Consider the following 45,518-nt stretch of genomic DNA (forward strand, 5'->3'; position numbering starts at 1 on the left):
AAATTGGTATTTAGAAAGAGCGATTGCTCATTTTGAAACATCTGACGAGAATTAAATTCTCATTTTTGAACTCACTTTCGTGAATTCGATACTCACTCGTTGTTCAGTTTTCAAAGATCAATGTTTTGCTTGTCCGTCGCTCAATGTCTCAGCAGCGACCTTTATAATATATCATGGCGACCGTTTTTCTGTCAAGCGTTTTTTTAATTTCTTTTTTTCGCTTCCTCTCCATCAAGTCATTCGAAAATGTCTTGCTTCAAGGGCCGAGAATTAATGTACCATATTATCCGGCACTGCGTCAACCCTTAAAACAAAGTTATTTTTAAACCCAATAGCATCAGTACTCCGGGCAGCCCTAAAACCGTTACTGCGCCTACAGTTGCCGGGTTAAGGGGAATATGCGCATCTGTTATAACGCCTGAGAAGTTCACTAAGTAAATACCCAGCGCTGCCAGGATTAAATGAGTGCCGAATAAACTTAACCAGCTGAAACCCAGTTTTTTGCGAAATGCAATCAGAAACAATAGAAGAACGGATATGCTCAATACTCCAATAGCCACTAATCTCAACAATGTCTCTCCTCCTTTATCAACTCTGTTCCATTTCTTTATAGTTGTTTCCAGTTAAGCCCCAGACTCTTGGCATGCTTTAGATGAATCTGATATTTGCGTTCCGCCGCTTCTAAGATATAAATAGCGTAATCTATCTGATCCTGGCCCAGCGCTTCATCGAACATCAGGTAGGCTCGTTCCCATTCCATTTGCGCCTTGCGAACTTCTATAAACGTGTTCCAACCTTCATCATACTCCCGTTCCTTCTCAGCGTTCCCCCGCCATGCACCCCACCAGCCCATGCTCAGCTCCCCTTCCGAATAAGTGTGAACAACAAGAACGCTACCGCTCATTCGTTCATTCTCATTCATATAGGGAACGGGACAAACTTAGAACTAAAAAACTACCACAAATCTATAACCTCTTATAACAGGACACCCCTGATTAGCTCTGAACGCAAAAAAAGAAGCCCCACAGCTTCCTTGGGACTTCTCCACATACTCTAAAGCACCTTACGATCTAAAACAGCTCACGACGGCCTTCCAAGGCCTTAGACAGTGTGACCTCGTCTGCATACTCCAGATCGCCACCTACAGGCAAGCCGTGGGCTATTCTAGTGATTTTAATATCAAAAGGGCGCGTTAGCCGCGAAATATACATAGCTGTCGCCTCCCCTTCAATATTGGGATTTGTCGCCATAATCAATTCCTTCACCCGCTCGTCGCCGAGTCTTACCAAAAGCTCCTTCAGACGGATATCATCCGGTCCAATACCTTCCATTGGCGAGATCGCTCCCTGGAGGACGTGGTAATAACCATTGAATTCCTTAGTACGCTCAATGGCAACTAAGTCCTTGGCGTCCTGAATCACGCAGATTACGGACGCATCACGCGTCTTGTCCTGACAGATCCGGCACGGGTCAGTATCGGTAATGTTACAGCACACCGAGCAATAGTGAAGATTGCGTTTGACGCTTACCAGCGCTTTAGCAAAATCAATGACTTCATCCTCTTTCATATTCAGCACATGAAACGCAAGACGAGCGGCCGTCTTCGGACCAACCCCCGGCAAGCGCGTAAAAGCATCGATCAGCTTAGCTAGCGGTTCGGGATAATGCAAAGTAATGTTTCTCCTTTAGGCTAAATGGAGTAATGGTCTAGAACAAACCAGGAATCTTCATTCCGCCAGTAAATTTACCCATATCGTTGTTTGCCAGATCTTCAGCTTGTGTCAACGCATCATTCACAGCAGTGATCACAAGATCCTGCAACATTTCCACATCATCCGGATCCACTGCTTCCGGTTTAATCTGAATGGACAGTAGTTTCTTGTGTCCGTTCACTTGTACGGTAACTACGCCACCACCAGATGATCCTTCAACAGTTTTGCTGCCAAGCTCTTCTTGAGCTTTGAGCATTTGCTCCTGCATTTTTTTAACTTGTTTCATCATTTGGTTCATATTGTTCATAATCGATCTCTCCTTTGGAATGCGCCATTTGGCGCTAATCTGCTGAAAGCATTACTCTTTTATGACAACAAGGTCTTCTCCAAAAAGCTGGATCGCCTCATCAATCCAAGGTTCTTGTTTTGCTGCTCCTGCCTCGTGTTCATGCTCCAGGCGCAATTCTTCCTTACCAGGCTGTTCGGCAGACTTCATAGAAGCCTCATTCCAATCGCGAAGCATGATGGTTACAAGACGGTACGGCTTGCCCAGACGGGCAGCCAGAACACCCTCAATCACCTGCCGGTTAGCAGGCTTCTCTGTAGTATCCCGGTGTATGGTGTTCTTGAAAGCAACCAGCACTGCGTCTTCCATAACCGATACAGGCTCGCCATCTACAAACCAGGCATGGACGGTGATTTTCTCTTCCTTCACACCTTGCAGTACTAGGCTCCACTGTTTATAAATAGACGCAAAGTCAGCACTGTCCTTACCGGCTATGAATTTATCCACCTGTGGCGGCATCTTGGAAGCCGTGCTGATCCGCGGAGCAGCACTAGGCACAGAGGCAGGTCTAGCCTGTGCACCCTCGCGCCCTCCGGAAATACCACCTGACTGCAAGGCCTGTTCCAACTTCTTCTCCAGTGCGGCGATCTGTTTCTTAAGCACGCCCAGCTCATCAGGGTCAGAAGCGGCAGCTCCTCCTGCAGCAGCTCCTTGGAAGGCGCCAGAAGAAATGACCGCATCAGCCGGAACCGAGGCACTTTCCTGCAAGCTACAAAGCTTCATTAGCGCTACTTCGAACAGTGTCTGTGGATGGGTAGCATATTTCATCTCACCCAGATAACGGTTAAGCGTCTCCACAATTCCGAACAGCTGCTCACGGCTGAAGGCGGTTGCCATATCCTTAAAATCCGCCGGGTTCAGGACACGGTCGGTTAAGTGATCGGCGTTCGGAACCATTTTAATCATAAGCAGGTCCCGGAAGTAATACAATAAATTTTCAAGGCATTTATCGGCACTTTTGCCCTCATGCATAAGCTGCTCAACAAGCTCCAGAAGAAGTCCCATATCGCCTTCCAGAATCGCTCTGGCCAGACGGGCGAACTGTTCCGAAGGTATTCCTCCAGTCATACCGAGCACTTGCTGGTAGGTAACCTGGCCCTCTGTGAAGGAAGATATCTGATCGAGAATACTAAGCGCATCACGCATCCCCCCATCAGAGAGACGTGCGATGTACTGCAGAGCGTCATCATCTGCGGAGATGCCTTCCTTCTCACAGATTTGCTTCAGATGACCCGTCTGCTCCTCTAATGATACCCGGCGGAAATCAAACCGCTGACAACGGGAAATAATCGTTGCCGGCAGCTTATGAGGCTCTGTCGTCGCCAGTATGAACATTACATGGGGCGGCGGCTCTTCCAGCGTCTTCAGCAGCGCATTGAACGCTTCTGTTGTCAGCATATGCACTTCATCAATAATATACACTTTACGACGCACTTCGGTAGGCGCGTACTTCACCTTATCCCGCAGGTCACGAATCTCTTCTACACCCCGGTTGGACGCCGCATCAATCTCCTGCACATCCATGACATTGCCAGCAGTAATCCGCAGGCAGGATGGACACTCGTTGCAAGGCTCCGGCCCCTGGCCGCGCTCACAGTTGACTGCCTTGGCGAGCACCTTGGCAGCACTGGTCTTACCAGTCCCCCGCGGACCGCTGAACAGATAGGCATGTGAGACCCTGTCTTCCCGTATAGCATTCTGCAGCGTTTGGATAATGTGCTGTTGTCCTACCATGTCCTGAAACGACTGCGGCCGCCAAGCACGGTACAGCGCGATATGTTCCACTATGCATTACCCTCTCTCAAGTGCCACTTTCCTGGCATTTGTCGCTAACTCATTATACTATATTCTCCAGACTTTGACCAAAAACAAAAAGCATCCTCGCTTATCGCAAAGATGCTGTCATTTATTCATATAAACCGTGCACCTGTTATTGATGGCTGCGATCCAAGCGGCAACCCTACTGACTGCTCGGGCTAGGCCACCCTCCGGCACAAGAGCAAACTTGCTTATGGCTGCTTCCTTCCGGACCTGACCAGGTTCACAAGCACTCATTGCGGAGGACCCAACCGTCAACACAGCCCATAGGGACCAAGGCCTCACATCGACAGCACCTCTAACAGGAATTCAACCTCGCTACAGCGGATTGCGAGTTACAGGGCACCGCTACCTCCCCGTCTAGCACGGCGAAGTTAAGTATATCCTACGCTCGGACAAAAATCAACCTCGGAGAATTAACAGCTCCCCATCACATGCTTTACAGGAATAATAACGCTCAATAATTGGGAGCAATGAAAAAACCCCCGGCATTAAGCCGGGGGCTAGATCTAATAATTATGCCGCAAACGGGCTAATTGAATTAGATACCGTATTTCTTCTTAAATCTATCAACGCGACCGCCGGCATCCAGGAACTTCTGCTTGCCAGTGAAGAACGGGTGGCAGTTGGAGCAAATTTCGACGCGCAGCTCTTGTTTAACAGAACCGGATTCGAAAGTGTTGCCACATGCGCAGGTTACCTTAGTAATGTTGTACTTTGGTTGAATTGCTTCTTGCATTTGAATTTCACCTCTCTTGCCCTAAGCCTCATGCGGACTCAGAGTTAATAGACACATGAGCATAGTTTAGCACGAAACATGCAAATGGGCAATATGTTTCAAATTTACATTTCCAATGCTAAACGTGTATCCGACCAGACTTGGCACGGGTCAAATTAGCAGGCGGCACATGGGTAAATGAGCCGATAACCACACCGGGAAGTTCTTCCCGGAAAATGTCCAACATCGTCTTCATACCGAGGATCTCCCCTTGAGCTGGAGGGATCAATTCCAGATAACTCTCCGGGTCAATATTCAGATTCCGCATCTGGATCAACTTGAGATCGGTGCGTCGCACGAATTCCACCATGGCTTCGATCTCTTCTTCACGATCGGTCACACCAGGGAAGATCAGATAGTTGATCGACGTGTACACGCCCTGGGATGCCGCATATTTCAGAGATTTCTCAACATTAGCTAAAGTATAACCCCGCGGCTTGTAGTAGGCATTGTAGTGATCATCCAACGCACTGATGGTGCTGACACGCATCAAATCAAGCCCAGCATCAACGATTCCGCGGATATGGTCGCTTAAGCCCGCATTCGTATTGATATTAATGTAACCCATGTCGGTAGTAGCACGCACTTCTCGCATAGCTTCGATAATAATCTTAGCTTGTGTCGACGGTTCCCCTTCACAACCTTGTCCAAAGCTAACAATGGACTCTGGTGTCTTCAGGTGCTCCAACATCACTTCTACCAGCTCATCTACACGCGGGCGGAAGTTCATCCGCGTCTGCGGAGAGACAAAGCCACTGTCATCCGGTTGCTCGGAAATACAGCCGAAGCAGCCTGCATTGCAAGAATAGGAGACAGGTACAGCGCCCTCCCAACGACCCAGGAAGGTGTTGGAGGAGGTTAAGCATTCATAACCAAGTGCACAATTGGACAAATGTCCAAAGAGACGGTTCTCTGGATACTTAGCCGTCAGATCGCCTACACCTTTCTTGACAAGATCCCGGTCACAATTTAGCGGGTTCCACTGTTCAGGATCATCTGTAAGCTCTGCGCCTACATAGAAGCGCCCGTCCTTCCACACCACTGCCGAATAACCGAACAGGGGCAGCTTGTAAGACTTATCTGTCTTGACATAGCCGGGAAGGCATAACCGTGTATAACCTTGCGGCATCAATGCCCCAACCGCTTGAGAACCTTCGGGCAGCGGCAGCATTTCACCGGTTGCCGGATTCATGCCCACTGCCCGTGTGTTAGGCAGACCAACCAGCGTAGCACCCTCAGGCAGTGGAATTAGCTCTTCCTCCAGCATTTCGACAATCATATCCCCGCTGCGGGCTAGCCCATACAGCTCGGGATGATCATATACGTTACCTTTCTCATCGGCATATACCAAATACATGTTAGTCTCCTCTTATTCTCGTTCTAGGTTGTGGATACGGTGGGTGCCTTCGAGCGGGTCGTGCGGCGTGCAGATGCTCCGCTGTTCGATGTACCGCCGCTGCTGGCCGTGCCACTGGCAGACTCTTTACCTGCAACATCAAATGATGCCAGGAACTCGGCATTCGTCTTGCTGTCACGCAGCTTTTTGAGGAAGCCTTCCACAAAATCATAGGACTCATTCATATTTTTACGGATAGCCCAAATGGTATCCAGTTCTTCCTTACTCAGCAATACCTCTTCACGGCGCGTACCTGAGCGACGAATATCGATCGCAGGGAAAATACGGCGTTCCGCAAGCTTACGATCCAGGTGCAGCTCCATATTACCTGTACCTTTAAACTCTTCATAAATGATGTCATCCATACGTGAACCTGTATCGATCAATGCTGTAGCCAGAATCGTCAGGCTGCCGCCTTCTTCCACATTACGCGCCGATCCGAAAAACCGTTTAGGGCGATGGAAAGCAGCAGGATCAATCCCTCCGCTCAGCGTCCGTCCAGATGGAGGTACAACAAGGTTGTATGCACGCGCCAGTCGCGTAATACTGTCCAGCAGAATAACAACATCTTTCTTGTGCTCGACCAAACGAAGCGCACGTTGAAGCACAAGCTCAGCTACTTTGATATGATTCTCCGGCAATTCGTCAAAAGTCGAGGCCACAACTTCACCCTTCACAGAGCGCTGCATATCGGTTACTTCCTCGGGACGTTCATCGATCAGAAGCACAAACAGTTCTATCTCAGGATTATTAGTGGAAATGCTGTTGGCAATTTCTTTTAGGAGGAGCGTCTTCCCTGCTTTAGGAGGCGCTACAATCAAACCGCGTTGCCCCAGACCTACAGGAGCGAGCAAATCCATTATTCGGGTAGATAAATGAGTAGGGGATGTTTCAAGCGGCAGCTTGTCTTGCGGATAAAGAGGTGTTAACGCCGGGAAATGCAGGCGTTCCGCTGCGCTGGCAGGGTTCTCGCCATTAACGGCATTGACCTGAAGCAATCCAAAATAACGTTCATTTTCTTTGGGGGTCCGACATTTCCCCGATACCAGGTCTCCGCTGCGAAGATCAAACTTGCGAATCTGGGAGGCTGAGATATAAATATCCTCCGCACTTGGCAAGTAGTTGATCGGCCTTAGGAATCCGTAGCCTTCCGGCAGAATCTCCAGTACACCTTCCATAAACATGAGCCCGCTTTGCTCCGCCTGCGCCCGAAGGATGGCAAAGATCAGCTCCCGTTTCTTCATCTGCCCGTAGTAAGGAATCTGGTATTTCTTGGCCAGCTTGTACAAGTCGGTCAGCTTCATTTCTTCCAGATCGGAAATTTGAAGATCCATGTAATAACCACCTATTCAATTTTTATAATGAGTCCGTGAATATAGCTCTATGTACACTGAACTATATCAACAAAAAATAAGAGTCCGGCAAAATCCTCATTAGAATAGGATTACCCGAATTGGAAGGAGATATGCAGTCTTCTTGCAAAATAAACTCCTTCCAGTTAGCGGGAAACCCTATAAATTCATTCTATTCGTTCTCGCGCCAAACGTCAGCCCCCAGATTACGGAGATTTGTCACCAAATGATCGTAGCCCCGATCAATATACTCCACGCCCGTTACTTCGGTGATGCCTTCCTCTACTGTAAGGCCGGCGATAACAAGTGCCGCACCAGCCCGCAGATCAGCCGCCTTGACCTTTGCTGCATTAAGCTTGCTGCCTTCCACAATTGCCGAACGACCCTCGACACGAATCTTGGCCCCCATACGGACCAGTTCCGGCACATGCTTGAAGCGATTGCTGTAAACAAAATCACTCAGCACACTAACACCTTCAGCCTGAGTCAACATACTGGTCATTGGGGACTGCAGATCGGTGGCAAAGCCCGGGTAAATCAGCGCTTTGACGTCTGCATGCTCATACTTGGCTCTGCCAATTACACGAATGCTCTCATCAAGCTCTTCAATATCTACGCCCATCTCCAGCAGCTTGGCGGTTAAAGCCTCAAGATGCTTAGGGATGACGTTATCTATAAGGACGTTGCCGCGCGTTGCCGCTGCAGCAATCATATATGTTCCAGCTTGAATCCGGTCAGGAATAATGGAGTGACGGCAGCCGTGCATTTCCGTAACGCCTTCGATCCGGATGGTTTCCGTACCGGCACCTTTAATAATGGCACCCATTGAATTAAGGAGTGTAGCTACATCTATAATCTCAGGCTCTTTAGCCGCATTTTCAATAATAGTAGAGCCTTTGGCTCTTGAAGCCGCCAACATGATATTAATCGTGGCCCCGACACTGGATACATCCAGATAAATCTTGGCCCCGCGTAATTCCTTGGCATACAGGTGGATAGAGCCATGTTCATTAGTCACTGTTGCGCCCAGCGCTTCAAATCCCTTGATGTGCTGGTCAATCGGACGGGGCTCAAAATTACAGCCACCAGGAAGCCCTATTGTCGCTTCCTTGAATCTTCCAAGAAGCGCTCCCATCATATAGTAAGACGCCCGCAATTTCTTGACAGGCCCATTAGGCATAGGGATGGACACAATACGGGAGGGGTCAATTCTCATTTGGTTGCCTGACCAGGATACACTTGCGCCAAGCTCTTCCAGTATTTCGGAGTAAACTGCAACATCGCTAAGGGACGGTAGATTATCCAGCACAACTTCAGATTCGGCTAAAATCGCCGCAGGAATAAGCGCAATCGCGCTGTTCTTGGCTCCGCTGATCGTAACAACACCTTGCAGCGGACGTCCACCGCCAATCATTAATTTTTCCATAAATTAACAGGTTCCCCCTACGTGTATTGCGGTTGGTCGACAATACGTGCTGTGGCTTTTCTAATGATAAAGGTGATGAAAATGGAAAGACACCGGCTATGCGGTGTACTCTCCACATCATCATATTCAACTGAAAAGGACAGTATAACCTGTCCGATATGCTTATTCAAAACTTGATGGACTGCTGTCCTTCAAAACTTAAGAAAACAGATCTTACGCTTTGTTGTTGGAACCGAACTCACGGATTTTACCGATAACGGTTTGTTTGATAGCATCGCGGCCTGGTACGATGAATGTACGTGGGTCGTAAGCATCAGGTTTAGCAGCCAAAACTTCGCGAACTACTTTAGCAAATGCGATTTGGTTCTCAGTGTTCACGTTGATCTTGGAAGTACCCAGGGAGATCGCTTTGTCGATGTCATGTACAGGGATACCAGTACCGCCATGCAGAACGAGTGGCAATTTAACAGCGTCGCGGATTTCTTCCATTTCTTTGAATCCGAGGTTAGGCTCGCCATGGTAAGGACCGTGTACGGAACCAAGTGCCGGAGCCAAAGTGTCGATGCCGGTTTCTTTAACAATGCGTACGCACTCGTTAAGATCAGCATATTGAATACCGCCGATAACGTCGTCTTCTTGTCCGCCTACAGTACCTACTTCAGCTTCTACAGAAACACCTTTAGCGTGAGCATAGTCAACGACTTTCTTAGTCATTTCAATGTTCTCGTCGATTGGGTGGTGGGATCCGTCGATCATTACGGAAGTAAAGCCAGCATCGATGGCTTCTTTACATTTATCAAAGCTGGAACCGTGGTCCAGGTGGATCGCTACAGGAACAGTGATTTTCAGGTCGTGGATAAGTCCTTCCACCATCTTAACAACAGTGGTGAAACCGCCCATGTGACGGGCTGCGCCTTCGGATACACCAAGAATTACCGGAGATTTCTCTTCTTCGGCTGCACCCAAAATAGCTTGAGTCCATTCAAGGTTATTGATGTTGTACTGACCTACTGCGTACTTTCCTTCAAGTGCTTTGTTCAACATGTCTGTCATTGATACTAATGGCATGGTTCATCCTCCTAAAGATGTTTTTCGCTATAATTTATAGAACCGTTTATCACATACAGGCTTATTATAGCACATCCAGTGTCAAATACTAAATAGCACTAACAAAAAAATGTCCCGGTGGGACGATATTTATCCACCCCTGTTGTTATCTGCCCTTTTCCAAGTTTTCCCCTCCGAAAAAAGGATTCTGCCATTTAGCAGAATCCTTACTTCAGCTGCACTGATCGACCGATTTATTGCGAAGATGCATATTTACCGCCACACGCATCTCGTCAATGTCAAAAGGTTTGGTAAAGTGCATAAGCGCGCCCAATTTCGTTGCTTCTTTAATCATGTCCAGCTCTCCGTAGGCTGTCATCATGATCACCTTGATCTCCGGATTAATCTCCTTCAGATGCTTGAGAATTTCAAGCCCATCCATTCCCGGGATTTTCATATCGAGCAAGACCAAGTCTGGGGATTCGGTACGAACAATTTCCAGTGCAAGTTTACCGTTAGCCGCCTGAAATGTGGTGTAACCCTCGCTGTTGAACACTTCCATGAGAAGAATCCTGATCCCGTTCTGATCGTCGACAATTAACACTTTATTTTTCTCCATTATCAATACCCTCCCAGAATTTAAGGCAGATTGACCATACCGCGCTCTCCACAGCTAACGGCCCCTTTGTAACTTAGTCCATACGAAACCTATAATTCGTGGTGTAGATTCAAAATCCTGCTAATTGGATAAAATGCGTAAATGTATGCCATAAAATGTATCGTCCGTATCGACTTTTCTTGATAGAAAATGTTAAAAATATCAAAATCACAACTTACATTTAAAATTGAAATTGTACTTGAGCCGGATAGGACCTAGCATAAGAAAAAGAGCCTCCAAATGGAGGCTCTTGCGAACACCTTGATGGTGCTATATATACTATTTATTGAGCACTGTAGTGAGTAAGTGAAGCTTTGACGAACTCGCGGAACAGTGGTTGCGGACGGTTCGGACGGGAAATGAACTCCGGATGGAATTGTACCGAAAGGAACCAAGGATGACCCGGAAGCTCCACGATTTCTACCAGACGTCCGTCTGGGGATGTACCAGAGATCACCAGACCCGCTTTTTCGATCTCATCACGGTAAGCATTGTTGAACTCATACCGGTGACGGTGACGTTCGTACACAAGCTCATCATCGTAGCAAGACATCGCCAGGGAACCCGGCAAAAGCTTACAAGGATAAAGACCAAGACGCATTGTACCGCCCATATCTTCGATATCTTTCTGTTCAGGAAGCAGATCAATCAGAGGATGATTCGTAGACGGATCAATCTCTGAGCTGTTCGCTCCTTCCAGACCCAATACGGAACGTCCGTATTCAATGACGGACACCTGCATACCCAAGCAGATTCCGAAGAACGGAATTTGTTTTTCCCGTGCATAGCGGATAGCAGAGATTTTACCTTCAATACCACGATCGCCGAAGCCGCCTGGAACGAGAATGCCGCCTACACCGCGCAACTGCTCGTCCACGTTCTCATCGGTAACCAGTTCCGCATCTACCCAGCGAAGCTTAACTTCTGCGTTGGATGCAAAGCCCGCATGCGAAAGGGATTCAACCACACTCAAATAAGCATCGTGCAGAGCAACGTACTTGCCGACAATGGCAATTTCAACGGTATGCTCCAGCTTGTTGATCCGGTCAAGCATGCTTTCCCATTCCCGCATATCCGGAGCAGGCGTAGTCAGCTTCAAATGGTTAACTACGATCTCGTCCAATCCCTCGTCACGCAAATTAAGCGGAACTTCATACAGCGTGGAGGCATCGCGGCATTCCACTACGGCATTAGCGTCGATATCACAGAACAGGGCAATCTTCGCCTTCATGTCCGAAGACAGCTCATGCTCCGTACGGCATACAATCACATTCGGCTGAATTCCGATACTGCGCAGCTCTTTTACACTATGCTGGGTCGGCTTGGTCTTCACTTCCCCTGCTGCCTTGATATAAGGAATCAGGGTAACGTGAATGTACATTACGTTCTCGCGGCCGATATCGCTCTTGATCTGACGAATCGCTTCAAGGAACGGAAGGCTCTCGATATCGCCCACTGTACCGCCGATCTCTGTGATTACGACATCCGAACCAGCTTCACGGCCTGCACGGAAGACACGCTCCTTGATTTCGTTCGTAATATGCGGAATAACTTGAACAGTTCCGCCCAGGTACTCACCACGGCGCTCCTTGCTGATTACCGATGAGTACACTTTACCTGTCGTTACATTGCTGTTCTTGGACAGGTTAATGTCAATAAACCGTTCATAGTGTCCAAGGTCAAGGTCCGTTTCCGCGCCATCGTCTGTCACGAATACTTCACCGTGCTGATAAGGACTCATTGTTCCAGGGTCCACATTAAGATACGGATCAAATTTCTGAATCGTCACCTTTAGACCTCTGTTCTTAAGCAGCCTACCCAGCGAAGCAGCGGTAATGCCTTTGCCAAGGGAAGACACAACCCCACCCGTTACAAAAATATACTTTGTCACTGTAAAACCCTCCTAAATAAAGTCCAGAAATTCAGGCGACGCATGATGTTTATCGTAACCCGTTTTTCTATCGTCAAACGGGGGAAATCAAAAGTTACTTTAGCCGGCACAAAAGACCCTCTTCCGCCCCTTTAAAATCGCGGAAATTCCGGCTCCTTGGCATCTAAAAAAACAAAAAAGTGACACCCGTAGCACCGGGGCACTTTTTATTTTAGAAAACACATATTAACTTTCATCATAAGCCCATGCAATAGTTTACTCTGACGGTTCTCCACTGTCAAGGGCAGAATTATGCTACCTCAAAGAACGGGATTAATATTTATCTTCCTCGTCTTCATCGTCCAAATCTTCTTCACTTTCCGCGTCGGAGTCTTCATCGTCCACGTCATCTTCGTCGATGTCTTCTTCGTCAATAACCACATCGTCGTCAACTTCTTCTTCGCTGTCGTCGTCGGAATAGAGGTCGTCGCGATCGTCGTCGATAGCGTCGAAATCCTCTTCTTCGGATGCGTAGTTATCATCTTCCTCGGTGAAATCATCGTCTTCCAAATCGTCATCCTCGTCGTTGATAATACGTGGACGTTTGGAATTACCGACTGGATCATCGGAGCGCTCCAGCGGATACCAGCGTTTCAACCCCCACAGGTTCGTTCCTACACAGGCAAAACGTCCGTCGATGTTAATCTCAGTATATAACTGGGCAATAGTATCGTTGGTTTGTTCTTCGGTCATCCCGCGCAGCTTGGCCACCTCGACCATCAGGTCACGGTAATAAAACGGCGTATTAGCCGCCTTCAGCACTAGGAAAGCCAGGTCCACCATAGGCATTTCTTTTACTTTCTCGGGGTCCAGCTTTAAATTGAGTGGCGTACTCATTAAAGGACACTTCCTCTCACGCATTGTTCACTATTCACGGCTTTAATTCAATAATATCCAGTAACAAACCTAAGTAAAACCTATTTAGCAACAAAATGCAAGTCAAAAGGGGCAAGCTTTGGACGCAAAAAAACCGCCGGCATTTTCCGACAAGGAAACGTTTTTTTCGCAGGTAACGATCCATATGTACTTTTATGAATGACTACGCCGGTTATACAGGTGGAAGGCCTCTCTAAAAAAGGCGGAGGAAACTCCTCCGCGCATGACTGTATCCACGCCAAGGAATGGCTCCTTACGGGATGTTGCAAAGAGAGTGTTAAATCTCTTCTGTTTATTTTATGTGAAGCGCCGTCTTTTGACACGATGGGCAGCCCATTTCCTTAAAAAAGGGCAAGTTCCCATTCGGCTACCCTCCTCCGCTCATACAATATTTCAGTACGGCACCGAGGAGGGGACGGCAAAACACATGGACTATTACGGATTTTGGCAGATACTGCTTGATGAGATATCGGCTGCCCCCAAGAATGACGAACGGCGTATTGTTACCTTTTATGATGCCCGCCATTACGCCGGAGCCTTATCCCAGTGGAAGACCCTACGTACGAAAAAAACGAGACTGCGGCAGGTGCAGGTCTCTCCGCTGATCCGCGCTTTTTTTGTGCCTGCCGCAAGCGCGGCAAAGCTGGTGCATAAATTTTCAGACACGCTGAGCGTGGAAGACGATTACCGCATACAGCTCCATGCGCTGCCCAGTGAGAAAACCGGGACCGCCGTGATGCCCTGGGGAGTGAAAGCGATTCATGCCCCCCAGGCCTGGTCGAAGTCAACCGGTGTGCAAGTCAAGGTAGGTGTTATTGATACAGGTGCCGACTACCGTCACCCTGATCTGCGCCATTCGCTAGCTACAGGCGTCAATCTGCTGCGGCGGGGAATGCTGCCACTGGATGACAATGGCCACGGCACCCATATCGCCGGTACACTGGCCGCCGCTGGCGGCACACGCGGCATGATGGGAGTTGCACCAAGAGCCATTCTCTATCCCGTCAAAGCTTTTGACCACAACGGCTCTGCTTATGTGTCCGACATTGTGCTGGGGATTGACTGGTGCGTCCAGAACCGGATCGACATCATTAATATGAGCTTCGGCATGAAGACGCGAAGCAAGGCGCTTCATAATGTTGTCATGAAAGCCTACCGCGCTGGCATTGCCATTGTCGCTTCCTCCGGCAATGATGGCAAACGCGGCGGGGATTATCCGGCGCGCTATCCGGAGACTATCGCCGTAGGCGCCATAGATAAGAAGCGCCGGGTCGCCAGCTTCAGCAACCGCGGGTCATACATCGATGTATACGGACCCGGCGAAAGTGTGCCCTCCTGCTGGCTGAAGGAGGGCTACAAGGAAATGAGCGGCACATCCATGGCGACGTCGCATGTGACGGGAGCCGCTGCCCTGCTGCTCGCTCTCCGGCCAGGGCTCACCCCCCGGGAGCTGAAGCTCCTGCTGCGCCGCACCGCTTGCCCGGTGCGGCTGCGTAAAGGGCAGCGCAGAGCCTCCCTTGGCGGCGGCGCTGCCGATGCCCTTCGCCTGCTACGCGCAGGCATCAGGGCCAAGCGGGGCCCATCCGCGAATGCCGCCAGCCGGCGCGCGGATTGACAAGAGCCAGTGGCGCAGAGCCACTGGCTCAAAACGGCCGCCATCCTGTAACCAAGGATGGCGGCCGCCCTGCAACGCACATGAAGCTAACCATGTGCACTTCTCTTCTTTGTGAAGACACAAGCACACCGCCTCCTAAAGTCACCGGAGGCGGTGTGCTGACCATCCCTTGCCCCGGTCAGACGGGGGCTTGAGGATGGATGAATTACATGCGGTCCGGAGCGGATACCGCTAGAAGACGCAATACATTGGCAATAGTAGTACGCGTTGCTCCAAGCAGAGCAAGACGGGCCAATGTTTGGGCCGGATCTTCGGTAATGACGCGCTCAGCCTTGTAATAGCTGTGGAAGAGTGCCGCCAGATCATAGACATAACGCACCAGGCGATGCGGCGCGTAAGCATCGGCTGCAGAAGCAATCTCAGCCGGCAGCTCACCAATTTTGCGTAGCAAGTCATATTCGTGAGGGGCACTTAGCTTGCTGAAATCAAGTTCGGCATAATCCGGCAGTGCGATTCCTTGTTCCTCAGCTTGACGGAAGATGCTGCAAATCCGCGCATGAGCATACTGTACATAGAATACCGGGTTCTCGTTGGACGTAGAGATCGCCAGGTCCATATCGAAGTCCAGATGAGAGTCCATGCTGCGCATGGTGAAGAAATAACGGATGGCGTCGATGCCAACCTCTTCCATCAAATCCTCCATCGTTACCGCTTTACCAGTACGCTTGGACATTTTCACTTTCTCGCCGTTCTGAAACAAGCTGACCATTTGGGCAATCAGGACCACCAATTTCCCCGGGTCATTGCCGAGTGCCGACATCGCTGCCTTCATCCGCGGAATATAACCGTGGTGATCGGCACCCCAGATGTTGATCATTTTGTCATAGCCGCGGCCGTATTTATCGTTATGGTAGGCAATATCCGGTGTCAGATACGTATAGGTACCATCGTTCTTGATCAGCACGCGGTCCTTGTCGTCGCCATACTTGGTCGTCTGCAGCCAGGTTGCGCCTTCCTCTTCGTATACCTCTCCACGCTCACGCAGATCGTCCAGCGAACGCAAGACTGCTCCATTCTCATAGAGAGAGGTCTCGCTAAACCAGATATCAAATGGAACGCGGAAACGTCCCAGATCGCGTTTGATTTTATCCAATTCCTTATTCAAGCCATAGGTACGGAAGAATGCCGCACGGTCCCCCGGCGTCAGCTCCAGCAGAGAATCTCCCTTCTCAGCCACAAGTTCCTTGGCAAATCCCTTGATATCTTCACCATGATAACCATCCTCCGGCATTTCTGCCGGTTGTCCCAGCTCCTGCAGGTAGCGGGTCTCGATAGATTTGCACAGATTGGCAACCTGATTTCCGGCATCATTAATATAGTACTCACGGGTCACCTGATAACCGGCATAATCCAGCACGTTACAGAGTGCATCGCCGACAGCTGCGCCGCGGGCATGTCCCAAGTGTAGACTTCCCGTAGGGTTCGCGCTGACGAACTCAACCTCTACCTTTTGACCCTGTCCTAAGTCAATGCGGCCGTAGTTGTCTCCCTGTGCGGCAACCTGGGTGATGACATCATAAAGATAGTGCTTAGACAATGTAAAGTTAATGAAGCCCGGTCCGGCAATCTCTGCCTTCTCAATGGAAGCGCTGCTCTTGTCCAAGTGTTCTAGAATGGCCTCAGCAATCTGGCGCGGGTTGCGCTTAGCAATCTTGGTGAGCTGCATAGCGGCATTGGTCGCCAGATCACCGTGCTCCTTGTCTCTTGGCACTTCCAGCACGATGGCTGGAAGGTCTTCACGTGCAACCAGCCCTGCAGCAACAACTGCATCGGCAATGGCTTCTTTTACCCGTTCATTAATAAGTTCGAGCGGATTTTGACTCTGTGTCATGATTTTGGTTCCTCCTGTATATGCAAACTGAGTACGAACTGCCCTGACAACTCCTCGTATACGTATAAATCATACTCCCACGTTACGTTCAGAGAGCGCCCGTCTCGGGAAATCTCCAGCTTCCGGGTCTCCGTGGACAGATTAAAGTTCGTATAGGGAGAGCGGTAAAAGCCCGGCAAACGCTGTCCCTCTTGGAAGCTCTGCTCGGATTCAACCGCGCCATGGCGGATCAGCTTCAGTTCGCTGCCTGCAATCTTTATCATTGTACGAACGGCTATCTCCTCACCCTGAGGGCCCTGCCCGGGCTCTACATATCGGATGAACAGCTGCTGTCCCTTCGCTATAACTTCTCCGGTGGTATTCAGTACAGTACGCTCACCTTCATGCTGGCTTACGAGTGTAACTGAAACGCCGTATTTGTGATTCTGAATTTCCGGCACCTGCATTCCTCCATTCTGCAAGCCTCTGCAGACCAAAGGCGAATTCGCTTTCCCATTGTACTACTATATCCAGTTCAAGGGTGCAATTCAATTCCTTATTCGAGGAAGATTCCACGGAAGCTAATTTTACCATAGCGACACAAAAAAGACACTTGCCTTGCTATTACAAAGATGATGATTCATTGCTTCATATTTTTCTCTTCTATAAATGCTCCTTAAACAACCGAAAGACGCTCACTTACTAAACAATGGACGCCAAGCACAAAAAGAGGCTTTCCCCAGCCATATAATAGGACTGGAGCAGCCTCTTCCTCTTTAGCTAAAGGCCTGAAGCTACCTTCCCGCATCTTTGAAGGCGAATTTTTGCTTCCAGCTAGAACCACCATCCGCAGTGGCATATACAGCTGATTCATCCTGTTCCCTTACGGCGAGCCAGCCATGTTTGCTGTCCGGGAAGGAGATAGTTCCCTCGAATCCCTGTATAGGCTTCAAGTTACTCCACGTCCTGCCACCGTTCACGGTACGTCCTACAGCAACCTGCTCTCCGGCGGGAGAATAGCCGACAAGAATAGCGGTGCTGTTACCGACCAACTGCATGTTACCAGGCCTTCCAGATGCCGGCCCAGATTTGAGTTGTGCCGATCCGCTGCCCGGTGCAGGTCCGCCGCCGGCTGTCGCCTGGGCAATCACGCGTTTCCAGGTCCCACCCTTGTCTGAGCTGGCGTACAGGGAGTACGAGGTCTGTGACATTCCCGAGTCGCCATACAGCAGGGCATATACCTGATTGCCCTTCGCATAGATCTCTCCGCCTGTCGGATAAGTAATACCGGATTGGAGAGAAAGCTTCCAGGTAGTTCCCCCGTCGGTTGTCTTCATTACCCGGTAACCCGTGCCGGGTGCCACGACAACACTCCAACCGCTGCTGGGGCTGCTGAAATAGGCCCCCCGCGTATTGGCGGGTGTCTGAATCTCCGTCCAACTCTGGCCGCTATCTTTAGTGGAAAATACTGCATTCCGGCTGTAAGCAAAGCCGTTCTTGCTGTCCATAAAGTCAATCCGGTCGAAGACTGTTGCCTTCCCGGAGATATTTTTCCAGGTAGAACCGCCGTCTGCACTAGCTATCAGATAGTTGGCCTGCCCTTCTCCAATAGAAGCAATTGCCCAGCCGTGTACATTATCGGGAAAAGAAATTCCTTTGAAGTTCCACTGTCCTTGATAAATTTCTTGAAAATGACATCCGCCGTCCGAGGTGCCAATCATAAAGCCGTTCCCTACAGCTCGGCCAGTCTCACTATTCAGAAATGAAATGTCCGAGAAGGCGAATGGAGCTTCTTCCTGCTGAGCGTGTTTCTTGTGCAAATCCTTCAGCAAACCATGATCGCCCGTTCCACAAACCGGTGTACCTGCTGCGGTTGAATGGGCCGCTTGTGCGGAAGAAATAACCGTTCCCCAGCCTGAAAGCGCCAGAAGCCCTGCTGAAAAGAGTGTCAGTGCTATTCTGCGCCAATGATGTGTCCAATTCATAGGGATAACACCTCCTTTTAATATATAACCCCGTACTGCAACTGTTACTCTGTCAGATCATCGGCCTCCCCAGTGAATATCCTGTCACTTCCTTTCCCATAATGAGGATGAAAGCAAGAAAGGAGCCTGGTGCAATGCCGAGCGAATCCGCTAACCCACCTAAACGCAAAAGTCCGCTCCGCCGGGCATTTCGGTTGCTGTCAGCCCTGACGATCTTGTGCTTACTGGCTGCCGGAGCCCTGCTGGGATACCTATATCAGAAAGATCTGCCGCCTACCCTGGACGATGTCCGCTCCAGGCTGCTTGATGTCCGGGGAAATGTGCTGGCCACCTTCACATCAGATGGACGCAGTCGTGATCCAGTGGAGCTGAGTCATATTTCGCCACTGCTTGTTCAAGCTACGCTGGCGGTTGAAGACCGCAAATTCTATAAGCATACCGGCTTTGACCTCAAGGGCATGGCCCGGGCCATCCTCGTCAATCTGGAGGAAGGAGGCCGCTCACAAGGCGCCAGTACACTTACCCAACAGCTTGCACGCAATCTCTATCTATCCCATGAGAAGACCTGGACCCGCAAAATTAAGGAAGCCTTCTATACGATGCAGCTCGAGATGAAATATAGCAAAGACGAAATCCTGAATATGTATTTGAATGAAATCTACTACGGTCACGGGGCATACGGCATTGAAGCCGCGGCCAAAATGTATTTCGGCAAATCAGCAGCGGATCTTGACCTCGCAGAGAGTGCGATGCTGGCAGGAGTACCCAAGGGGCCCACTTACTATTCTCCTTACAATCACATGGACAACGCCAAGAATCGCCAGCAGCTGATCCTGTCTGTTATGGCCGAGCTTGGTGACATTACAGAAGCTGAGGCCAAGCTGGCGGCACAGGAGAAGCTTAATTTCAAACCGCAAGGGGAAAAAGACACCACCGTAGCAGCGCCCTACTTCCGTGATTATGTGCGTGGCTTGGCGATAGGGTTGCTGGATATCGACAGCGACGAATTCGAACAGGGTGGACTAAATGTCTACACCACTCTGGACCCCGTCATGCAGCAAGCCGCAGAGGATGCCGTCAGCAATGGAATGGATCCGGCTAGCGAATTGGAAACGGCCCTGGTATCCATAGATCCTCGTACCGGCTACATTAAAGCGATGGTGGGGGGCAAAAACTACCGGACTAACCAGTTCAACCACGCATTGGCGACCACCCGCCAGCCTGGATCTTCCTTCAAGCCGATTATGTATCTTGCGGCCCTATCTTCCAAGACGATGAACGGACTTTCAGTGTTCAATAGCCAACCCACACTGTTCCATTATGACAATAACCGCAAGACCTACCAGCCCCGTAATTTTGGCGACAAGTATCTGGGGGAAATCAATATGCGCCAGGCGATTGCTGCCTCGGACAATATTTATGCCGTGAATACGATTATGAAGATTGGAGCCGACAAGGTAGCAGAGATGGCCGCGGAGATGGGGATTAAAAGCCCGCTCCAGCACGTGCCTTCCCTGGCGCTAGGCACTTCACCGGTCAGTCCGCTGGAAATGGCCTCCGCCTTTGCCGTGATCGGCGGCGGCGGGGTCCGGATGCCCTCGACAGCCATCCTGAAGATCACAGACGCCAAGGGGGTCGTTCTGTATGAAGCACCTCAGCCTCAGGGAGAGGCCGTAGTGGAGCCTGCAGCAGCTTATGTGTTGACCCGGCTGATGGAGGGCGTGTTCGAGACCGGGGGCACTGGGAACCGCGTAGCCTCCATTATCAAACGACCTGTTGCTGGCAAGACCGGCACGACCGATACTGATGGCTGGATGGTTGGCTTCACCCCCGAATTATCGACGGCCGTCTGGGTCGGATACGACAAAGGCCGGGATATCGCAACAACAGATGGTAGACGTGCTGCCCCGATTTTTGCCCAGTACACAGAGAAAGCGCTGGAAAACGTCCCACCTAAGATTTTTCCAATTCCAGACGGTGTAGTTAGTGTCTATATTGATAAGCAATCCGGTAAACTGGCTACAGCCGATTGTCCGGACAAAGTGCTGGAGACCTTCATTAGCGGCACAGAACCCACTGCATATTGCGATCTGCACGGGGCAGGAGAAAAGGCCCACCGAGCGGAAGAATCCATTCCCGGAAAGGATGATTCCGGTGAAGATCACTCCCTATGGCAGGATATCAAGCGCTGGTGGATGAATTAGGCCTACTTGGGTATAAAGAATTGGATTTTAGCGTTTCGTCAGCCCAAAATTGGGTATAAAAGAATAGAACCCCAAGCAACCTCTCCCTTTGGACCTTTGAATCGGAGAGGTTTTTATTTAAGAACCTATAACTGGGTATTGGGATGTAAGGCATAGATAACCCCCGCAACCTCTACGCACAGACAGAAGATATCTGCTTATTATTCCGTATCCTTATAAAGGAGGTCTGTCCATGGTCCTCTCAAAGCTGGCAGTCTATGGGGCCGCAATCATCTTTATCACAAGCGTGGGTTGCTCGTTGGTATCAGGCTCTGCTCTAGCAGCTCCGGCTGGCACAGAATCCGCTACTCTCTCTCCGGCTGCACCGACAGAACAAACCAGGCGCTCGCTGGAGCATGCCGGCTTCCGTCAGCAAGGTGCCGTCTACCTACCTTTAAAAGAAATGGCACCACTGCTCGATCTCCACGTGCTGTGGAACGCAGACAAATCCAGTATTGAGGTTACCGGTCTTTATCAGGCGCTTAGCCTAAAGGTTGGACAATCAAAGGCCTACACGGCAGACAATAAAGTGATCAGTCTAGGTGCACCCACACTCATCAGAGATGGCATCACCTATGTACCGACCACCCTGTTCTCCAAAGCCTTTAGTCTTCCGGTTGGCTGGGACGGTAAGCTAGATGTTACTGTTCCATACACTGAACGGTATCTCAAAGCGGTATCTGGGCGGGAATTGTTCTGGCTACATAAGGAAAAGGGGGTTGTATATAGCGGAGAAAGCGGAAGGCGACCTGTAAGGGCAGGAATCGCTAATGTTCGTCAGTTGGATTGGGCCACTCTCAGCGTGCGTACGGTGAACAGCACAAGCTATGTGCTTGATCTTAATAATGCTTCTGGTGAGCCACATATTCATGTCAGTAACTATCGGCTTCTGCTGCATGAAGGACAGTTGGTTCGCCAAACCGTAAGTAGCTACGGAGGAATGCGCAATCTCGGGATGAAAGAGAATGTCTCCGCCTATCAAGGAAATCTGGTCATGGTGAACAAAAGCATTCTTTACCTGGTCAATCCGGACGGTCATATTTTCAAAACCTACAATTTAGCAGAGCCCACCGGCATTGACGATACTTTTGCCCTCGAAGCCATCGAAGAGGACTTCCTTCTGGTACGTCCGTACCAAAAAGGAACACTGTTCCTGATTGATCGCAAGAGCGGAGAAAGTACAGCGCTCTATACACAGCTTCTAGGGTCAGAGGACCAGGCCTGGTTGGAGCAGTACCCGAACTGGGACTTTGATTATCCTGGCGACCGGCTCCAATACAATGGACGTTCGGGCAATACGCTATCCTTTACCTGGACGTCTTTTGAGGACAACCGGCAGGTTCAGTTCACGTATACGCTTTCTTAACTCTAATAATTTACATTTCTGTTATAATACAAGAAACACCAAATCTAAACATGTGAATGAGGGAAATGGTATGAAAGATACGGGTATGATTCGGAATTTGGATAGTCTGGGCAGGATTGTGGTTCCCGTGGAAATCCGTATGACACGCAATATCGACATTGGGGATCCTATCGAATTTTTCATTCTGAATGAGGATGTTATTGTGCTTAGAAAGTATACCTCCACGGAATGCACCTTCTGCAGAAGTCTGGACCACGTGAGCTATTACAAGGATCAATTCATCTGCAACAGCTGCCTGAAGGAACTCGGTGATCCGGAGCGTCTCCCGCAGGAGCCCGAACCTTCTCCGCTCCTTCCTCAGGCTACCGCCGACCCTGGCAGCAGTGTCAAACGGAAGAAGACTGAAGAGATGACACAGCGACTGGAGCGGGCCATCGAAGAGCATCCATTCGCCAATCAGAAGCAGCTCGCCGAGATCCTGGGAATCAGCCAAGCGCGGGTAAGCCAACTAAAGCGTAAGCTTAATGCTCCGAGGCAATCCAAGATCGGCTGATCAGCTGTACCGAAAGGAATCCATCTCGCTCGATTGGCCTGAGTTGCCGCACTCCGCTCTATTAGCAATTATAGAATACTAAAAAGGCTGCATTCCTCATAGTACAGGAGATGCAGCCTTTTGCTGGGATGTCCGCTTAACGGACGGATATATCCGGCAAAATTCTGAAGATTATTCCGATAGTGCTGCCTTCAGCTCTTCCCTCGAAGTTTCCCACCACTCTTCATTATGTGAAATAAGCAGGGATTTCAGCGCCGCCTTTTCCGGTTGGCCAAGCCCTTCCACAATAACTTTCCGTTTTAACGCAGAATCAAGTTTGTTCACATGTTCGGCCAGAATCTTCCACCCGCGACGAGCTTCAGTGTCAATCCACATCTCACAAGCCGTAATTCCGGCGTAGTGCTGACCCTCGGCTGTCCGGTCTACAGCTACCCATACGACCCATACTTGTCTCCCGTTCGGAACATCCTCACGGTTCATGGAGAACTTAATGCCCTTCTCCACCTTGCTCTTAGCGTGCATAGCCCCGATATCAATGATCGCTTCGCCGTTATCAATAATGACGGGGGACACATTGTTCAAATCAATTGAGCCTGCTCCAAATCCTTTATGTTTGCTCTTCGCGTTGACAATATTCAAGGCAATCTGTTTCTTGCCTTCCGGTTGCTTGTTATCCACAGATGCACGTCCTTCCTCTTACGAATAATTTAATTTTAGCTAATAATCCGGCGATTGCAAACATATACATCCCGTAGATGCTTGTCAACGGGAGGGAATCACAGTATGAAGCCACCGACATTTCGAACCAAAATTAGCATTCTGGCTCTGGCCGCCCTAACGCTGCTGGGCGGGAGCTTGTGGAGCTACCCAGGTGCAAGCCCTGCCTTGGCAGGCATGTCTGCCCAAAAAGCGGCCAAGTCCCCCGCTGTCTCGCCTGGCAAGGGCAACGCGCAGCAGGCATTCCCGGAGAGCGCACCCGTTCCCGTGTCCGAGGCGCTGAGTCAAAGAGTCGCCGAGTACCATATTGACGTGAAGCTTGACCCGGAGACAGCCACATTAAAAGGCGCGGAGACAGTAACTTGGAACCATCCCGGCCGTAAGCCGGTAAGCGATCTGTATTTTCATCTCTATCCCAATGCCTTTGAATCCCGCAATACGACTTTTATGAAGGAATCCGGCGGTGAGCTGCGAAGTGACAAGATGCCCGACAACGGGTTCGGCAGCATGACCCTGACGGATGTACGAACCTCAGAAGGCACATCCCTCATCCAGAGAGTGCAGTATGTTCAACCCGATGACGGAAATATCAATGACCGCACATTGGTGAAGTTACATCTGCCTGAACCCGTGAACGGCGGGGAAAGTGTAACCCTCAAGCTGCAATTTGAGGTCAAGCTACCCAAAGTATTCGCCCGGATGGGAATCGCGGGAAACTTCGTTATGGCCGGACAATGGTTTCCCAAGATTAGCGTCTATGAACCCGTCGGAACCCGCGGAGTAACCCAGGAAGGCTGGAATCTGCATCAGTACCACGGGACATCAGAATTCTACAGCGATTTTGGCATATACAATGTGACGATAGCTGTGCCTCCTGAGTATACCGTGGCTGCCACCGGCTTCCCGGTGAAGACCGCTAAACTAAAGCAGAATCAGAAAATTTATCAATTCTACGCTGACGACGTCCATGATTTTGCCTGGGCTGCCTCTCCTGATTTTGTGGTCACCGAGGAGGCCTTCTCCACGCCGGAAGTTCCTGGTGTGCGAATCAAGCTATACCTGGACCCGCTGCATAAAGACCTCAAGGAGCGCTATTTCCAAGCTGCGAAGGCTGCCCTAAGCGCATTTAGTAAATGGTACGGGCCGTATCCTTATTCCACACTCTCAATAGTGGTTCCGCCCAAGGATGCCAACGGGGCTGGAGGAATGGAATATCCCACTTTGATTACAGCCTTCGGTGCATCTGAGTCTTCTCCAGACACCTCATTGGAACGAACGGTGGTTCACGAAATAGGACATCAATACTTCTATGGTATGTTAGCCAGCAACGAATTCGAGGAAGCCTGGCTGGATGAGAGCTTCACCTCCTATGCCGAAGACCGTCTAATGGAGCAAGAATACGGTGTGATGGCTAATCTGCCCATTCAAGCCAGCCTGGTGACCTCTCCTCAGGCCCTCACACTGGAAACCTGGAAATACAGCGGAGCAGATGCTTATACCCAGAATGTTTACCTCCGTGGCAAATTGGTGCTAAAAGACATCGAACGGCAGGTCGGCACTAAAACTATGGATGCCATCCTGTCCACCTATGCGAATAAATATCGGTTCCGCCATCCCACTACCCGTGATTTTCAGAAGGTCGTAGAGAACGTGACCAAGAAATCATGGCAGAACTATTTCGATCTTTATATTTATGACGGCGGAGCCCCTGATTTCTCGATCGACGATATCCAGATGCGTACCAAAGAAAATGCCGGCACCGGCCAAGGCTACGAATCTATCGTAAAGGTGAGCAACAGAGGTAGCCACTACGCGAATGTCCCCATTAAATTCACCTTCTCTGATGGCCACACCGTAGAGCGAGTCTGGAATGGGGACAACAAGAATACAGCGTTCCAGCTGATCTCCAGCTCCCCACTATTGTCGGCAGAGATCGATCCCCAGCACACCCTTCTGCTGGAGAACAAACATATCAACAATTTCAGACTGGCGGAGATCAAGCCGGATACTCTCTCCCGCTGGACGCTAACCTTGTCGAAACTGCTTGAAACTGTGCTTGGAACTCTGGTCTGGTGAGGTGGATGAGCTTGAAAACATCAATTATTCGCGGCTGGCAAAGTTTGAAGGAGCAAACTTATATTCTGATACTGCTATTCATCTACCGTCTGCTCTGGGGCTATTTTATGTATGGTTTCGTACGGGAGGCCGTAGTATCAGTCCTGCTGCGGTATCCCGACCACAACGCGGGGGGCAGTGGTATGGCCAGGCTGCTGTTCTACATCGAGGGTCAGCATAGTCTTACCTCCGATCCTGACGTACAGCGCTGGCTATGCCTGCTGCTAGGGTTAACCTTGCTGCGACTGCTCATTTCCCCGTTCATTCGGGCGGGTCTGCTGCATGAGCTGCATCAGGAGCGTTCAGGAGAGCGCGGTCTGTTCTTTTTCCCCGGCATGAAAAAGCATGGTCTGTCCGTGCTGATCTTCAGCCTGGTAGAGTGGCTACTCGCCCTCCTGCCCGTTTACTGGTTCGCACCCAAGATATATACACTGCTGCTGTCGTCTTTAATGGACTACAAGCTGCTGCTGAACGGCGTTCCCTATATTCTGGCTTGGTGTGCATATGTATATGTTATCCGCTTGCTGCTGTTGTACATGCAGTTCGGTTATACAGCCGGAACTGGCATGTTCTCCTCCCTGTTAATCGCCCTACGGTGCCTCCTCACCGCGATAGGGGTATCACTCGTGATGGGAGCAGGCGGTCTGCTGCTCTTGGTGATCTACGCCTTGGGGGTTTTTTACTTCCCTGGCTTGCCTGCACTCCTGATCCGCCAACTCCTTCCGCTCCCGTCCACACTGCTCAAATTGTGGGGTATTGCAGCTCAATATGACCTATGGAGGAGTAAAGCATTTCCACAATAAATCCGCCCCCTCAGGGCATATTAGAAGAGTCACTGTTCCTGGCTAACAGGAGCCGCGACTCTTTTTTTGTCATCTTCAGCAGAGCGATTTGCAAAATGGTAACGGGTTTGATACAATGTCTTCTGTACTACTAGTAACAACTTTGTAATCTTTTGAAGGCATTTCTTAATAACTTCGTTTATGTCATGTATGCAGTTGTCGACACGTCACATTTTGGGTGCATAAAACGCCGAATTCCTTGCACCGGGAAGTGGGGGAACCATATTTTGGGTGAATTGATCTCGTAAGAGAGGGATCATAGGGGACCTTCTACCGAATCCTTAAGCTAACCTCGCAGGCCTTGGAAGGAGTACATCTTTTGAACAGACAGAATTTTAAGAAAATCATTGTTACAGCCACACTAGGTTTGGCACTCGCCATCGGTATCGGAACCAATAGCGCTTCAGCTGACTCCAAAATGGACACGGTTATTACAAAAACCCTCGGAACCTCCTATAAAACTGGAGGGACAAGCACAGCCGGATTTGATTGTTCGGGATTTACTACATATGTATACAAAAGCATCGGCATTTCGTTGCCTCGTACATCCCAATCGCAATATAAGACAGGTACCTCCGTGTCTCGCAGCCAAATGCGTCCAGGAGACCTCGTATTCTTCAACACACTAGGTAACGGTGTATCTCATGTCGGTATCTTCGTCGGAAATGGTAAATTTGCTCAATCATCATCTTCGCGCGGCGTCATTATTAGCTCACTGAGTGAGAAATACTGGGCTGATCGCTACATTGGTGCCAAACGGATCATGAGTACAACTGCTTATAAAGCGGTGGCCTACGACTAAACTAATCCCTCAACTACGACATTCCATTTCACTTCATATCTATATTGTGCCCGGAGACTGATTATCCTCACAGTCAATTTCCGGTTTTTTCCTATTTTATAGTATACGTATACACTTCCAGGAAGCAGATGAATCATATTTGCGCCAAAAAAACTCAATAAATTTTGGAAATTTCGGATTGTTCTCTATTTTCAACGTTAATAGTGAGAATCCGCTCTTAAAATCCCATTTTTTGCGCACAAATATGCTATAAATGATTGCCAAGCGACGCTGTGTTTGTTACAATTAGCGCAGTGAGTTTTTAGTAACATTTTTGTAATTATTGAGTCACCTTTTTATAAGGTTTTGTCATGTATTCATATAGCAGTCTAATTCTAATCAACGGTATATGCCGAGTTCCCTAACCATTAGGGAAACGGGGGAACCACTTTGGGTGAATTGACCTCCTGTTCGAAGAGGGGTCATAGGGGACCTTCAACCGAACCCTTAAGCTAACCTCGTAGGCATTGGAAGGGGTTTACACTTTTGAAGAAGAAATTAGCAGCAGCAGTGCTTGGCTTTTCAATGATGCTTACCGCTATTGGAGCAGGAAGCGCTTTCGCCGATTCCAAGATGGATAAGGTGATTGACAAGGCTATCGGCACCAAGTACGTAGCTGGCGGCACGACTACAAGTGGATTTGATTGCTCTGGTTTTACAATGTATGTCTTCAACAAGATCGGTATTGACCTACCACACCAATCCGGTTCCCAATATCAGATGGGCTCCACGGTGTCCCGTGACGAACTTAGAGCGGGCGACCTGGTATTCTTCAATACCAGCGGCAAAGGAATCTCCCATGTTGGCGTTTATGTTGGCGAAGGCAAATTCGCCCATGCTTCATCTTCTCGTGGTGTAACGATCAGCTCGCTGAGTGAAAGCTATTATGTTAGTCGTTATGTGGGTGCTAAACGCGTGATGAGCACGGATGCTTACCAGGCGCTTGCGACAGATACTCAAGATTTTGACGATGTACAATAGTCTATAAGTCATAAGCCAGTCCTTTTCCCGATTTTATCGAAATCTGGAGAAGGACTTTTTTGTCGTTTCTGTTACTCTTCATTACCCCTCCTGAAATTCACCAAACAACATTTTCCTGACTTTCTGCGCCTGATCTTATGCTTTTTGTATATAATTAAATTATAGAGCTTTATCCTGTGGAAAGGAGGTCTCACCCGATGATTCATTTACCTGTTACGTTCCATGTGGTACCCATGGAGACCAGCCATGCCGAAGACATCTGCCAATGGAGCTATGAGCCTCCTTACAATATATATGGCTGGATGCCCTGGCAACAGATGGAGGAGCTCGGCATTGAGTTTGGCGATGCCCGGCTGCGCAGTGAACAGTATGTGTCTGTGTTGAACGATGAAGGTGATCTCTGCGGCTTCGCACAGCTATTCCCGATGGAGGGTGTGGTGCGTCTGGGGATTGGTATGCGTCCAGAGCTTTGTGGTCACGGAATGGGCCAACACTTTGTCCGTGCCATCGTCCAAGCTGCAGTACTACGCTACCCTGAGCGGGAGGTCGATTTGGAGGTACTAACCTGGAATCAGCGGGCCATTCGGACTTACCAAAAAAGTGGTTTTACGATTACTGACACTTACGAACGAATGACACCTACTGGAAGTAAACCATTTTATTGTATGGTCTATGAGAAATGATGCTTTGTTAAAGGAAGTTTAGAGAAGTATTGCATAGTCGTTCATTTTTTTGCCACAAATGCTATGATAACGCTTCACCTTCCGCTATAATGTAGGGAGCAGCTTACATAGAAGGGACGATTGGGGATGCAAAAATGGATCATGAGCGGATTGTTTTTTGCCGCCTGTGCCTTTGCGGTAGTTCTAATGTTCACACTTCCAGGTAAAGAAGAGGTAGCGGAACAGAACAAGCCTACTATGCCTGAAATTCAGCTTGATGCCGCCAAGGCAGAAGCGACTGTGAAAGCCAATTGTATCACCTGCCATGGCGATCAGCTTCAGGGCGGGATAGGACCTAGCTTGAAAAACGAAGGTGGCCAGCATGACGCTGCCGGGATTTACAGTATAGTAACCAAAGGACGGGGCCAAATGCCTTCCTTCAAGGAAAAGCTGGCGCCGGAGGAAATTGCGAACGTGGCCACATGGCTGGCTGAGAAGAAGTAGAGCTTCATTAGAGAGACAACACAAATACGCCCGTGTCAGGATCTACATCCTGCGACACGGGCTTTTTCACATGTATGAGTATTCTTTACCATTGCTATGTTAAAGGACTACACGACTGGCTAGCGGGCCTTCTCGAAGGCCTCATTAAACTCCTGCGCACCACGAATGTCCAGCGGCGTAATTCCGCCCTCTTTATGTGTCGTCAAGCGAAGCGTGACTGCTTTATAATCAATCGTAATATGCGGATGGTGGTCAAAAGCCTCCGCAATGGCGGCCACCGCATCGACGAAGGCTATTCCCTTCATATAATCGCTGAACATATATTTGCGTGTAATCGTATTTTTCACCAGCTTCCAGCCTTCCAGCTTGCCGATCTGCTCGATCAGTTCTTCCTCTGTAAGTAGCACATTATTACCTCCCTTACCTTATTAGTAGCAAAGTTCCGATCGCCTTGCCTCTTTGCTTGTTTAAACAAAACATCCCTTAGCTTCTGAGGTCCAAGGGATGTGCCAGGATAAAGACAATTTTCGGTTTAATTGTATTCTTCAATCCCGGTAAATAGTACTTCGCTCCGTCAATTTTACCACGGGCGGCAGACTGCGGCAAATTCCGCTCACCTGTATTCCTATTAAACCAGGACAACAGAGGCCAGGTCCTCATCGCCGAGCAAAATATTGATCCGGTGTGTATCCTTGTCGTAAATCACAACCCCGCTTCCCACCTCAATGACCGGTTCATTGCCCAGTGCATAGAACAGATCCTCGGCAAGCGCTTCCCATACCTCAAGCTTCGATTCCTGTGGCAGCTCCTGCCATTCCTCCGGGTCCATTTCAAAAAATAAAAATCCGTCGGTAATACGTGAGGCCGCTTCCGTCAATTCGTTCAGAATTTCTGCATAATCTCTGCCATGTTTAACGCCCATGTGTATCACTCCGTTTTCTTCACTGATGAATAATAACTTACCTTATCCATTATAGCCGAAAAAATGACTTCACAAAAAAGGGAATGATGTCGATAAATAAGAATATAAGTTATTCCGTTTGGGTTAAGATGCCCTGCCGCGCTTCAAGGATGATTAACGCGGCTAAGTCGGATCACTTCTTAAATCTCATGGACGAGGTGCATAATGGAAATCTCAACAATAATCGGTCTAGTCTTTGGTCTGGTCTCTGTTCTTTTCGGGATGGTGCTGAAGGGCGCTCCCATCCAAAGTTTGGCCACTCCCGCTGCATACTTAATTATTTTATTGGGTACCGCCGCTTCAATCTTTATGGCTTTTCCATTTTCAGAAATCAAAAAGGTACCTAGCTTGTTCAAAATGATCTTTGTTAAAAAGAAAATGGTCAGCAAAGCGGAACTAATTACTACATTTATGGAATGGGCATCCATCACACGCCGCGAAGGCCTGCTGGCTTTGGAGTCCAAGGTTGATGAAATAGAGGATGGTTTCCTCCGGAACGGCATGCGGATGATTATCGATGGCAACGATCAGGAATTCGTTCGCGATGTACTTATGGAGGATATCCGTGCTACTGAAGATCGTCATAAAGCCGGTGCGCTGATCTTCTCCCAGGCCGGTATGTACGCGCCTACGCTGGGGGTACTCGGAGCCGTAATCGGGCTTATCGCTGCACTTGCCGATATGACCGAGATGGAAAAGCTCGCTCATGCGATCGGCGGAGCGTTTATTGCTACCGTACTCGGTATTTTCACAGGATATGTGCTGTGGCACCCGATTGCCAACAAGCTCAAACGGCTCTCCAAGCAAGAGATTGATGTCCGCCTAATGATGGTAGAAGGTCTGCTGTCCATTCAATCCGGGGTCTCCACCATTGCGATTAATCAGAAGCTGGCTGTCTTCCTAACACCTACGGAACGCGCTAAGCTGCTGGACAAGGAGGCCGGTTCGAGTGAGCAAAAAGACTAGACACGAGGAACATGAGGAGCATGCCGATGAATCCTGGCTGCTGCCGTATTCCGACCTCATGACCCTGCTTGTCGCCTTGTTCCTCGTTATGTATGCCATGAGCGCCACCGATGCCAAGAAGTTCGAAGAGATGGCCCAGGCCTTCAGTTCCGTTCTGAACGGCGGAACCGGCGTGCTGACAGAACGGGCAGCAACCCCATCCGAGAGTAATCTGGACCAGGGTAAGAGCGATAAGATGAACAATGTCATCTCCAAGAATACGGGAGAAGCAGAAATGGCCAAGCTGCGCCAGAAGGAACAGGAAGATCTTGAGAAGCTCAAGAAGCAATTCGATCAATATATCAAGAACAATGGACTGACCGATCTGCTCAGCACCAAGCTGAACCAGTCCCAGCTTATGATTACCATCAGCGACAATGCCCTGTTCGCTTCCGGGCAGGCTGTAGTCAAGGATGAATCCAGACAGCTGGCTAAGTCCATCTCAACGATGTTACAGCAATTCCCCGACTACGATGTAGTCGTTCAGGGACATACGGACAATATCCCGATTTCCAACACTAGCTATTCTTCCAACTGGGATCTCAGTGTGGATCGGGCCTTGCACTTCATGAAGATTCTGCTGCTTAACCCTAATCTCGATCCAAAGAAATTCAGTCCGATCGGATACGGTGAATACCATCCTATCGCGGATAACTCCACGCCTGTAGGACGTGCGAAGAACCGCCGGGTTGAAGTCTCCATCATTCGGAAGTATCAGGAGTTCAAGCAATTCACAGGGATTCCTCCATCCGATAATTAGCTATCCGTCGTGGGCAAGTAAAGAGCGGCTCCTAAAGGTATAACTTTAGGAGCCGCTCTTATTTGTTGTTATTCTTTTATAAGGTACTGCTGAGCCTACAGCAATTCATAATTCAACATGGCCCCTAGCTCAGTTCTTTCGTTAGGCGACAGATCACGCCATTGTCCGACCGGTAAACTCCCCAAATTGATGTTCATGATACGGATGCGCTGAAGACGTCTGACCTCATAACCGAAGGCGCTACACATACGGCGAATCTGCCGGTTCTTACCTTCAGTCAAAATAATCCGGAAAACCCGCTCCGTGATGCGTGTAACCGTGCAAGGCAGCGTCTTCTCCCCCAGAATCTTGACGCCACTCGACATCCCTGTAATAAAGGATGGTGTGATCGGCCGATCGACAGTCACTATATATTCCTTCTCATGGCGACCCTCTGATCGCAATATCTTGTTAACGATATCTCCGTCGTTCGTCAGCAGAATCAGGCCTTCCGAATCTTTATCGAGACGCCCGATCGGAAAGATCCGCTCTGAATGTCCTACAAAATCAACAATGTTGCCTTTAATATGCTCCTCTGTTGTAGAGGTGATGCCTACCGGCTTGTTCAATGCGATGTACACGATAGTATTGCCCGTCTCCAGCAAATTCCCATCAATCCGTACTTCATCACCCTGCTCAGCCTGACTGCCAAGCACTGCTTGTTCTCCGTTGATCGTTACTCTGCCGCTTTCAACCAGCTTGTCAGCTTCACGGCGTGAGCAGTAGCCTGTCTCACTGATGAATTTATTGATTCTCACCTTGCTATTCACTCCGTTCTTCATTCATGCTCTTGCGGGGGATAACAGCTTCCGCAGCAGGCATAGTAATTGTAACCTTAGCGCCGCTGCCTACCTCACTTGCTATCTCCATACTGCCCTTATGGGCCTGTATAATACGCTGGCTAACCATAAGTCCCAGTCCTGTACCGGTTTCTTTATTGGTGAAAAATGGTTCTCCCAGCTTAGGCAGTATGTCTTCTGGAATTCCTTCACCTTCGTCCGTAATCACAATGACTACGCTTTGATCAGCGGTATACTGTTCAAGTGTGATTGTGCCGCCTTGCGGCATGGCCTCGATGGCATTCTTGACAATATTGATAAAGACCTGCTTCAACTGATTCTCCTCACAATGAACCGTTGCGGGCTCATCGGAGAACCTGGCTACGAATTCAATGTCAAACAGATGGGCCTGACTATCCAACAGGGAAATGACATCACTGAGGATAAACCGGACATCCTTCTGTTGAAAGTGAACCGCTTGCGGCTTGGACAGAATCAGAAACTCGCTGACAATAAGATTGATCCGCTCCAGTTCGGACAGCATCAGCTCAATATGTAGCGGGATTAGGACCTTCTTCTCCTGCTGCAGCTGCAGGAAGCCCCGCAGCGTGGTCAACGGGTTGCGGATCTCATGCGCTACCCCTGCCGCAAGCTGACCGACCGTAGTCAGCTTCTCTGAGCGTCTCAGCAGTTCTTCCATCCGGTTCCGCTCAGTCATATCACGTGAGACGTGGACAAAGGACAGCGGATTGCCTTCCTCATCCCGGATCACCGAGGTACTGACGCTGACCTCAATGATAGAACCATCCTTCTTCAATCTTAAGGTCTCCACAGGCGGAAGTACCTTCCCCTTCTTTAGTTCCTCCAGCCGCTCTGCTTCCAGCTTGAAGGCCGTTGCGGGAACGAGATACGGGGTTTTCCCTGCCGATTCATTGATACTCCAACCATACAGCTCCTCAAATGCGCGATTCGTACTAAGAATCTGGCCATTCATATCCATCGTGTGTATCGCATCGGATGTTCCGTTAATCACCGATTCCAAGTGCTCCTTGACCGCACGATTCTCTTCCAGCGTCTGGCCGAGACGGCTTGTACGCTGCATGAGATGATCAGACATTGCATTAATCCGCTGAGCCAGCTGTCCCAGTTCGTCCCGGCTACTGACCTTTAGCGTCGTCTCAAATTTCCCCCTGGCGACATCATTGACTTTGGCCAGGATTGCTTTAATTGGACGTGTAACAAAGCCGGACAGAATATAACTGCCTAAAAAGAAGGTCACCAGCAACAGAAGACTAGTTGAGCTATTGTTGACCAGCTGTTTACGGATCACCGAGGATATGACCGAGTAATCCATAACCACACTGATGACATAGGAGCCTTTCCCTGGCTGCATAATAGGGATGAAGCTTTTCAGCACTCTTTTACCCAGAGCTTCCGTATCAAGCAGCACTGGCTGTTGCCGGCTTATAGCTGCAGCCACAGCCGCCTTATCCTGCTGCACATTGCCATAATCATAGCTGCCATACTTAATGGGACGATTGCGCAGCTTCAGATTCAATGTATCGCTTCCATCTGATGACATACTGGTCAGGGCAAAGGTCTCTGGGTTAATTCCTGTAATCTCCAGAATCCCTGGATTAACCTCTTGCGTCTGCTTCACAATTTCGTCTGGGCTCATAATCTTGACATAATCGTTAACGGAAGTACTACGAACATAAGGATCAATGATATAATTGCTTGTCCCATCATAATAATATCCCCACTTCTCGATAAATTCGGGATTGGAGGTAGAGTATTCGAAGGGACCTGACCAAAAATGGTCCAGCGTCTGTCCTTGGTCGATGGTGACCTGATGATTGAGGAACAGCTCCAGGAAGGCAATATACCAAAAACCCCAGCCCTTGGTGGACAAGCCCACCTCTTTGGGGTCAGAAGACTTGGCAATCACGATATCATCATTAGTTTTGACAAGCAGCGAAATATTAGACACACCCAGCTTGTGGGATAGCTCTCGTAGTTGGCGGTTGTCCACATTCTTAATATCAGGGTCCAACTCGTGTGAAGCCAGGATCGCAGCCATCCGCAAATTGTTGGCAATCTGGCTTTCGACATAATTGGAACTATAGCTGCTCTGTTCAACGGAAACGGCAATCTGCATGGCGGTCATTCTCATGTTTCTTTCCGTTTCATTTTGCAAATTATTTCGCACATCATAGAGGTTAAGTGTCAGATTCAGTACTAGAACAAGCAGCACTGAACCAAATAAAATGGCTGATAATTTAGTTTTTATGGACAAGCTCGCTTTTCACCTCTTACCGCTGGTAAATCCTAGCGGAGTGTTCATCATTATCATACCTTTTGCCCCTTCATTTGAAAAGAACATTATAATGTAGGAATACGAACGGGGATTGAAATACAGAAACACATTCACTACAATGGGTATGAAACCATCCACATCTTATGCACATATAAACAAATTATCAGAACGTATTGTGTACAAAAATGTGTATAAGTCGGCGGTTATCCACAGACTTGTACACAATTTGTTCAGAACGAATATTTGTTCGTTGAACAATAGGAACAAAATCCGAAGGGAAGATGTACTTTTGAGTAAGATGGAATATGAACCGCCTATAGATGCACAAGCCGCCCATGAGTATTGGATGAGGTATGCAATCGAAGAAGCACGCAAGGCAGAAGCACTCGGTGAAGTTCCCATTGGTGCAATTATTGTACATGATGATAAAATCATCGGACGTGGCTACAATCTCCGGGAGACCACACTGGATTCGACTGCACACGCCGAAATGGTAGCCATTCGGGAAGCCAGTCAGGCTCTGAATTCTTGGCGGCTTCTGGATTGCAAACTTTACGTTACGCTAGAGCCCTGCCCCATGTGCGCAGGAGCGATGGTACAATCCAGAGTACCACTGACTGTATACGGCACAACGGATCCTAAGGCGGGCTGTGCGGGGACCCTGATGAATCTGCTGGAGGAACCGCGATTTAATCACCGTACGGAGGTCATTCAGGGCATTCTACAGGAGGAATGCGCTGAACTGTTGACCTCCTTCTTCCGTCGTTTGCGCCGCAAGCCGGCCACAGCCGACAAATTAGAAATTCCGATAGCAAGTCAAGATATTAGAAAGGAATAGAACAATGACACTCACTTTATCCAACTCATCCAAAGGAATCTATCTCTCCCCTCTAGCCCTTAAAGATGCCGAGGAATTGCTTGCTCTACGCCTGCGCAACCGAATCGCACATCAGCCATTTGAGCCGAAGCGGGACAATGATTTCTTCACACTTGAAGCCCAGCAGCAGCATATAAGCCTACGGACTGCCGATGCAGAACAAGATCGGGCTTATATGTTCGGAATTTATGCGCTGGATGGCAAACTCATTGGCCAAATTACTTTGTCTAATGTAGCACGTGGAGTAGCTCAATATGCAGACCTCGGCTATTTCATTGATAAGGACACCGAAGGTAAAGGCTATATGACCGCAGCTGTCAGACTTGTATTGGAATATGCCTTCCGCGCACTGGGTCTGCACAGGGTGCAGGCAGGTATCCTGCTCCACAATGAAGGTTCCCGCCGGGTTCTTGAGAAGAACGGCTTTCAGGTCGAGGGCGTGGCCCGTAAGTACCTTAAGATCAACGGAGAATACCAGGATCACCAGACCTTTTCCATCCTGGCCGACGAATTTAAGTAGAGCCAAGTAGAAACGGCTTTGTCGTCCTCTAAGGGAGGGTATCCGTTTCAGCGAGAAATATAAAGATGATTTATAGCGTAAAACATATAAATTATTATATTTTTAAAAAATCCCGCACATGCCTTTAAAGGGCACGTGCGGGATCTTTATATTTTACCGATTAAAATGTATCAGAGCTACCACCAAACTGCTTCTGCAACTCATCCAATGTTACAACAGCATCGCCTTGCGGAATACCGATTTTGAAATCGGCTTTATCGTTGATTTTGCTATATTGGTTGCTGCCAGTGACCGACAGTCCGATGTTTGTGCTATCTTCCGGAATGTTCACTTTAAAGTCCATCAGAAGATTCTGATACACCGGGAAATCATCCTTATTGATTGCAGTATTGAACTGGAACTGGTTGATCGTTAAGTATTTTTCGAGATCGGCCAGATCTTTGTCAATTTCTTCTTTATTCTTTCCAGCAAGTATCTCCTCTTTAGCTTTTGCTAGATCCGCAGGATCTACTTGCAACAAATCCTTATATTCTTCCTTGCTGATTACGTCGAAGAGTTTAGGAAGCGCGTTATTGATGAAGATCGTGATCGCTTCTTTAATATTGTCATTGTTCAGCCCAAACTGAATGACCTGCTTCGCATCCACACCTTCAGGAAGTCCTGCATCCTTAGGTTTGATATCTTTGAAGTATTTAGCTTCGTCGTACTGAGCCAGAACAGCGTCCAGAACTTCGCTCTGAAGCTTGCGCGCTTTCTCAGTATCCAGTGCTGCAGTATTGATCTCTTGACCTGATTTTTCAGCCAGTTCTTTGAGATCCAGCTCTACAAATTTGCCGACAATGTTCTCTGGAATCGGGAAGAACGGTATAGATGGAACCTTAATATACACTTTTTCTTTAGTGGCAACGATAGGAATAGTAAAGCTCATAGCCATATCGCCCTTCAGGTTAAGCACCAGCGTGGCTTCGGTTTGCATCGGATCCGCTTGATATACACTGTCCACGGAAATCTCTGCGTTCTTCAGCATACTGATTACCTGCGTAGCCATCGCACTCGATGGATCATCCGTAGGTGCATCAATAGATAAATTATTGACCACAAATTTGGTGTTCAGCTCATAAGAGCTGAGTGTTACCGCTTTAGCTGCGGCATTCTTTAGCGCTTCTTTCGGTGGTTCTTGCTTACTTGCACATCCTGGCAGAATTACAGCTGTTGCAACCAACAGCGCTGCCGCGGATAGCCCCCATTTTTTAAACATTATATATCTCCTCTCCCATGCAAAGAAATGTTTCCCTCCCCTAATGATATACCATTTGACAATTTTGAGAAACATTACTCAAGAACTAAAGTCGGTTTAATTTTTATCCTTGTGGATTATGATGATCCACATGGTTGGCCTGCTTCACCTTTTTCGAACCGGAAAGTGGCTCCTGTCCATTAGATTTAGGCTCCTCCTTGCGACTTCTTCCGGAATTCTGCGTTCCTGGAACCTGAATCGTTTTAGGTTTGCTCATACGCTCTCCTCCTATGGATTAGTAATATCTTTCAGGGCTTGTGCGCATTCATGTATCTGCCGCGCATACTGCTGTGCCAGGCCCTGTACGGCATCCGTATGTTCATCTATATGCCGTCCTGCTTGTTCCACATCAATCAGGTTCACAGCTACCTCCCTGCTGTCCACATACGTGCAGCGAAAATCCAGTGAGTAATCCTGATGTCCTGCTGCATTAAAATGAATAAGCAGGCTAGTGCGGTCTGCTGCGTCTCCCTGCACAGTGAAGCTGTCGCCATCCTCCATAAGCGCAGGCAGGCGTTCCTGCCAGGCGGAGACCAATTGCTGTTGATCCAATTGCAAATCTCGGTTCATTGTTATAATCACCCTCCTTCTCTAATACATTGCCGAGAAACCCATCTTTTTATTCCCCAATGAAACCAAACAAAAAAAGCCGCCTCCAGAGGAGACAGCTTCGGTTCGTTATATAAATGATGTTCTTGAAAATAAATGGCGGAGAGGATGGGATTCGAACCCATGTGGGCTTGCACCCTAACGGTTTTCAAGACCGCCCCGTTATGACCGCTTCGGTACCTCTCCAATAAAACTAAAATCACATGCAATAGGAATTATATCACACAACCTAAAGGTTACGCAACTATATTATTATTGAACCGATTTTGGGGTAATGGATTTCACATTCCGCATGTACGGCTGCAGGCATTCTGGAATTTGCACACTGCCATCTTCCTGCTGATAGTTCTCCAAAATAGCGGCTACAGTCCGACCAATAGCCAGTGCGGATCCGTTCAGCGTATGTACGAACTCCGGCTTAGCTTTAGGCTCCTTGCGGTAACGAATATTGGCACGGCGGGCCTGGAAGTCCTCTGTATTGGAACAGGAAGAGATCTCGCGGTACATTCCGCTTTCAGGTAGCCAAACTTCCAAATCGTATGTTTTAGCCGCGGTGAAGCCCATATCACCTGTACAGAGTCCTAGTACACGATAAGGAAGGCCCAGCAGCTGCAAGACACGCTCAGCGTCGGCCGTCATTTTTTCAAGCTCCTCATAGGAAGTCTCAGCTGAGGTGATTTTAACCAACTCTACCTTGTTGAATTGATGCTGGCGAATCAAGCCGCGTGTATCACGTCCAGCAGATCCGGCTTCAGAACGGAAGCAAGAGCTGTAAGCCACATGGTATTTAGGCAGGTCGGCAGCTGTCAGGATTTCTTCACGGTAGTAGTTAGTAACTGGAACTTCAGCTGTCGGAATCAGGTAATACTCTGTGTCACGCAGCTTGAAGAGATCCTCCTCGAACTTAGGCAGTTGTCCTGTCCCATAAAGGCTGTCCTTATTAACAATATAAGGTGGCAGCATTTCTTCATATTGATGTTCTCCGCTGTGCAGATCCATCATAAAGTTGATCAACGCGCGCTCCAGACGAGCCCCAAGGCCTTTGTAGAAAACAAACCGCGAGCCTGTGACTTTCGCTGCCGCTTCAAAATCAATAATATCCAGCTGCTGTGCCAGCTCCCAGTGGGATTTTGGCGTGAATTCGAATTTCTTCGGCTCTGACCACCGGCGAATCTCGACATTTTCTTCCTCAGACTTGCCGACCGGTACGGATTCATGAGGAATATTCGGAATATTCATCGTCAGCTCGGAGATTTTGACTTCCAGCTCACGTACCTCATCATCCAATTCTTTAATACGGTCAGATACCGTACGCATTTCAGTAATCAGGTCCTCCGCAGGCTCACCGTTCTTCTTCTTCTTGGCTACCTCTGCAGAAACCGTATTCCGACGGTTTTTAAGACCTTCTGTCTCTTGCAGTACTTCACGGCGACGCAAATCAAGCGCCGGGAATTCTGCAATCAAATCCAGTGATTTTCCGCGTTTCTCAAGTGCTTCCTCTACGCGGGCATAATCACTGCGCAATATTTTCACATCTAACACAAAGTTTCCCTCCTGAAAACAGCCTTAACTCTTTCAATAGGCCTGCTACAGCATTGAAAGAGTCAAGATGTTCTTATATACAGTTCTATTTATTAGCTGTACCGACGGCCTGAACCATATCTGCAAAGTATTGATGCAGCCTGTAATCGTCGGTTAATTCCGGGTGAAAAGAGGAGACCAGCAGATTGCCCTGGCGTGCAGTTACTATCTCATTGTTATAGACAGTAAGAACATCGACCTCAGGGCCCACCTCAGTAATAAGAGGGGCTCGGATGAATACGGCACGAACCGCTTCATTAATCCCTTTGACTTCCAGGTCACATTCAAAGCTTTCCCGCTGGCGGCCAAATGCATTCCGAGCCACGGTAATGTCCATCAGCTCCAAATGTCCAGGCTCCCCACTGGCAATACGTTGTGCAAGTACGATCAGACCGGCACAGGTTCCAAATATAGGCTTACCCTGGCTAGAAAAGTCACGTATCGCTTCAATAAAGCCATACTTGCGCATCAGCTTGCCGATCGTAGTACTCTCACCACCAGGGATAATAAGCCCCTGAACCTCTTCCAGCTGCTCTACCCGCTTAATCGGTAAGCCTACAGCACCGGTCTTCTCAATACTGACAATATGTTCTGTTACTGCGCCCTGAAGCGCCAGCACTCCTATTTTCATCCTGAACCCTCTCTCTATTAACGGCCACGCTCCGACATACGCTCAGCCGGTGTCAGCGTCGCAATATCGATACCCTTCATTGGTGCACCAAGGTTCTTGGACACTTCGGCAATTAATTTGTAGTCAGTGTAGTGTGTAGTAGCTTCCACAATAGCACGAGCGAATTTCTCAGGGTTGTCCGATTTGAAAATACCGGAGCCGACGAACACACCATCAGCACCCAAGTGCATCATCAAAGCAGCATCAGCCGGTGTAGCTACACCGCCTGCGGCGAAGTTAACCACCGGAAGCTTGCCCAGCTCATGAACTTCAAGCAGCAGTTCGTAAGGAACGCCAAGTGTTTTTGCTTCATTATAAAGCTCATCCTTGGAAAGGTTAGTCACTTTACGGATTTGGCTATTGATAAAGCGCATATGACGTACCGCTTCAACAATATTGCCTGTTCCTGGTTCGCCCTTAGTCCGAATCATGGATGCTCCTTCATTAATACGTCGAAGAGCTTCACCCAGATCTTTCGCACCACAAACGAATGGAACGGTAAATTCACGTTTATCAATATGGAACACTTCATCAGCCGGAGTCAGTACTTCACTCTCGTCAAGGTAGTCCACGCCCAAGGACTCCAGGACCTTCGCTTCAACATAATGACCGATTCGCGCCTTTGCCATAACGGGGATACTTACCACTTTGAGAACTTCTTCTACAATAGTAGGATCAGCCATCCGTGCTACGCCACCTGCTGCGCGGATATCGGAAGGTACGCGTTCCAGAGCCATAACGGCAACTGCACCCGCGGCCTCGGCAATCTTTGCTTGTTCTGCATTCATGACGTCCATAATGACGCCGCCTTTTTGCATTTCTGCCATGCCTCGTTTTACTCGCGATGTTCCTGTTTCCATGTCCATGCCTCCCGATTGACTATCATTAATCTAACTTGTAATTTTACTGCATGAAGCGTAAATATACAACCCGTTAACTCGGAATATTTACTTCATTAGACAAAAAATTCGTTAGAACAAGTTCTTGACTCCGCTGAAGAGATCACCGAAAAATTCGCCTATTGCTCTAAGAAATAGCTTGAACCAGCCCGCTTTTTCAGCTTCCTCTGCCGTAATCAGATTCACAGTCTTTTGTTGAACGAGATCCATGCCGTCTACCTTGTAAGTATAAGTCACCTTGCCGACCTTGGAGGAGGTAGCAATAGGAGCAACCAGTGTCGCTGGATCATTGGTCTGAACAGTGGACTCAATTTTCGGAGCAGTCGTTCCTTTAGGTACGATAAATGTTACGCCTTGATCCGTAACTACCGGTACTTCTTTATTCTTCCCTTTTACCACTGGCACTGTTTCAGTACCTTGAATCACTGACTTTGGTGCAACGACCTGCTTGATCTCAAAATTATTAAATCCATAATCAAGGACTTTCTTCGTCTCGGTGAAACGATGCGCTTCAGTGTTTGCTCCCATAACCACACTGATCAAGCGCATGCCATCACGGACAGCCGTACCTGTAAAGCAGTTCCCGGCGCTGGCAGTATGACCTGTCTTAAGTCCGTCAAGACCAGGATAAGCATAAGCCTTGAAGTTGGCGATATCCTTATTCGATTCTAGCATCCAGTTGTAGTTAATGATCGGCTTCTTATCACGCTCGCGGAATTTATAAGATTGAATGGTTGTGAACTTATTAAAGTCCGGGTGATCGGTAACAATATATCTAGCAAGAATCGCAGCATCCATAGCAGACATTACAGTCTCACGGTCACTTTCTGGACGGAATTTCGCTGGCATATCCGCCCGGCTAAGACCTGTAGAGTTGATAAAATAAGCCGTCTTCATGCCCATTTTCTGTGCCGTCTGGTTCATGAGCTCTACAAATTGCTGCTCCGAACCGGATACCAGCTCAGCCAAAGCCACGGTGGCATCGTTGGCCGAACCAACTGCCATCGCTATATACAGCTCTTCAACTGTATGCTCATCACCTTGAGCGAGGAAAATACGGGAACCGACCTGTTTGGAAGCATTCTCTTGCACGACAACCTTTTGATCCCAAGACAGCTGTCCATTCTTCACAGCATCAGCAACCAAATACTCGGTCATCATCTTGGTCATACTCGCCGGAGGAAGTGGAACATCGGCATTTAGAGACATTAGGATTTCGCCTGTAGTAGGCTCCATTAGAACGGCTGACCGTACATTTAGACCTAAGGAATCTACAGAAGGAATTTTGGAGACTGTACCCGTTACAGCCTTCGTGGTCGGTGTTTTACCGGAATCTGTTGTAGCTGGCGTCTTCGCCGCTTCAGCCAAAGCTGCCGGAATCGAAGGTGACAAAAGCATATTTAAAAGCAAACCTACCGTTGCTGTCTTAATCACGAATTGTTTACCGCTGAATTGTTTTCTCTTATGCTTCAATGAATATTACTCTCCTTTGAAACTCATTTCAGTGCTTGTTCTATTCTAACACAGGGGTATCTGCAAAAAAAGACAGACCCGGCGAAAATCGCCCGGTCTGTCCATTATTTAGTCATTCTATTCCATTATACGGAATAGTTCGGCGCTTCTTTTGTAATCTGTACATCATGTGGGTGACTTTCACGCAATCCAGCACCTGTAATTCGGATGAATGCCGTGTCATTGCGCAGCTCATTAAGATTCTTCGTTCCACAATAACCCATACCAGAGCGGAGACCGCCAATCAATTGGTGAATGGTGTCAGAAAGAGGTCCCTTGAAAGCTACACGACCTTCGATGCCCTCAGGAACGAGCTTCTTGTCGTCATCTTGGAAGTAACGGTCCTTACTACCTTGTTTCATAGCGCTCATACTGCCCATACCACGGTATACTTTGAACTTACGTCCTTGGTAGATCTCAGATTCACCAGGGCTTTCTTCTGTTCCTGCGAAAAGACTACCCATCATAACAGCGTGGGCACCAGAGGCAATCGCCTTAGTAATCTCACCGGAGTACTTGATACCTCCATCAGCAATGATTGGAATCCCATACTCACGGGCAACCGTCGCACAATCATAGATCGCTGTAATTTGCGGGACGCCGATACCGGCGATAACCCGCGTCGTACAGATCGAGCCTGGACCAATACCGACCTTAACCACAGAAGCCCCAGCTTCGATCAACTCACGTGTTGCATCGCCTGTAGCCACGTTACCTGCAACAATGGTCAGTTCAGGGTACAATTCACGCAATTTACGAACGGCATCAATAATATTGATGTGATGGCCATGCGCAGAGTCGACCGTAATCAGATCGACACCTACGTTAACCAGTGCTTCAGCACGCTCGAAAGTATCCTTGGAAATTCCGATTGCCGCGCCTACCAATAAACGGCCCTGTGCATCTTTCGCACCATTAGGGAACTGGATCGCTTTCTCAATATCCTTGATGGTGATTAGACCTTTAAGAATATTGTTCTCATCGACAAGCGGCAGCTTCTCGATCTTATGACGCTGGAGAATGCCTTCAGCTTCCTGAAGTGTTGTGCCCACAGGTGCAGTTACAAGATTCTCACGAGTCATTACTTCTTTAATCTGAATGTTAAAATCGTGGATAAAGCGCAGATCCCGGTTGGTAAGGATACCTACCAGTTTTTTGTTCTCATCGACGATAGGTACACCGGAAATGCGGTATTTACCCATCAGATGCTCTGCGTCAGAGACCCAGTGGTCCGGAGTAAGCGAGAACGGGTTAGTAATAACCCCACTCTCAGAGCGCTTCACACGGTCTACTTCTTCCGCTTGTTGCTCTACAGACATATTCTTGTGAATGATACCGATACCGCCCTCACGTGCGATAGCGATTGCCATAGCCGCTTCAGTAACTGTATCCATCCCTGCACTGATAAGCGGAATATTCAGCTTTACATTCTTGCTCAGAACAGTCGTCAAGTCTACTTCCTTCGGTAGTACCTCGGATTTGCGCGGAACCAGCAGCACATCATCAAACGTCAAGCCCTCTTTACCAAACTTGTCTTCCCACACCTGGGTCATTCCTCCTCGATAGTTATATTTATTCTACCCGCCCACAAACTTTATAAATGAAGAAAAAACTCGATCGAGTCCATTCACGACAGACAAAAGTACAGCAACAAAAGTTGTACAAAATCGTATCTTCAGTGTAGGTTTGAGATGCATGTCCAAAAATATATTATTGCCTATCTTAGCAAAGGGCATTTGCACTGTCAAGAATATTACATCATCAATTACAGGATTAAAATTTGCCTGCACAGGTAAGCGAATTCTTGGACATAAGTCCACAATAGGCGGACAAAGATAATGGTTCTATCCACCATCGAAACACGTTAACGAGGTAATTCAGCCTTTATTTTACAAAAATAACCTTTGAGTTTTTCTATTTATTCATTTCTAAAAACACAAAAAGCCCTTGTTGATTAAATCAACAAGGGCTCAAGTGCTTGGCGGCGTCCTACTCTCCCAGGACCCTTCGGTCCAAGTACCATCGGCGCTGGAGGGCTTAACGGTCGTGTTCGGGATGG

Annotated in this window: 44 protein-coding genes, 1 tRNA gene, 1 rRNA gene, 1 other RNA gene and 2 riboswitches; of the genes, 15 read left to right on the top strand and 32 right to left on the bottom strand. The window is 48.6% G+C overall.

The window, feature by feature from the left end; all coding sequences use genetic code 11:
* Positions 1-305: 305 nt before the first annotated feature.
* The 14 genes from HPT30_RS02285 to rpoE all read right to left on the bottom strand — a co-directional run bounded on the left by HPT30_RS02285 (position 306) and on the right by rpoE (position 13,300).
* A complete protein-coding gene (locus HPT30_RS02285; RefSeq protein WP_376766984.1) occupies positions 306-572 on the bottom strand; it encodes a pro-sigmaK processing inhibitor BofA family protein in 267 nt (88 codons plus the stop codon).
* A 35-nt stretch (positions 573-607) separates the two neighbouring features.
* Positions 608-904 (bottom strand): DUF2508 family protein, encoded by a 297-nt coding sequence (locus HPT30_RS02290; RefSeq protein ID WP_246316889.1) that lies wholly within the window; start codon positions 902-904, stop codon positions 608-610.
* A 166-nt stretch (positions 905-1,070) separates the two neighbouring features.
* The gene (recR, locus tag HPT30_RS02295) at positions 1,071-1,670 is read right to left on the bottom strand and encodes a recombination mediator RecR (RefSeq protein ID WP_175369898.1); all 600 of its coding nucleotides are present in this window, start codon (positions 1,668-1,670) and stop codon (positions 1,071-1,073) included.
* A 37-nt stretch (positions 1,671-1,707) separates the two neighbouring features.
* Complete coding sequence (locus tag HPT30_RS02300) at positions 1,708-2,019, bottom strand: YbaB/EbfC family nucleoid-associated protein (protein WP_175369899.1); 312 nt, start codon at positions 2,017-2,019, stop codon at positions 1,708-1,710.
* A gap of 51 nt (positions 2,020-2,070) precedes the next feature.
* Positions 2,071-3,843: a DNA polymerase III subunit gamma/tau gene (dnaX, locus tag HPT30_RS02305; protein WP_175369900.1), complete on the bottom strand. Its 1,773-nt coding sequence runs from the start codon at positions 3,841-3,843 to the stop codon at positions 2,071-2,073.
* Between the two features lie 134 nt (positions 3,844-3,977).
* Positions 3,978-4,245, bottom strand: an RNA gene (gene ffs, locus HPT30_RS02310) — signal recognition particle sRNA large type.
* Between the two features lie 172 nt (positions 4,246-4,417).
* Positions 4,418-4,615: a 50S ribosomal protein L31 gene (rpmE, locus tag HPT30_RS02315; protein WP_066368182.1), complete on the bottom strand. Its 198-nt coding sequence runs from the start codon at positions 4,613-4,615 to the stop codon at positions 4,418-4,420.
* A gap of 118 nt (positions 4,616-4,733) precedes the next feature.
* Positions 4,734-6,011: a radical SAM family protein gene (locus HPT30_RS02320; RefSeq protein WP_175369901.1), complete on the bottom strand. Its 1,278-nt coding sequence runs from the start codon at positions 6,009-6,011 to the stop codon at positions 4,734-4,736.
* Between the two features lie 23 nt (positions 6,012-6,034).
* On the bottom strand, positions 6,035-7,384 hold the full coding sequence (gene rho / locus HPT30_RS02325) for a transcription termination factor Rho (RefSeq protein ID WP_175369902.1): 1,350 nt from the start codon (positions 7,382-7,384) through the stop codon (positions 6,035-6,037).
* 190 nt (positions 7,385-7,574) lie between these two features.
* Positions 7,575-8,828, bottom strand: a complete 1,254-nt coding sequence (gene murA / locus HPT30_RS02330) for a UDP-N-acetylglucosamine 1-carboxyvinyltransferase (RefSeq protein ID WP_175369903.1) — start codon at positions 8,826-8,828, stop codon at positions 7,575-7,577.
* Between the two features lie 213 nt (positions 8,829-9,041).
* Positions 9,042-9,896 carry a class II fructose-1,6-bisphosphate aldolase gene (gene fba, locus HPT30_RS02335; RefSeq protein WP_175369904.1) on the bottom strand — a complete coding sequence of 285 codons (855 nt, stop codon included), beginning with the start codon at positions 9,894-9,896 and terminating at the stop codon, positions 9,042-9,044.
* Positions 9,897-10,107: 211 nt separating this feature from the next.
* Positions 10,108-10,494, bottom strand: coding sequence for a response regulator (locus tag HPT30_RS02340; RefSeq protein ID WP_066368165.1), 387 nt, complete (start codon positions 10,492-10,494; stop codon positions 10,108-10,110).
* A 322-nt stretch (positions 10,495-10,816) separates the two neighbouring features.
* Positions 10,817-12,424, bottom strand: a complete 1,608-nt coding sequence (gene pyrG, locus HPT30_RS02345) for a CTP synthase (RefSeq protein WP_175369905.1) — start codon at positions 12,422-12,424, stop codon at positions 10,817-10,819.
* A 312-nt stretch (positions 12,425-12,736) separates the two neighbouring features.
* The gene (gene rpoE, locus HPT30_RS02350; protein WP_175369906.1) at positions 12,737-13,300 is read right to left on the bottom strand and encodes a DNA-directed RNA polymerase subunit delta; all 564 of its coding nucleotides are present in this window, start codon (positions 13,298-13,300) and stop codon (positions 12,737-12,739) included.
* 466 nt (positions 13,301-13,766) lie between these two features.
* Here rpoE and HPT30_RS02355 point away from each other — a divergent pair, with 466 nt between their 5' ends.
* Positions 13,767-14,954, top strand: coding sequence for a S8 family peptidase (locus tag HPT30_RS02355; protein ID WP_175369907.1), 1,188 nt, complete (start codon positions 13,767-13,769; stop codon positions 14,952-14,954).
* Positions 14,951-15,148 (top strand): hypothetical protein, encoded by a 198-nt coding sequence (locus HPT30_RS02360; RefSeq protein WP_175369908.1) that lies wholly within the window; start codon positions 14,951-14,953, stop codon positions 15,146-15,148. Before HPT30_RS02355 ends, HPT30_RS02360 begins: the two co-directional genes overlap by 4 nt.
* Before the next feature lie 11 nt (positions 15,149-15,159).
* On the opposite strand, the gene argS is transcribed toward HPT30_RS02360, so the two are convergent.
* From argS to HPT30_RS02375, 3 genes are all read right to left on the bottom strand, one after another.
* On the bottom strand, positions 15,160-16,845 hold the full coding sequence (gene argS, locus HPT30_RS02365) for an arginine--tRNA ligase (protein ID WP_175369909.1): 1,686 nt from the start codon (positions 16,843-16,845) through the stop codon (positions 15,160-15,162).
* A complete protein-coding gene (locus tag HPT30_RS02370; protein ID WP_312876280.1) occupies positions 16,842-17,285 on the bottom strand; it encodes a YwiB family protein in 444 nt (147 codons plus the stop codon). The genes argS and HPT30_RS02370 overlap by 4 nt, the downstream gene beginning before the upstream one ends.
* A gap of 333 nt (positions 17,286-17,618) precedes the next feature.
* The gene (locus tag HPT30_RS02375) at positions 17,619-18,809 is read right to left on the bottom strand and encodes a WD40/YVTN/BNR-like repeat-containing protein (RefSeq protein ID WP_175369911.1); all 1,191 of its coding nucleotides are present in this window, start codon (positions 18,807-18,809) and stop codon (positions 17,619-17,621) included.
* A gap of 134 nt (positions 18,810-18,943) precedes the next feature.
* Between HPT30_RS02375 and HPT30_RS02380 the strand changes: the two genes are divergently transcribed.
* The 3 genes from HPT30_RS02380 (at position 18,944) to HPT30_RS02390 (ending at position 22,971) form a co-directional block, all read left to right on the top strand.
* Positions 18,944-21,013 (top strand): transglycosylase domain-containing protein, encoded by a 2,070-nt coding sequence (locus tag HPT30_RS02380; RefSeq protein ID WP_175369912.1) that lies wholly within the window; start codon positions 18,944-18,946, stop codon positions 21,011-21,013.
* Positions 21,014-21,245: 232 nt separating this feature from the next.
* Complete coding sequence (locus tag HPT30_RS02385) at positions 21,246-22,418, top strand: copper amine oxidase N-terminal domain-containing protein (RefSeq protein WP_175369913.1); 1,173 nt, start codon at positions 21,246-21,248, stop codon at positions 22,416-22,418.
* Positions 22,419-22,488: 70 nt separating this feature from the next.
* Positions 22,489-22,971 carry an AbrB/MazE/SpoVT family DNA-binding domain-containing protein gene (locus tag HPT30_RS02390; protein WP_175369914.1) on the top strand — a complete coding sequence of 161 codons (483 nt, stop codon included), beginning with the start codon at positions 22,489-22,491 and terminating at the stop codon, positions 22,969-22,971.
* Between the two features lie 171 nt (positions 22,972-23,142).
* Here the strand turns inward: HPT30_RS02390 and HPT30_RS02395 are convergent, their stop codons facing one another.
* Positions 23,143-23,649, bottom strand: a complete 507-nt coding sequence (locus HPT30_RS02395) for a YwhD family protein (protein ID WP_175369915.1) — start codon at positions 23,647-23,649, stop codon at positions 23,143-23,145.
* Between the two features lie 105 nt (positions 23,650-23,754).
* Between HPT30_RS02395 and HPT30_RS02400 the strand changes: the two genes are divergently transcribed.
* The 6 genes from HPT30_RS02400 (at position 23,755) to HPT30_RS02425 (ending at position 29,633) form a co-directional block, all read left to right on the top strand.
* Positions 23,755-25,764 (top strand): M1 family metallopeptidase, encoded by a 2,010-nt coding sequence (locus HPT30_RS02400; protein ID WP_175369916.1) that lies wholly within the window; start codon positions 23,755-23,757, stop codon positions 25,762-25,764.
* An 11-nt stretch (positions 25,765-25,775) separates the two neighbouring features.
* Positions 25,776-26,606, top strand: coding sequence for a hypothetical protein (locus HPT30_RS02405; RefSeq protein ID WP_175369917.1), 831 nt, complete (start codon positions 25,776-25,778; stop codon positions 26,604-26,606).
* Positions 26,607-26,823: 217 nt separating this feature from the next.
* A riboswitch (cyclic di-AMP (ydaO/yuaA leader) is annotated at positions 26,824-26,961 on the top strand.
* A gap of 3 nt (positions 26,962-26,964) precedes the next feature.
* Positions 26,965-27,447, top strand: coding sequence for a C40 family peptidase (locus HPT30_RS02410; RefSeq protein WP_246316890.1), 483 nt, complete (start codon positions 26,965-26,967; stop codon positions 27,445-27,447).
* 379 nt (positions 27,448-27,826) lie between these two features.
* Positions 27,827-27,968: riboswitch (cyclic di-AMP (ydaO/yuaA leader) on the top strand.
* Between the two features lie 4 nt (positions 27,969-27,972).
* Positions 27,973-28,467 (top strand): C40 family peptidase, encoded by a 495-nt coding sequence (locus tag HPT30_RS02415; protein WP_175369918.1) that lies wholly within the window; start codon positions 27,973-27,975, stop codon positions 28,465-28,467.
* A 197-nt stretch (positions 28,468-28,664) separates the two neighbouring features.
* The gene (locus HPT30_RS02420) at positions 28,665-29,150 is read left to right on the top strand and encodes a GNAT family N-acetyltransferase (RefSeq protein ID WP_175369919.1); all 486 of its coding nucleotides are present in this window, start codon (positions 28,665-28,667) and stop codon (positions 29,148-29,150) included.
* A 126-nt stretch (positions 29,151-29,276) separates the two neighbouring features.
* The gene (locus HPT30_RS02425; protein ID WP_175369920.1) at positions 29,277-29,633 is read left to right on the top strand and encodes a c-type cytochrome; all 357 of its coding nucleotides are present in this window, start codon (positions 29,277-29,279) and stop codon (positions 29,631-29,633) included.
* 119 nt (positions 29,634-29,752) lie between these two features.
* On the opposite strand, the gene HPT30_RS02430 is transcribed toward HPT30_RS02425, so the two are convergent.
* Together HPT30_RS02430 and HPT30_RS02435 are read right to left on the bottom strand one after the other, a co-directional pair.
* On the bottom strand, positions 29,753-30,040 hold the full coding sequence (locus HPT30_RS02430; protein ID WP_175369921.1) for a 4a-hydroxytetrahydrobiopterin dehydratase: 288 nt from the start codon (positions 30,038-30,040) through the stop codon (positions 29,753-29,755).
* A gap of 221 nt (positions 30,041-30,261) precedes the next feature.
* A complete protein-coding gene (locus HPT30_RS02435) occupies positions 30,262-30,555 on the bottom strand; it encodes a hypothetical protein (protein ID WP_175369922.1) in 294 nt (97 codons plus the stop codon).
* Positions 30,556-30,759: 204 nt separating this feature from the next.
* On the opposite strand from HPT30_RS02435, the gene motA reads away from it, so the two are divergent.
* Together motA and motB are read left to right on the top strand one after the other, a co-directional pair.
* On the top strand, positions 30,760-31,560 hold the full coding sequence (gene motA, locus HPT30_RS02440) for a flagellar motor stator protein MotA (protein WP_175369923.1): 801 nt from the start codon (positions 30,760-30,762) through the stop codon (positions 31,558-31,560).
* On the top strand, positions 31,544-32,359 hold the full coding sequence (gene motB, locus HPT30_RS02445; RefSeq protein WP_175369924.1) for a flagellar motor protein MotB: 816 nt from the start codon (positions 31,544-31,546) through the stop codon (positions 32,357-32,359). Before motA ends, motB begins: the two co-directional genes overlap by 17 nt.
* A gap of 95 nt (positions 32,360-32,454) precedes the next feature.
* Here motB and rluF read toward each other — a convergent pair whose 3' ends face one another.
* Together rluF and HPT30_RS02455 are read right to left on the bottom strand one after the other, a co-directional pair.
* Positions 32,455-33,156, bottom strand: a complete 702-nt coding sequence (gene rluF, locus HPT30_RS02450) for a 23S rRNA pseudouridine(2604) synthase RluF (protein WP_175369925.1) — start codon at positions 33,154-33,156, stop codon at positions 32,455-32,457.
* Positions 33,157-33,160: 4 nt separating this feature from the next.
* Positions 33,161-35,473, bottom strand: a complete 2,313-nt coding sequence (locus tag HPT30_RS02455; protein WP_175369926.1) for an ATP-binding protein — start codon at positions 35,471-35,473, stop codon at positions 33,161-33,163.
* A 319-nt stretch (positions 35,474-35,792) separates the two neighbouring features.
* Here HPT30_RS02455 and tadA point away from each other — a divergent pair, with 319 nt between their 5' ends.
* Together tadA and HPT30_RS02465 are read left to right on the top strand one after the other, a co-directional pair.
* On the top strand, positions 35,793-36,332 hold the full coding sequence (gene tadA / locus HPT30_RS02460; protein WP_175369937.1) for a tRNA adenosine(34) deaminase TadA: 540 nt from the start codon (positions 35,793-35,795) through the stop codon (positions 36,330-36,332).
* Positions 36,333-36,336: 4 nt separating this feature from the next.
* Positions 36,337-36,891 carry a GNAT family N-acetyltransferase gene (locus HPT30_RS02465; RefSeq protein ID WP_175369927.1) on the top strand — a complete coding sequence of 185 codons (555 nt, stop codon included), beginning with the start codon at positions 36,337-36,339 and terminating at the stop codon, positions 36,889-36,891.
* Positions 36,892-37,051: 160 nt separating this feature from the next.
* Here the strand turns inward: HPT30_RS02465 and HPT30_RS02470 are convergent, their stop codons facing one another.
* From HPT30_RS02470 to rrf, 10 genes are all read right to left on the bottom strand, one after another.
* Complete coding sequence (locus tag HPT30_RS02470; protein WP_175369928.1) at positions 37,052-38,149, bottom strand: hypothetical protein; 1,098 nt, start codon at positions 38,147-38,149, stop codon at positions 37,052-37,054.
* 103 nt (positions 38,150-38,252) lie between these two features.
* On the bottom strand, positions 38,253-38,405 hold the full coding sequence (locus HPT30_RS02475; protein ID WP_066368058.1) for a small acid-soluble spore protein P: 153 nt from the start codon (positions 38,403-38,405) through the stop codon (positions 38,253-38,255).
* 11 nt (positions 38,406-38,416) lie between these two features.
* Positions 38,417-38,758, bottom strand: a complete 342-nt coding sequence (locus HPT30_RS02480) for a hypothetical protein (protein ID WP_175369929.1) — start codon at positions 38,756-38,758, stop codon at positions 38,417-38,419.
* A 136-nt stretch (positions 38,759-38,894) separates the two neighbouring features.
* Positions 38,895-38,983 (bottom strand) — tRNA-Ser (locus HPT30_RS02485).
* A 66-nt stretch (positions 38,984-39,049) separates the two neighbouring features.
* The gene (gene serS / locus HPT30_RS02490; RefSeq protein ID WP_175369930.1) at positions 39,050-40,339 is read right to left on the bottom strand and encodes a serine--tRNA ligase; all 1,290 of its coding nucleotides are present in this window, start codon (positions 40,337-40,339) and stop codon (positions 39,050-39,052) included.
* Positions 40,340-40,424: 85 nt separating this feature from the next.
* Positions 40,425-41,009, bottom strand: a complete 585-nt coding sequence (pdxT, locus tag HPT30_RS02495) for a pyridoxal 5'-phosphate synthase glutaminase subunit PdxT (RefSeq protein WP_175369931.1) — start codon at positions 41,007-41,009, stop codon at positions 40,425-40,427.
* Between the two features lie 17 nt (positions 41,010-41,026).
* On the bottom strand, positions 41,027-41,908 hold the full coding sequence (gene pdxS / locus HPT30_RS02500; protein ID WP_175369932.1) for a pyridoxal 5'-phosphate synthase lyase subunit PdxS: 882 nt from the start codon (positions 41,906-41,908) through the stop codon (positions 41,027-41,029).
* A 111-nt stretch (positions 41,909-42,019) separates the two neighbouring features.
* The gene (locus HPT30_RS02505; RefSeq protein ID WP_175369933.1) at positions 42,020-43,420 is read right to left on the bottom strand and encodes a D-alanyl-D-alanine carboxypeptidase family protein; all 1,401 of its coding nucleotides are present in this window, start codon (positions 43,418-43,420) and stop codon (positions 42,020-42,022) included.
* A 125-nt stretch (positions 43,421-43,545) separates the two neighbouring features.
* Positions 43,546-45,003, bottom strand: coding sequence for an IMP dehydrogenase (gene guaB, locus HPT30_RS02510; protein WP_175369938.1), 1,458 nt, complete (start codon positions 45,001-45,003; stop codon positions 43,546-43,548).
* A 432-nt stretch (positions 45,004-45,435) separates the two neighbouring features.
* Positions 45,436-45,518, bottom strand: a 5S ribosomal RNA gene (gene rrf, locus HPT30_RS02515); the annotation flags it as partial.

Origin of the sequence: Paenibacillus agri (assembly GCF_013359945.1) — a bacterium.
In the GTDB taxonomy this organism is placed as follows: Bacteria; Bacillota; Bacilli; order Paenibacillales; family Paenibacillaceae; genus Paenibacillus_AQ; species Paenibacillus_AQ agri.

Bases quoted from the DNA above. Each gene is read 5' to 3' on its own strand.
- HPT30_RS02465 (WP_175369927.1), top strand. From the start codon at position 36,337: ATGACACTCACTTTATCCAACTCATCCAAAGGAATCTATCTCTCCCCT.
- murA (WP_175369903.1), bottom strand. From the start codon at position 8,828: ATGGAAAAATTAATGATTGGCGGTGGACGTCCGCTGCAAGGTGTTGTT.
- pdxS (WP_175369932.1), bottom strand. From the start codon at position 41,908: ATGGAAACAGGAACATCGCGAGTAAAACGAGGCATGGCAGAAATGCAA.
- HPT30_RS02380 (WP_175369912.1), top strand. From the start codon at position 18,944: ATGCCGAGCGAATCCGCTAACCCACCTAAACGCAAAAGTCCGCTCCGC.
- HPT30_RS02475 (WP_066368058.1), bottom strand. From the start codon at position 38,405: ATGAGCAAACCTAAAACGATTCAGGTTCCAGGAACGCAGAATTCCGGA.
- rpoE (WP_175369906.1), bottom strand. From the start codon at position 13,300: ATGAGTACGCCACTCAATTTAAAGCTGGACCCCGAGAAAGTAAAAGAA.
- HPT30_RS02355 (WP_175369907.1), top strand. From the start codon at position 13,767: ATGGACTATTACGGATTTTGGCAGATACTGCTTGATGAGATATCGGCT.
- rho (WP_175369902.1), bottom strand. From the start codon at position 7,384: ATGGATCTTCAAATTTCCGATCTGGAAGAAATGAAGCTGACCGACTTG.
- HPT30_RS02290 (WP_246316889.1), bottom strand. From the start codon at position 904: ATGAGCGGTAGCGTTCTTGTTGTTCACACTTATTCGGAAGGGGAGCTG.
- HPT30_RS02390 (WP_175369914.1), top strand. From the start codon at position 22,489: ATGAAAGATACGGGTATGATTCGGAATTTGGATAGTCTGGGCAGGATT.
- rpmE (WP_066368182.1), bottom strand. From the start codon at position 4,615: ATGCAAGAAGCAATTCAACCAAAGTACAACATTACTAAGGTAACCTGC.
- HPT30_RS02480 (WP_175369929.1), bottom strand. From the start codon at position 38,758: ATGAACCGAGATTTGCAATTGGATCAACAGCAATTGGTCTCCGCCTGG.
- HPT30_RS02425 (WP_175369920.1), top strand. From the start codon at position 29,277: ATGCAAAAATGGATCATGAGCGGATTGTTTTTTGCCGCCTGTGCCTTT.
- HPT30_RS02435 (WP_175369922.1), bottom strand. From the start codon at position 30,555: ATGGGCGTTAAACATGGCAGAGATTATGCAGAAATTCTGAACGAATTG.
- tadA (WP_175369937.1), top strand. From the start codon at position 35,793: ATGGAATATGAACCGCCTATAGATGCACAAGCCGCCCATGAGTATTGG.
- HPT30_RS02320 (WP_175369901.1), bottom strand. From the start codon at position 6,011: ATGTATTTGGTATATGCCGATGAGAAAGGTAACGTATATGATCATCCC.
- HPT30_RS02420 (WP_175369919.1), top strand. From the start codon at position 28,665: ATGATTCATTTACCTGTTACGTTCCATGTGGTACCCATGGAGACCAGC.
- argS (WP_175369909.1), bottom strand. From the start codon at position 16,845: ATGACACAGAGTCAAAATCCGCTCGAACTTATTAATGAACGGGTAAAA.
- HPT30_RS02300 (WP_175369899.1), bottom strand. From the start codon at position 2,019: ATGAACAATATGAACCAAATGATGAAACAAGTTAAAAAAATGCAGGAG.
- HPT30_RS02375 (WP_175369911.1), bottom strand. From the start codon at position 18,809: ATGAATTGGACACATCATTGGCGCAGAATAGCACTGACACTCTTTTCA.
- HPT30_RS02470 (WP_175369928.1), bottom strand. From the start codon at position 38,149: ATGTTTAAAAAATGGGGGCTATCCGCGGCAGCGCTGTTGGTTGCAACA.
- HPT30_RS02340 (WP_066368165.1), bottom strand. From the start codon at position 10,494: ATGGAGAAAAATAAAGTGTTAATTGTCGACGATCAGAACGGGATCAGG.
- HPT30_RS02400 (WP_175369916.1), top strand. From the start codon at position 23,755: ATGAAGCCACCGACATTTCGAACCAAAATTAGCATTCTGGCTCTGGCC.
- motA (WP_175369923.1), top strand. From the start codon at position 30,760: ATGGAAATCTCAACAATAATCGGTCTAGTCTTTGGTCTGGTCTCTGTT.
- HPT30_RS02385 (WP_175369913.1), top strand. From the start codon at position 21,246: ATGGTCCTCTCAAAGCTGGCAGTCTATGGGGCCGCAATCATCTTTATC.
- pdxT (WP_175369931.1), bottom strand. From the start codon at position 41,009: ATGAAAATAGGAGTGCTGGCGCTTCAGGGCGCAGTAACAGAACATATT.
- fba (WP_175369904.1), bottom strand. From the start codon at position 9,896: ATGCCATTAGTATCAATGACAGACATGTTGAACAAAGCACTTGAAGGA.